The organism is Vibrio owensii CAIM 1854 = LMG 25443 (genome assembly GCF_000817815.1).
GTDB classification, from domain to species: domain Bacteria; phylum Pseudomonadota; class Gammaproteobacteria; order Enterobacterales; family Vibrionaceae; genus Vibrio; species Vibrio owensii.
The window spans coordinates 288357-346027 of the sequence record NZ_JPRD01000011.1; the positions used below are offsets into that span (position 1 = coordinate 288357).

Here is a 57671-nt window from a genome sequence, read left to right on the forward strand (position 1 = left end):
ATAAGCTTCTCATTGGCGATACAGTTCAAGCGCTTCCTCCTACGGGTGATTTCAACTGCATTGACCATCCACCAATCGAGGTCAACGGTAGAAAGAAAGCACTGCTCATTAGTGCGGGCTGTGGCATTACACCTGTATTCGCGATGGCAAAAGAATGGCTAGGCAACGACGCTGGTGTTGATATTGAGTTCCTACACATTGCCCGTTCTAAGCCGGAAACCATCTACTTTGATTTACTAGAGACCTACCATTCGGTTTATCCAGATTTCAATTTGAAATTGCTGCTAAAAAACCGTGGTGAAACACTATACCCAGAAGGTCGTTTGAATACCGAGTGGTTAAAAGAACTGGTGCCCGACTTTAAACAGCGCACGGTTTATCTATGCGGTCCAAATCAGTTTATGCTTGATGTCCAAAGCTACTTGAGTGAGCTTGGCTTTGATATGGCGAACTTCTTCCAAGAAAGCTTTACTCCTACAGCCAGTGAAGAAGCTGAAGTGTCAGATGAAAAGGCCAGTGTGTCAGTGCCTGATTTTGCTCAAACGATCGATGCGCAAAAAGGCCAAGTCCTTGCTGATTTGTTAGAAGGCGCTGGATTACCTTTGATCGTCGCTTGTCGAAGCGGCATTTGTGGCTCTTGTAAGTGTAAGGTTCGCAAAGGCAGCGTTTCTTCAACCAGCCTCGAGACATTGACCCCAGAAGAAATTGAACAAGGTTACGTACTCGCCTGCTCTTCGACAATTGAATCCGATCTTGAAGTACAGATTTAAAAAATCATAATAGCCTACATTTGTAGGCTATTTTAAAATTAATCTAAGTTATTTACTAACAATCCCATTGGCTACAAGAACCACCTTTATAATGCACAATGACTTCATCAAATGTCTTACAGTTTCCACTTAAGTTATCTATGAACGTCACTTTATTTCGATTCGTAGCTGCATCTTTCAATACACTTAAGATGCCTTTGCCAGGATAACTGTTCATGTTGAAAGCATGATGTGCGGGAATTTTTTCACCTGACGACGTTTTTACCATAATAACATTACCGCCATCTACACCGCCCGGCTGACCATCATTAACCCACCCTAAGTTCAGTGTCGAAATGCGCTCTTTCTCAATACACACAAGCGCGGAGTAACTTGTCGCTAATGAAGGAGCGGAAAACGAACAAACTAGAGTGATAGCCAACAATTGAAGTGGGAGTTTTTTTATTACCATGTTATTAACCTCTAAATTTATAACCAAACTTCAATTTCTATTAATTAAAAATAGAGAAAAAAGTAAAAGAGATTAATTTAATAACTTAATGATAATCACTAATAAAATTGAAAGTATTTTTCAGTTTCATTTTAAAATAACGATGAAACGCTCACATTTACATTTAATATTTCAAATGTATGAGCCTTGGTTAAATATAAATACTTAGACACAAATCATAATTATTCTAATCATATATGACAAGTGTTATTTAATTTTTATTGAGAAGTCAAAAGTTTTATTTAACTTCTCAATCAAATAAGCCGGTAATGGAAAAGCCATTTACCTTAACTAAACAGTAAAACCTTCAGTGCAGCTTCGCTATCTACATCCATAAACTCTGGCGGGTTATCCAAACGCTCGCGGAATGTTAGCTCTGGCGCTTCTTCCTTCATGCTTTCAATCAAGAAATCACTGGTCACTGATGGCGAGTTAACACACGCTAACACCTGACCACCTTCTGCCAATAAATCTGGCAAACGGCGTAGAATCTTTTTGTAGTCTTTGGTTAACGCGAAACTGCCTTTCTGGAATGACGGCGGATCAATGATGATCACATCGTACTGACCCGACTTCTTAATCTTGCCCCACGACTTAAAGATGTCGTGCCCCATAAAGCTCACTTGGTTGATGTTATGACCATTCAGCTTATGGTTCTCACGGCCTTTAGATAGCGATGCTCTCGCCATATCCACGTTAACCACTTTATCTGCGCCACCAGCAATTGCAGCAACCGAGAAGCCACACGTGTAAGCAAACAAGTTAAGTACGTTTTTGTGCTTCGCATTTTCACGAACCCAATCACGACCATAGCGCATATCAAGGAACAGACCGAAGTTTTGGTTACGACCGATGTCTAACTGGTACTTTAAGCCACTTTCTTCAACCACAGGTCGAGCATCTAGCTCACCCAACAGAACTTCTGAAGGTGCACCGTCAGCGTAACGGTACTGAATCACGATCGTGCGACCTTGTTTCTCTGCCCAAAGAGCAGATTCAGCTAACGCGTTCAATCCTGCTTTTAATTCGCTAAGAAACGTCTCATCCACTTCTTTAAATAGATTGATGATCAACTGACCTTGTAACCAATCACACGTGATTTGCTCTAAACCTTCGAAGCGGCGACCACGACCGTGAAACAGTCGGCGGATTTCATTGGGAGCTTGTGTTAGCTCGGCTTCTAAATGCTGAAAAAACAGCGGAAGTTGTGATGCTTGCATCGAATTCTCTTATTCGTTTTCTTTGTGATGGTTATTTAATCGTAGGCCAGTTCAGCTCCCACGGAGAGAGCCAAGTGTCGATACCTTGGGATACCGTTTCATTGTGCCATTTGCTGCCAAGCGCTTTGTGTTCACGTGGATCGCAAACAAAGCAATGCGTTTCATCTTGATATGGGAAACACAACGAAAATGCATGCAAGTAGCCACGGTCAGCTTCATTGCCTGCATTATAAATAGGATCGCCAACAATACCCGAGCCAACTGATTTTAATGCCACGCGAATTTGGTGTGTTTTACCAGTATGCGGCTTGCATAAAAACAGGCGCTCTCCCGGCTCTGCAGCGAGGGAGAAGAATTGGGTAATCGCGGGATTCGTTTTGCTGTTGACCAGTTTCCATGAGGAACGACGAGAGCGCTCCATGTCACCCACTACCAGCCCTTGCTTCTTCTTTGGCTTTTTCGAACCAATCGCAAGGTAGAACTTCTCGACTTCACGAGCTGCGAATGCTTGCGACAACGCACTTGCTGCTTTTGCGTTGCGACCCAAAAGCAAAATTCCAGACGTCATTTTGTCGAGGCGGTGAATAAGATACAACTGCTCATCACCACTTTGTTTCGCTACTTCTTGCAGCAACATGGTATCACCATCGTCCTTATGTACTGAGACGTTGGGATGTTTATTGATGATCAGAAAATCTGGATGAGTGTGTAGGATGTCGAACATAAAAAACTGGCTCCACGTTTGGAGCCAGAAGTATACCGATTCTAAGCAATTAGGCGAGCTTAAACTTACCCACCAGCGCTTCCAATTCTTGAACTTTACGGTTCAGACCTTCTACGCTTTGCGAGCTGTCATTCGCCAATTGTAATGAACGGTTTGAGATATCGCTGATCGAGGTAATGTCAGCCGCAATTTCTTTCGTCACTGCAGTTTGCTCTTCCGCTGCCGTCGCGATTGAGTTCACCATGCTTTGAACATGCGCCGCACCAGAAACGATTTCTTCCAATGAGTTCACTGCACCCGAGCTTTGACTCACACCAATTTCAACCAAACGACAGCCATCTTCCGTGTAAGTCACGGCCTCTTGAGTACCGACTTGAATCGCTTGAATGATCTCACCAACCTCTTGTGTTGCCTTCGTTGTGCGTTCAGCCAGTGCGCGTACTTCATCTGCAACCACAGCAAAGCCACGACCAAACTCACCTGCACGCGCGGCTTCAATTGCCGCGTTCAATGCCAGCAGGTTCGTCTGCTCTGCAATGTCTTCAATCACTTTGATAACCGCGCCGATCTTCTCACCATGAGAGCCTAGGCTGTTCATCTGCACCGACATATCCGACATTTGCTGTGATACTTGCTGAATGCTTTCCACCATCTCAACAATTACGGTGCGACCTTGTTCAGCGGTTGATTCCGACTTGCGTGCTTCTTCAAACGTCGCAGCACCCTGCTCGGCAACTTGAGAAATGGTCAAGCTCAACTCTTCTGCCGCAGTCGCAATCAAGTTTGCTTTATCAGATTGGCTACTTGCACCCGACACAATATCTTGGCTCACAACGGACAGCTCGCCGGTAACCGATTTCACTTCTTCCGATACGAGCGATATTGAACCAATAAGGCTAGTCAATGATGCTTGCATCTTATTTAGGGAAGTCGCTAGGTTAGCCAACTCGTCACCCGATTTATCTTCAATCGGTTCTACCGTTAAATCACCTTCAGCGACACGTTGCGCCAGCTCGTCCAGCTTACTTAAACGAAGAGTAATCGAGTTAGACAACAAGTACGCAATAACCGCGGTTGCAATAAGCGCAATCGAGCCAAGTACATAAATCGTCAGCTCAATGCTGTTAAATGAATCAGAAAGATCCAGTAGCGCTTCACTGGTACTTTGGCGACCATCCGTTGATGCTGCATCAAGGATAGATTCAATCGGCGCTAGGTTAGCGTCATAAAGAGAGCGAAGGCGCGCAACGTTTTCTTCAACGTTTTCTAAACCAAGATTGGTTAGCACCTGAGATTCAAAATCTTGGGTGAAGTTCGCCATGTAACGTTCCATCTTCTCGATGTTACGGTAATCTTCCCCACCAACCGTCTCAAGACGCTTCACTTCTTCAATTGCGGCTGCAAACTCTAGCTTGTTGGATTGGTAATCCGCTTGAGCACCTGCAACATTAACGATGCTACCTAAAGCATCGCGGTACACGTCACCTGCTTCATCAATCAAGATTAAGTAGTTAACGGTTTCAGGAACATCGTCCGTTCTCACCTCATCAGCTACTTTGTGCGAGTTCAACACTTCTAATGTAATAATCCCTATCATCACTAGCATGATTGCCAAAATGGCACCGAAACTCGCGTACAGTTTTTTACGAACAGACATTGTCACTAATAACCTTCCTTACCCTTGTCTTCTATTTTTTAACTTGGTTTATCCACACATTTACACATGCTTTGTAAGGATTATCGGAACGAACAACTGCAACTTTAATACATTTTTTTGTGATCTAAATCTCTTTGCGAGTGATCTCACAATTAATACCCATAATTAATATGAATTAACTCATTATTATAAATGATAAATATAAAAAAACGGGAGCCTGTTAAGACTCCCGCTTTCTATCGTTTGTTTAATCTAGATATTTATAGCTTTCTAGAGAAGATACCAGCGACTGCGATGATACCAATACCTAGTAGCATGATTTCGCCTTTACCGCTGTCGAAACCAGACTTGATACCCATGAAGGCTACGATTGCGATAGCAACTGGGATTACGTATTTAACTAGGTTATACCATAGACCAAACAGTGGGAAAGAGACTTTACCGTCGTTAGTAATTTCTTTCTCTAGGTCTGCACGGTTTAGACGCCAGCCTGCGAAGATACATACCAACATACCGCCAACTGCTAGGAAGATCTTATCCGTTAGTAGGTCGAAGATATCAAATGCGCCCGTACCGAATAGTGTTGGACCAACACCACCAAGTGATAGCGAAGCGAACACACACAGTGTTGCCATTACGACACTTGCAGAGATAACCGCCGTTGAACGCTTCAGACCTTTCTCATCGATTAGGTAAGAAACCACAACCTCTAGTAGAGATACTGAAGACGTCAGTGCTGCTACTGTTAGACCGATGAAGAACATCAGAGCAAATAGAAGACCAATTACGCCGCCCATTTCAGCAAACAGTTGAGGTACAACTACGAATACCAGACCTGGACCTGCTGCTGGCTCCATACCGAATGCGAACATTGCTGGGAACATTGCTACACCCGCTAGGATTGCAACACCCGTGTCCATTGCCGTAACCATACCAGTTGTTTGAACTAGGTTCTCTTTCTTCTTCAGGTAAGAACCGTAAGTCATCATACAACCCATACCTAGGCTTAGAGAGAAGAATGCCTGACCTAGCGCCGCTAGAACGACATTGCTGTCTACTTTCGAGAAGTCTGGCATGAATAGGAACTCAAGACCTGCCATTGCGCCCGGTAGCATCAGACCTTTCACTGATACAACGATCAGGATAAGGAATAGAAGAGGCATTAGGATTTTACCCGCTTTCTCGATACCGCCAGAAATACCTTTCATTACGATAACGATGTTTAGGAACAGGTAAACACCCATCCACATTAGCGGTTGAACTGGATCAGAAATGAATCCGCCGAAGCTGTCACCGATGGCTTCAGGAGCACTTAGTAGACCACCACCTACTTTAAAGATGTACGCTAGCGCCCAGCCACCTACTACAGGGTAGAAACCCATGATAAGTAGACCACTTAGTACGCCGATAACACCCGTAAATGTCCAACGACGGTCAGTAGATTTGAAAGCACCTACTGCTGAAAGACCTGTCTTACGACCAATAGCGAATTCAGTAAGCATTACGCTAAAGCCGATAAAAATAACAAATAGAAGGTAGATTGCAACGAACGCACCGCCGCCGCTCTCACCAGCTGTGTAAGGGAATTTCCATATATTGCCTAAACCGACAGCGGAACCCGCTGCTGCCATTACGAAGCCTAGTTTAGACCCCCACGTATCACGTGGTGCTGCTGTATTTGTAGCCACGCTTTTTCTCCAAAATGTATTGTTGTGTTTGCATAGAGATAGGCGTCTAGAATATGCTCGTGTAAAAAATAATGTACACTTTATAAGATGTTTGTATGACGCTCTATGTATGGCAAGTAAAGCAGTTTCAATTTAAAATTGGAACCCCGATCAGCACATTTATCGCACAAATGTATCATTGTTCACGCTAAATGCTGCTTTTTTGCGCAAAAGTTAAAATTTCATCCAACATTTCACACCTCAGTAACACAAACCCCCGTTATAAAATTCATTTCACAACACAAAATCACTTATCCGTGATGGTATGAAAATAGTTTCCCGTTCCGCCATTTACGCTTAATATCCATATTGGGCTTATTACTTTTGGCGTATATGGACAAGTTCTATCACTTTCTCACCCTAGCCAGCATCGGACTTTACTGGTTCCTAGTCGCTGGTGTTACTATTCGTGTCGTATTAAAACGTCGCGCTGTCAGCGTTTCTCTCGCATGGCTCATGATCATCTACATCCTGCCAGTGCTTGGTGTTGCCTGTTACTTCCTGTTTGGTGAGCTCAACCTTGGCCGAAAACGTGCAGAACGTGCCAAAGTCATGTTCACGCCGTTCCAACAATGGTTCACTCAGTTAAATGATTGTAACGCGCATGTTCCAGAAGCCATGGGCCGTCACATCTATCGCATCGATGAGTTATGTAACAACCGTCTTGGTCTACCAGCGCTGAGTGGTAACACGCTTTCACTTCAACAATCGCCGGATGAGATTCTCCATTCAATCATTGAAGATATCGAAAACGCACAGCACAGCATTCGAATGGTGTTCTACATTTGGCATCCGGGCGGTTTAGCCGACTCTGTTGCTTCTGCATTGATTCAAGCTGCGAAGCGTGGCGTGGATGTTAAGCTGCTGCTCGACTCAGCTGGTAGCCCTCGCTTCTTCCGTAGCCCTTGGTACAAGATGATGAAAGATGCGGGCATCGATGTGGTGCAGGCATTAGAAGTAAAGATGTGGCGTATTTTCCTTCGCCGATTGGATTTACGTCAGCATCGCAAGATCATCGTGATTGATGACGAGATAGCCTATACAGGTTCTATGAACTTGGTTGATCCTGCTTTCTTTAAACAGAACAGTGGCGTGGGTCAATGGATCGATATCATGGTGCGTGTTACAGGGCCAACAGTAAACGTATTGAGCGCTATCCATTGTTGGGATTGGGAAGTAGAGACTGGCGAGCGTCAGTTTCCAAAGCACCCAGAGTGCCGCATTGACAACAGCGATGAGTTTCAACATCCAATTCAGGTGGTTCCATCTGGTCCGGGGATGCCAGAGTACTTGATTTACCAAGTACTGACGCTGGCAATCAATCAAGCGAACCGCTCTGTCAGAATCACAACGCCTTACTTTGTACCGAGCACAGACTTATTGGAAACGCTTAAAATGACCGCACAACGCGGTATAGAAGTGGAGCTGATCATTCCGCATAAGAACGATTCAATGATGGTTCAGTGGGCCTCACGTGCGTTTTACAGTGAGTTACTTGCTGCAGGCGTCAAAATCTATGAATTTTATGGCGGGTTGCTACACACGAAATCGGTGGTGATTGACCAACAATTCTGCTTGGTTGGTACGGTCAACATGGACATGCGAAGCTTGTGGCTGAACTTTGAAGTGACGCTTGCGGTAGACGACGAAGAGTTCACAAGACAAATGTCATGGCTACAGGATACTTACATCAGTCAGTCTCATACGGTTGATAAAGTCGAGTGGGAAAAGCGCAGCATTTTTTCTCGATTCCTAGAGCGCGTTTTCTATTTATTTAACCCATTACTGTAATAAATAGATTAAAACCGATAAATCCATACAAAACCGACAGATTCACGCTGTTGGTTTTCTTTATCCCCCTCTCTACTCCTCATTTTCACATGATGCTCTGACGAGTCCTGTCATTTCCATTTTTCCCTTGCAAACCACCCTTGGTCCATGTTTTAAATATTGAAAATCGTAATTTAGACAGGGAATTTTTATGTCAGAAGGCAAAAAGACCAAATTCGTTACCGCAGGTCGAGACAAGAAATGGACTAACGGCGTGGTAAACCCACCAGTACAGCGCGCTTCAACCATCGTTTTTGATACGGTTGCTGAAAAGAACCAAGCAATGATCAACCGTACAAATAAAACACTCTTCTACGGACGCCGTGGCACGAATACACACTTTGCTTTCCAAGATGCCATGGTTGAGATCGAAGGCGGTGCGGGTTGTGCCCTATACCCATGTGGTACGGCTGCGATTTCTAATGCCATCCTGTCTTTTGTTGAAACGGGCGATCACATCTTAATGGTGGATACCTGTTACGAACCTACTCGCGACTTCTGCGACACCATCATGAAGAAGATGGGCGTCGAGACAACTTACTTTGATCCTATGATTGGTGAAGGTATTCGTGAGCTTATTCAACCGAATACCAAAATCTTGTTCCTAGAGTCTCCTGGTTCGATCACCATGGAAGTGATGGATGTCCCAACGATGGCTAACATTGCCCATGAGCAGGACATCATCGTCATGTTGGACAACACTTGGGGTGCCGGTGTGAATTTCTCACCATTCGAGCACGGTGTTGATATCTCTATCCAAGCAGCGACCAAGTACATTGTTGGTCACTCAGATGTAATGCTGGGTACGGCCGTTGCGTCTGAGAAGTACTGGGACCAACTGCGCGAACAAAGCTACCTTATGGGACAATGCGTTTCTCCTGATGATGCATATCTTGGTCTGCGCGGAATTCGTACTTTAGATGTTCGCTTACGCCAGCATGCAGAGAACAGCCTGAAAGTCGCACAGTGGTTGGCAAGCCGCCCTGAAGTCGATCACGTTCGTCACCCTGCCCTAGAAAGCTGCCCTGGTCATGAGTTCTTTAAGCGCGACTTTACCGGTGGTAATGGCTTGTTCTCATTCGTATTGAAAAGCTCGTACCCGAAAGCAACCACAGCATTGTTGGATGGCATGAAACACTTCAGCATGGGTTATTCATGGGGTGGTTTTGAGAGTTTGATTTTAGCTAACGAGCCAAAAAGCTTTAATAGCTTGCGCACAGTGGCGAATCCAAACTTCGAAGGCACACTTATCCGCCTGCACATCGGTCTCGAAGATGTTGAAGATCTCATTGCCGACCTTGAAGCTGGCTTCGAGCGATACAACGCACTCGTACTCGAAAAAGAAGCCTCTTTATAAGCATTCAGAACAATTATTAAATAGCCTCGTACTGCGAGGCTATTTTTTTGCCTCTCATGACAGAGTTACTAACTCATTGTCTTAATTAGAATTAACTAACATTCTAATATTCATCAACTCAATGTTAATCATATCTGTTGATTTTCTTTTGAGTAATCACAGATTAAAACAATGTGCCACAAACGAACTTCTCAACCGCAAAACTTATCGCCTATTTTATAAAACTCATAAGAGGTCATACCACAAGGAGATAGTTTTGAAACTCAGATTCATAACAACAATGCTTTTCGTTTTAAGCACCCTATCCTTTGCATCTGCCAACGCCAGTGGTTACACAGAGACTAAATATCCCATCGTTCTTGTTCATGGGTTGTTTGGCTTTGATACCTTAGCCGGTGTCGATTACTTCTATGGCATCCCACACTCTCTGACCAAAGATGGCGCAACGGTTTATGTTGCCCAAGTGTCTGCGACCAACAGTAGTGAAGCTCGCGGTGAGCAGCTTTTGGCACAGGTTGAAACGCTGCTTGCTGCAACGGGCGCACAGAAGGTCAACTTGATTGGACACAGCCACGGTGGCCCAACAACACGTTATGTCGCCTCAATACGCCCAGACTTAGTAGCATCCGTTACCAGTATCGGAGGGGTAAATAAGGGTTCTAAAGTTGCAGATATTGTGCGCGGTACGGTGCCTGAAGGCTCTATCAGTGAAGGCGTGGCCGTGAAGTTGGCAGAAGGACTCGTGACACTGATTAACCTACTCTCTGGTGGCACAGACCTCGACCAAGATCCATTGGCCTCTTTAGAAGCTCTAACCACCGAAGGTTCTCTGGCGTTCAACCAATATTACCCAGAAGGCATCCCGACCAGTGAATGCGGAGATGGTGATTTATTGGCATCCAATGGCGTGTATTACTACTCATGGACGGGCTCTTCAAACTTTACCAATCTATTTGACCCTACTGACGGCGCAATGGTCGTATTAGGCTTGGCATTTGATGGTCCGAACGATGGCCTTGTTGGAGCATGCAGTACTCACCTAGGTAAGGTGATTCGTGACAACTATAAGATGAATCATCTGGATGAAATCAACGGATTACTTGGCATTCATCACTTATTCGAAACTGACCCTGTCACACTGTATCGTCAGCATGCAAATCGCCTGAAACTGCAAGGTCTATAAAAAGGAACTTATCATGAAGAAAGCCGCTCTTGTCATTGTGTCCGTTGTATCACTCGTTAGTGTAGGAGCGGTTTATTTGTTTCAACCTCAGTCAGCGCAGCCAACAAAGGCGCATTCACAACAAGACACTACAGTTGATCTTTCCTCCCAGAAAGACTTCTTTGAGTACTCATTGAGCAGTCTTGGGGAGCAAAGCCTTGAAGAAATCAAAGCCAACGTAAAAGCCGGCGAATCACAATCAAATTCACTGGGTATCAACGCAGAACTGTTCGAGACTTACCTCGCCTACAAAGAAGCGTTATCCAAGCTAGAACCGTTCGAAGGAAATTCACTGTCATTGATGGAATTGAAAGAACTGAACAATGCCATCTTGTCTATGCAGAGCGAATTTTTTACTGACGAACAAATTGCTCAACTTTTCGATGAAGAAAATCGCTTACGTCAGTTAGCAATAGACAAACTCGCCATTCAAGAAACTGAATTAGACGCTGACTCTCAAAAACAAATGCTCGAAGAAAACCTCGCCTCTCAACCTGAGTATATTCAGCAAAGTGAGCGCAACAACGCGCTAGTGATTGAACTAAATCAAACCTTAGAAATGTCTGTACAAGAGAAGTACTTGGCTCGTGTTGATTTGGTCGGCGAAGAAGGCGCCGAACGACTGCAGGCTTTGGATGAACAACGAGCCTCGTTTAATGCATCACTCAACGATTATTTAGAGAAACGAGCGGAGATCATCAACAACGATTTCCTCGGTGAGGATGAAAAGAAAACAGAAATCGCCGGATTAAGAGAACAAAGCTTCGAGCAAAACCAATGGCGTCGCGTCGAAGCTTTAGAAAGAATTCATGATAGTGAAGCGAACAACTAATTCGATGTCTAGTTAGGCTTTTTAGGACAACCAACAATGTGGTCATCGACCATACCTACTGCTTGCATGAATGCGTAGCAAATCGTCTCGCCCACAAACTTAAAGCCTTTCTTTTTAAGGAATTTGCTCATCGCTTTGGACTGTTCTGTCGATACTGGCACTTGGTTCATGTCTGTCCAGTGATTCACAATTGGCTTGCCATCAACAAATTGCCATAGCGCAGCGGAAAGGCTTCCGTATTCTTCTATCAATTGCTTGGCCGCTTTAGCATTGCTAAATACCGAATTGATTTTACCGCGATGCTTAACCACGTCGAAGTTCTCCACGATGAACTCTGTGCGCTCTTCATCGCGTTGAATTAACTTATCTAAGTCATAGTGCTCAAACGCTTCACGATAGCCTTCTCGCTTTTTCAGAATCGTAATCCAACTCAAACCAGCTTGCGCGCCTTCTAACGTGATGAACTCAAACAACACGGTATCATCATGCACAGGTATGCCCCATTCTGCATCGTGATATTCTCGTTCAAGTGGATGGTTCATTGCCCATGCACACGTATTCTGTTCCATATTTAATCCTTATAAAAACGCCCCTGACGGTCAGCCAGAGGCGCTTTAGAACGTTCTTAAAACTCAGTCGTTACTTTGGCACTGCCACCTTGTGGAATAGACGATACAATACTGGCACAACAATTAGTGTCAGTACAGTCGCAAAACCCAAACCAAACATGATGGTTACAGCCATTGGTTTAAAGAAGATATCCGGTAGTAGAGGAATCATACCAAGAATGGTAGTGATTGCCGCCATACATACCGGGCGCACACGACTTACCGCTGCATCCACAACTGCGTCGTACGCCTCTTTACCTGACTTCATCTCAATTTCGATCTGGTCAAGCAGTACGATACCGTTTTTCAATACCATGCCCGACAGACTCAAGAAACCAAGCAGCGCCATAAAGCCAAACGGCGTGTTCAAGGCGAGCAGACCGGTTGTTACACCGATCAATGCCAGAGGCACCGTCAACCAAACAATCAGCGGCTCCTTAATCGAGTTGAACAAGAAGATGGTGATCAAGAACATGAACAGGTAACCCATTGGCATCGTTGTGAACAATGACGCCTTCGCATCGCCTGATGACTCATATTCACCACCCCACTCTAATGAGTAACCTGGTGGCATTTCGATCGCTTCAATCTGTGGTTGTAGACGAGCTTGCAATGTTGCCGCCGTCTCTTCACCCAAGATATCTGGATCAGCCATCACTGTTAGCATGCGCTTACGGTTTTTACGAACGATGATTGGGTCTTCCCAACGCATGTCGTAACCCATAGTTACTTGTTGTAGCGGGATAAACTCACTCTGCGCAGGGCTCCAGATCTTCATGCCTTCGATATTACGAATGTCGATACGCTCATCTTCAGGAAGGCGAGCTACGATTGGCATCAGCGTTGTGCCATCACGGTACAAACCTATATTCATACCTGAGAACGACATAGATAGGAAATCATCCACATCAGACTTAGTGATACCGTAACGACGTGCTTGGCTCTCGTTAAATTGAGGCTCTAGCACTTGAGTACGTTCACGCCAGTCATGACGAATGTTGGTCGCGCCAGGATCGGCATACATCACGTCCATCACTTGCGCTGCGATAGTACGAAGGACAGTTGGATCTGAACCGATAACACGCGCTTCAATCTTCGCACCGCCACCAGGACCCAATTCAATTTGCTTCAACTTGTAGTTGATTTCTGGGTAGTTGGTTTTGATGTGATCTCTAAAGCGGTCCATCAGTGGTGCCAACGCTTCGTAGTTCTCTACACGCGTCGTGATTTCACCGTAGGCTGCGTAACTCTTCTCTGGTGAGTAAGTCAGCATGAAACGTTGTAAGCCTTTACCCGCAGTAGTGGTAATGTGCTCAACGTGATCTTGCTTCGCTAGCCAACCTTCAAGCTCTTTCAGTTTGTCGTTTGTCGCGCGAATGTCTGTACCTTCAGGCAACCAAACGTCTAATTGGAAGATAGGAGTGGTTGATGATGGGAAGAAGGCTTGTTTTACATGCGTAAAGCCGTAGACACTTGCCGCAAGACCTGCCACCAAAACCACAACCGTAAACCATGCTCGGCGCATACAGAAGTTTAAGAACTTTTTGTACATTACGAAGATGATGCCGTTGTAAGGGTCGTTGTCTTCCCCTTCACCACTCTTGATTTTCTGACCTTTAAAGAAGATGTCAGCAAAGAATGGCGTTAGCGAGATCGCAGTAAACCAACTCAGCATTAGAGAGATAAGTAATACAGTAAACAAGGTACCACAGTACTCACCCGTCGAGTCTTCTGACAGACCGATTGGAGCAAATGCCGTTACTGCAATCACGGTTGCACCTAACAGTGGCCATTTAGTTTGCGTTACGATGTCTGTAGCCGCTTGAAGTCTCGTTCGTCCTTTCTGGGTACCTATGAGTATCCCTTCCACGACCACGATGGCGTTATCCACCAGCATACCCAGCGCGATAACCAGGGCACCCAAGGAGATCCGCTGCAGGTCGATAGCAAAGTACTTCATGAAGATGAAGGTACCTAATACCGTCAACAATAGAATCAGACCAATGAGAAGACCTGATCGTAAACCCATAAAGAAGAGCAGAACGACGATTACGATGCCCACCGCTTGCGCCAAGCTGACAACGAAACCACTTACCGACTTGTCTACTTCTTTTGGCTGGTTATAGATTTCTGAGATCTCAACCCCAACCGGCTGTTGGTATTTTAGTTCCGCCACTCGGCGGTCAAACGCTTTGCCCACTTCAACTACGTTAACGCCTTGAGCAAACGAAATACCCATGTTGAGCGCCAACTCACCATTGTAGTTAATGATGTTGGTTGGAACGTCGACATAGCCACGTTTGATCTCCGCTACGTCTTTCAAGAAGATCAGACCTTGCGCACCCGACTCTGTCAGTAGCAAATCACCGAGCTCGTCAACGCTCTGGAACTCACCGGTTGGTTGAATACGAATGTACTCATCACCAATTCGGATCGCACCTGCGTCAGAAACGACGTTTTGGGTCGATAGTAGGTTAAATACCGTGTTCGGAGATAGACCTAGGCTGCTTAACTTCTTCATCGAAATCTCAATGAAGACTTGCTCTTGTTGTTGGCCTGATACAGAAACCTTACTCACCCCGTCGACTAATTCGAGCTCACGTCTCAAATAGTCCACATAGTCGAGCAGCTCTTTATAGCTGTAGCCATCACCAGTTACGGCCAACAAGATGCCATATACATCACCAAAGTCATCAATGACCGATGGATCATTAACACCCGGCGGTAATGTGCCTTTTAAGTCGTTGACTTTACGGCGTAACTCATCCCAAATCTGCGGTAAGTCATCCGGACCATAGTTGTTTTTCATGGTCACAGTAATTTGCGATAAACCGCGGCTGGAAATGGAGTTAACCTCATCCACATAGGTTAATTGCTGAATCGCTTTTTCGATTGGATAGGTTACCTCTTCTTCGACCTGTTGCGGTGTCGCACCAGGGTAAGAAGTGACAACCATTGCGTCTTTGATGGTAAAGGCCGGATCTTCAAGACGACCTAGGCCAAAGAACGCAGAGATACCACCGATTAAGAAGATCAGCGATACCATCCAACTAATTACACGGTTACGAATGAAATACGCCGCGATGCCCGTTACGTTTTCATCATCATCTTTTTGAGGCGCAACGTTATTTTGTTCACTCATTGAGTTGCCTCCTGCTTAACCACTTCCACTTTCATGCCATCTCTTAATCGGGATACACCAGCGACAACCACTTTGTCGTCAAGCTCTAAACCATCAAGGATTTGAACCGAGGTTTGTGACGCTTTACCAGCACGCACTTGCTTGCGAGTTACGGTATTGTCGTCATTCAAGACCCAAACAAATTTGTTTTCACGATCCAAATCATCACCATCGGCATTAAAGATGGCTTCGATTGGCACGTTGATACCGATGTTAAGGTCTAGACCGGTCTTTTCATCTTTAGAGGTCACATCCACCGCCATACCATCAAGAATGTATTCGTTTTCTGGCATAGGCAGAGACAGCGTCACCGTAAAAGTGCCAGTGTTTGGATCTGGCTCTGTGGTGAACTCTTTGATTTGAGCGTTGTATTCATTGCCGCTTGGTACACGAACTACGGCATTGATTCCCGTCAGATGTTCTTCAGTCGGAGGCTGATTAACGTACAAACGGTCAGGAAGCTGAATCAGTACTTCGACGCGATCCACACTGTGAATGTTTACGATGTACTGACCAACTTGAATGTTCTCAAACTGGTCGACGTTTACGCGCGAAATAACACCATCAACCGGTGCTTTTAGCTCTGTAAACGACAAACGAAGCTTGGCTAATTCAAGTTCAGCAAACGCAATTTGACGCTGTGCTGCGATCTCATCAAATTGTGATTTTGCCAATAGGCCTTTTTTCACTAGAGGGGCTGAACGGCGGTATTGGCTGTCAACCACAGAAAAACGTGCCGATGCGTTATCGACATCAAGCTTGTAATCGGTAGGGTCTAGCGTCGCAATAACATCACCTTTTGTGACCTTATCACCTTCTTTGACCAAGACTCGACTGACCTCGCCCGCAACACGGAAGCTTAAGTGTGAACGGTCAGCAGCATTGGCGACAGCAGGAAAATACAGGTTATCGTCAACCTTCTTACCTTCCAGAGAAGCCACTCGAACGCGCGGCGTTTCAAGTTCTCGTTCCGGCCCTTTGTCACCACAACCTGCCAATAGCATTGCTGAGCAAAGTGTGGTTAAAGCTAAGATTCCTTTCATACTACAGTCCTCGCTCCTTAACCCACTCACGCACTTTGATGCCAGGCTCAATCACGTTGACGCCAGAGATAATGATTTGGTCACCGTCTTCTAGGCCGGACGCAATCTGCTGTTTCTCGTTAAGCGTTACCGTCACTTTCTCAACGATGCCTTGGTCATTCACACGCCAAACACACGTTTTATCGTTCTCAGTAAACAGTGCTGAATTCGGAATTCTTGTGGCACCTGCATTTTCAGACACCAAATGCACATTACCGGACATACCCGGTAAGATACCGACCCCTTCTGGGCGAGCCATCACCATGGTGACTTTGTAACTGCCCGTTTTAGGATCCGCTTCGGTATCAATTTCTTGGAAGGTCAATTCGAAAGAACGCTCTGGGAACGCATCAAACGTCATTGACGCATGTGCGTTGGCACCTTGCGTAAACTTACTCAACAAGTGATCTGGTAATTGGAATAACACCTTCATCACTTGGTTGGTTTGAATGTTCATGACGCCTTCTTTTGCCGCCACGTATTCATGGTTTTCCGCTGGCAGGTAAGAAATAGTGCCATCGTAAGGAGCAACAAGCTTGGTGTATCTCAGGTTTGCTTTAGCCTGATTCCACTGTGCTTTTGCTGAATTATGATTGGCTTTCGCTGCATCAAAATCTTGCTCAGACACCACTTGCTCTTTACGAAGCTTTTTCGAACGTTCGTATTGAACATCCGCTAAGGTGTAATTCGCACGGGCTTGTTTTTCGAGTAGTGAATACTCGTCAGGGTTGAGTACGGCAAGCACATCGCCTTTGTTAACCATCTGCCCCGCATTGACTTCGATCGACTGAAGCAATCCAGGCACACGGAATGCGAGTACTGCTCGGTCGCCGGCTTCTGTGGTGGCAGGAAAATGTCGTTCAAACTGAGCATTGCCTACAGAGACCGTGAAGAGTTTGGCGGGCCGAGATTCGGGTTCAGGGACTGGTGGCAGCTCTTTTCCACACCCAGAGAGAACCGTCATGACAGCGATTGGAATGAGCGCTTTTCTCATGTTAATTCATCCATTTAAGATCCATTCCTTTTAAAGTAGATGAATTTATGGTGTTCTTCTAGAGCATCAGAGCAAAAAATTTCTTTAAAAATAGCAATTTGAGACAAAAATAAAGCAGGCCGAAGCCTGCTTTATCAATAAATTAGTAACTAATCACTAGAGCTTATTAAACTCTCTGTTTACGCGATAAGTGTCAGAAGTGACATACGCTTCCATGTTGCGAATTTTTCCATCGAGACGGTTAAAGTCATTTTCCAGCACGCTTAACAGCTGATCTGGACTCTGTCCTTTTTGCCACGGTTTGCTCTTCAACGTATGTTCTTCGCGTGACTTAATGTTCTCGGTATAAGTCATTGGTTGCTTCTCTAGCATGAAGGTCATTGCAATGTAAGCCAACAAGACTAAAAAAGTACCGCCTAGCAAGGCTGCGGAGATCACGACGATACGAATCAACCAAACTTCCGCGCCAAAGTAGTTTGCGACTCCGGCACACACACCGGAGATTTTGCCGTTTACCGGGTCACGATACAGTTCTCGTCTATTCATACTTTCGTCTCCATGTTGGGGACTCTGAGTCTAGGATACGCTCTAATGTTTCAACTCGAGACTGCATCGCTTCCGCTTTTTCAGACAGTACCTGAAGGCGCTCTAGATCTTGGCTCGACAGTGCACTATCTGCTTTGCGTTTGCTGCGATAGTGTAAGAAGAGCCATAGTGGAGCGACAAAGATTAAAAAGACAATCAATGGTCCAGTAATAAAAAATGTCGACATAAATGGCTCCTTTCTTATTTATCGTTCGATGACATCTGTTCTTTCAGTTTTGCCAACTCTTTTTCAATTTCGTCTTGTGCTTGTAGCTCAGCAAACTCTTGGTCTAGCGACTTTGCGTTACCCGTTTTCGCGTATAGGTCCGCTTCCGCTTCCATCTCGTCAATCTTACGAGAGTATTGCTCGAACTTTGCCATCGCCTCGTTTGTACGGCCTGCATGAAGTTGTTTTTGTACATCACGACGGTTCGATGCCGTTTGGTTACGAATCGCTAGCGCTTGCTGCTTCGCACGAGTTTCTGTGATTTTTGCTTCTAGCTTACCGATTTCGCCAGTCAGTTTCTCAATGGTTTCTTCGACTAGCGTTTGCTCAGTGTGAAGACCTTTAATCACTTGCTCCAGCTTTTGCTTTTCAATCAGAGCAGCACGTGCCAAATCTTCACGCTCTTTCACTAGAGCTAGGCTTGCTTTCTGACCCCACTCAGTGATTTGCTCTTCTAAAGCTTCAACTTTGCGAGCCAACTCTTTTTTGTCTGCAATCGCTTTAGCCGAGTTAGTACGCACTTCTACAAGCGTGTCTTCCATTTCTTGGATGATAAGACGGATCATTTTTTCAGGATCTTCCGCCTTGTCTAGCAATGCACTGATGTTTGAGTTAACGATGTCTGCAAAACGAGAAAAAATACCCATAACGGAACTCCTCTTTTTTCCTATTTAAACTCGACAAGGTGGTGATTCACCTTGTGTCTCCCTTTAGATATAACAAGTAGCGTGCCAACTTTTATTTTCTATAATAAACAGTACTTTACGCATTTTGTTGTCGTTACACTCCGTTATGCTATGATGGTTTTTACCAACTGTTGGTAAATTTCACCAACTCCAATACTGTAAATCGTGGCTAGATAGAAAATAAGAAGGATTTTATGAAGCAGAACCTCATTGGTGAATCGCCCGCTTTTCTCGCCGTACTAGATAAAGTATCACAACTGGCGCCGATTGAACGTCCTGTTCTCATCATTGGAGAACGAGGTACAGGTAAAGAACTCATCGCGCAACGTTTACACTATTTATCAAAGCGTTGGGATAAGCCACTGCTTTCTCTAAACTGTGCGACATTAAGCGAAGGTCTGATTGATTCAGAACTGTTTGGCCACGAATCCGGCTCATTTACAGGATCTAAAGGTAAGCACAAAGGCCGCTTCGAACGCGCAGAAGGTGGCACCTTATTTCTCGATGAATTGGCAACCGCTCCTCTTCTTGTTCAAGAAAAACTTCTTCGCGTGATTGAATATGGTGAGTACGAACGTGTTGGCGGACATACCGCACTGACTGCTGATGTTCGCTTAGTTTGTGCAACCAATGCCGATTTACCAAAACTGGCGGAACAAGGCGATTTCCGCGCAGATTTACTGGACCGTTTGGCGTTTGACGTCATCATGCTTCCACCACTGAGAGAGCGAAAAGAAGACATTCTTTCCCTTGCCGAGCATTACGCGATCAAGATGTGCCGTGAATTGCAGTTGGAATACTTTGTTGGCTTTACGGAAGAGGCACAACAATCACTTTTGGATTACGCATGGCCGGGCAACGTACGTGAGTTAAAGAACGTGATTGAGCGTGCGATTTATCGTCATGGTTTGAACTCTAATCCGATCGAATATCTTATCTTTAACCCATTTGAAGCGGGTTGGGATAACGCGTTAGGCCATACAGCAAATCAAGAAGAATCAGAACCTGCAGAAACGGCGCCGAGAGCTGAGATTCGCTTCCCTCTGGATTACAAACAGTGGCAAGAAGACCAAGATATCGAACTGCTTAACCGCGCTTTAGAAGAAGCGAAGTTTAATCAACGCCAAGCGGCAGAGCTATTAGGGCTAAGTTACCACCAGCTCAGAGGCATGGTCAGAAAATATGGCTTAGTTGGTCAAGGATAAATAGCACCTGCCCTCTCACTCTAGCGTTGTCTCACTATACTAAGGAAAACAAGCCGTTTCCTAACCAGCGGCAAATCACACACATAGTGAGCAATTTGAGAGGCAAATAAGATCGCCAACCAGAAATGATACGGTAATTTGATCTAACACCTCGCTACACAACGATTTTATGTTTGGAGCGAGTTGGCAAAGGTGATAAATTAGCGGGATCATTTTCGCTTGTCATCTCTGATGCAAAAAGCAGAAGGAACAAGCAAAGTCCAATGACCATTTCATATTATGAAAGCTTTTATAAGACTATCGCTGAGCCTTATTGGTATTAGCTTACTCACCGCATGTGGTGACGAAATCGATCACAATGATATTCGAGAGAATGGCTTTGTGTTTTGTGGGCAAGGTAAGCCAACCACATTTAACCCTCAGCTCATTGACAGCGGCATCACAGCCGAAGCATTAAGTCCTCAGCTGTACGACACGCTGCTCACTCTCGATCCTAAATCTCACCAACCCGTCGCAAACCTTGCGGAAAGTTGGTCGGTTAACGACGAAGGCACGGAATACACGTTTAGCTTAAAACAAGGCGTCGCGTTTCAAAACACCGCTTGGTTCACACCGACTCGTCCGTTTAACGCCCAAGATGTGGTATTCAGCTTTAAGCGAATCATTGATGTAGACCATCCGTTTCATGACGTCGGTGGTGGTTTTTATCCATGGTTTGCAGGTTTGGATTTCCAAAACCTCGTAAAAGATGTGATTGCTCTGGATGACCACACGGTTAAGTTCGTACTTTCTCAGCCTAACTTTGCTTTTTTAGCAAATATTGCCACTAGCCATGCTGTTTTGCTTTCTGCTGAATACGGGCAGCAATTAGCAGAGAAGGATGAAAAAGCACAAATCGATATATTGCCTATTGGTACTGGTCCTTACCAACTAAAAGAGTATCAAGTAAACGATTTGATTCGCTTGGAACGTCATCCAAAATACTGGAAGTCACCGGCGAAGATGGAACAAGTGGTATTCGACATTTCTCACCGCGGTACTGGCACTCTGGCCAAGCTATTGAGAAACGAATGTGATGTTTTGGCGTCACCGATTTCTAGCCAGATCCCAATCATTCAAGAAACGGAAAACCTTGAGTTAACCGCAACGCCTGCTAACAACGTTTCTTTTATTGCGATTAACACTGGTCACCCTGCGCTTCGCGACCCTCGTGTTCGACAAGCACTTAACCTTGCGATCAATCGTCAGAACATTCTTGATTCGGTTTATTACGGAACAGGTACTCAAGCCTATACCCTACTTCCTCCAAATTCTTGGGCTTACCAAAAAGACAGCGTAAAAATCCGTTACGACCGTAACTACGCCCTAGCCCTATTGCGAGAAGCAGGTTACGAAAAAGGGCTTCAGTTAACAATGTGGGTACCTTTAGAGCCACGCGCATTCAACCCAAGTCCACGCAAAACCGCTGAGCTGATTCAAGCTAACTTTGCGGATATTGGCGTTGATTTACGACTTCTGACCGATGACCGTTTTGAGCGCACTCAGTTAGAAACCATCAATGATGTCGATTTACTGCTAACGGGTTGGATTGGTGATACAGGCGATCCGGATAACTTTTTCCGTCCACTGCTTTCTTGTGAATCTGAGCGCGTTGGTTTGAACGTTTCAATGTGGTGTAACGACGACTTCGACTTCTTGTTGGATCTCGCGTTAGAAACAGAGCAACAACGTTACCGTTTGAACTTATACCGCCAAGCTCAAAACATATTGAACGAAGAGTTTCCGGTGATTCCGCTAGCTCATGGTGTTCAATTCCGTGTTCACGATAAATCGCTGAAAGGCTTTAAGTCGAGCCCTTTCAATGCACAACCTTTTGATAGAGTTGAGAGAATTCATTAATGTTTTGGTACGCCGTAAGACGTCTTAATCTGTTTGTCATCACTTTGATGATTCTCACGTTAGTGGGCTTTTCACTCCTGCGTTTGGATCCCACTTCCCACTGGGCAAACGTTGAGTTTTGGTCGGGTTGGCAAAGTTATTTAGTCGAGTTGTCTCAGCTTAACTTCGGCATCAGTAAAAATGGCAATCCAATTTACGAAGAGCTCGCTGTCGTTTTCCCTGCGACGTTAGAGCTGTGTTTCTTTGCATTCATAGTGTCGCTACTTATCGGTATCCCACTTGGTACCATTGCAGGTATGAAGCAAGGTAAATGGCTCGATACTAGTATCTCGTTTGTGTCAATGTCGGGTTATTCTGCGCCAATCTTCTGGGTTGCTCTAATGCTGATTATGGTGTTTTCGCTTCAGTATCACGTGTTCCCAGTTGCAGGACGCTATGACCTACTTTATGAAATCGACCACGTCACAGGATTCGCCATCATTGATGCTTTCATGGCAAAAGGTGAATACCGAGCACACGCGCTACAAAGTGTTATTGAGCATATGATTTTACCATGTTTGGTATTGGCATTAACGCCAACCACTCAGGTCATTGGCTTAATGCGAGCATCAGTTGCAGAGGTGATGAGTCAAAACTACATCCGTGCCGCGCGAATCAAAGGTTTGTCGAACCGCGAGATCGTGACTCAACACGTACTTCGTAATGCGATTCCACCCATCATTCCAAAGGTTGGGGTTCAACTTTCGAGCATGATTACTCTCGCGATCATCACTGAATCCATCTTCAACTGGCCTGGCATTGGCCGCTGGTTGTTAGACGCCCTTTCCAATCAAGATTATGCTTCGATTCAAGCGGGTGTAATGGTTCTAGCAACTCTTGTTTTAACTGCCAACATCCTTTCGGATCTGATTGGTGCCATGATTAACCCTCTGGTGAGAAAGGAATGGTATGCTAACAAATAACGTTTATCAGGAAGAACGCATTCCGACTCAGTTCGAACGTTTCTGGCGCAGCTACCGTGCGAACAGCTTGGCAATGTTCGGCTTGTGGTGTTTGGCTTTCGTTGTACTGATTACCATCTTTGCTCCACTGCTAGCACCCTACGATCCGCAAGCGCAATCGGGTGAATTACTGGTTCCGCCATCATGGGCACCGGCAGGCACTGTTGATTACTTTTTAGGAACCGATGACTTAGGTCGTGACATTCTTTCACGCCTTATCATGGGCTCTCAGTTGACGTTTGGCGCAGCGGTTGCAATCACAGCAATTGCAGCTCTTATCGGTTGCTTTATTGGCGTGTTAGCGGGTATGACCAAAGGCCTTTTGTCTAGCACACTGAACCACCTTCTCGACACCGTCATGTCAATTCCATCACTGCTGCTTGCCATCATTTTTGTGGCTTTCTTGGGCTTTGGGGAATTCAATATTCTATTGGCGATATGTTTGGCTTTGATTCCGCGCTTTATTCGCTCGGTTTATATTGCCGTGCATACCGAAGTTGAGAAAGATTACATCATGGCTGCCCGTTTGGACGGTGCTAACGACTTCTACTTGCTTTGGAACTCGATTCTACCGAACGTGTTGACAGTCATCGCGGCAGAAATCACCCTAGCACTTTCTGTTGCGATCCTTGATATCACCGCACTGGGTTTCCTTGGTTTAGGTGCTCAAGCGCCAAGTACGGAATGGGGTGCAATTCTTGGTGACTCTGTTGAACTGATTTACATCGCACCTTGGACGGTGACACTACCCGGTCTCACCATTATGTTTACTGTTGTTGTTCTAAACTTAGTGGGTGAAGGTGTACGCCAAGCGCTCAATGCGGGGATCGAATAATGCCGTTATTAGATATTCGACATTTAACCATTGAAATTGAAACACCATCGGGCCTTGTGAAAGCCGTAGACCGCATGAGCATTACCCTAAATGAAGGGGAAATACGCGGTCTAGTGGGCGAATCAGGTTCGGGTAAAAGTCTCGTCGCCAAAGCGATTGTTGGGGTTTGTAAAGACAACTGGAAAGTCACCGCGGACCGAATGCGACTTGGCAATATTGACCTGCTTCAATTGACGCCGAAAGAGCGCCGACGAGTGATTGCGAGTGACATCGCGATGATCTTCCAAGAGCCTTCAACTTGTTTGGATCCTTCTGAAGAAGTAGGACGTCAGTTGATCGAATCGATCCCTTCTCGCTCTTTCGAAGGCAAATGGTGGGAGCGATTCAAGTGGCGTAAGAAGCAGGCGATTGCCCTACTCCACAAAGTCGGTATCAAAGATCACAAACGTTTGATGGGAAGTTACCCATACGAACTGACGGACGGTGAATGTCAAAAAGTCATGATCGCAATGGCGATTGCAACCAAGCCGAAAATCTTGATTGCCGACGAGCCAACCAACGACCTTGACCCTATTACTCAGTCACAAATTTTGCGTTTGTTGAGCCGAATGAATCAGCTTAACAACACCACGATTGTGTTGATTGGGCACGACTTGACCACGATTACTCAGTGGGCGAATCGTATTACAGTAATGTACTGCGGCCAGTCGGTAGAATCCGCCGATACAGAAAAACTGATTGCGGCTCCTAAACACCCGTATACCGCAGCCCTGCTCAAAGCGATGCCAGACTTTAATGACTGGATCCCTCATAAACAGAAACTGCAATCGCTGCCGGGTTCCATCCCTCCTTTGCAGCACTTACCAATTGGTTGCCGCTTGGGGCCTCGTTGTCCTTATGCACAAAGACAATGTGTGGAGATTCCACACACTAAGCGTATTAAGAATCACAAATTTAGCTGTCACTTCCCATTGAACACGGAGAAACATTCATGAGTGCGTTGCTTGAAGTCGATAACCTATCGAAACAGTTTGTCACGCGCTCAGGTCTGTTCAAACGCACAGTCAAGGAAGCGGTAAAACCGGTTAGCTTTACTCTAGAGCCGGGCCAAACCATTGGCTTTATCGGTCAAAACGGTTCAGGTAAATCAACCTTAGCACGTATGCTTGCTGGTGTAGTTGAGCCAAGCTCTGGCGAGATTCGCGTGAATGGTGAACGTCTAGAGCACAAAGATTATTCGACGCGCTGTAAGCTGATTCGTATGATTTTCCAAGATCCAAACACCTCTTTGAATCCACGAATTCAGATCGGGCGTATTTTGGAAGGCCCACTTAAACGAAACACCAACATGCCGCCGGATGCACGAATGAAGCGTGTGAAGGATACGTTGCTACGCGTAGGTTTGTTACCGGAGCATGCTTACTTCTATCCTCAGATGCTGGCAGCGGGTCAAAAGCAGCGTGTGTGTCTTGCTCGTGCTTTGATTCTTCAACCGTCTATCATCGTCGCTGATGAGGCACTAAACGGTCTCGACATGGCAATGCGCTCTCAGATCATTAACCTGTTCTTGGAGCTACAAGAAGAGATGGGATTGTCGTTTGTTTACGTGTCTCAACATATCGGCATTGTAAAACACATTACGGACAAAGTGATGGTGATGCATGAGGGCGAAGTGGTGGAATTTGGTGAGACAAACCAAGTGCTGACCAACCCAGAGCATGCGATTACTCAACGATTGGTAGAGAGCCACTTCTACAAAGCGCCAAACCACTAGAAACTGAGCGAGTAGTAAGTTTCTAGTATTCGCTTTCTCAAAAAACCTTTCTCTAAAAACAATAAAGCCTGCATCAACGCAGGCTTTTTTATTCTCTGAATTCTAGAGCACGCTTTGTAGCGACTAGCGACGGCTCTCTTGTTTACGAAGCTCGAAATCAAACTCGTCAGGGAATAGAACTACGCCTTCTTCGTTCTGATTTGGGAAAACCACAACAGACAACTCATCGTCCTCTAGGCCTGATGTCCAACGGCTGTGCCATTTGTTCAAAGAGATAGCTTCTGGTTCACACTCTTCCCAGTCACCTGTCGCCCACTGCTGTGCAAACTCTTCGTTTGGCCACACAGGCACACAATCGTCATCTTCTGTATTTAGCATCACGCAGCCGTGTTCATCTTTTAGAATCCACACTTTGCGGTTTGCTACGATTTCCTTCACACAGTATTTCAAACGCTGTTCTTCATTGTAGCGATTGATGGTGTCCATTTGCTCTTGGGTTAATGCTTCAGACATGTTTGTCTCCTATTCCCATAGAAAAATGCCCACCTATTGGCGGGCATTTAAAGTATACGTTGGTAATAATGAAATTACACAAGCTCAGTTTGAAGCCAAGGCCAGCCTTGCTTCTTACGGCTTAGAGTGTTTTCCATCATTAGCATGCCGTCTTTCTCGTGCTTAACAAGCTTCTCAGCCCACTCACCTTTGTAAAGAAGACGAGTTTGAGCAGTAGTGATGTCTGTTAGCATAACAGCAGCAAATGCTAGGTTGTCGTTCGCACAACGAGCTTCTAGATCCGCTTCTAGAGCTTCGATCATGCCGTCAACTTGCTCTAGAGTCGCAAGTTCAACCTGACCTACTACTACGTCACGACCGTTGAATGGGTAACCTTTAAGGTCTTTTTCAACAAGTTCAGCTGCAGATAGACCTTCGATGTTTGTCTTAGCGATTAGAAGATCTTTAGTGAATGCGTCAACATCTTGTACGTCTGCGATAGCCGCTAGCTCAGCTACTGCATCTTTGTCTTTTTGAGTACAAGTTGGAGAAGCGAAACCTACTGTGTCAGAAAGAATCGCTGACATCATTAGCTTAGCGATTTGAGGCTTGATCTCGTGACCTTCAATCTTGAACATGTTGAACAGTACTGTGTTAGTACAACCAACAGGCCAGATCCATGCTTCCATTGGGTTTACTGTCATCACGTCACCTAGACGGTGGTGGTCAACAATACCTGCAACTTCTGCTTCAGCAATATCGTCTGGTGCTTGCGCTAGATCTGAGTAGTCTACTAGCCAAACAGTTTCACCCGCTACTGATGTGCGAAGTTCAGGAACTTCTGCACCAGCTACTTCAAGGATGTGCTGAGTTTCACGGTTAATTTCGCCTTGGCGGATTGGCATTGCTTCAACGCCACGCGCCTTTAGAAGTTCAGTTGCAACTAGTGCACTACAGATGCTGTCACTGTCTGGGTTCTTATGACCTACAACTAGAATCATGTTTCTTCCTATTCAAGTCAGTTTGATGCGCTTCCTAAAAGGGTGAATTGCATAACGAATTACACCTTGGAAGCGGGTTTGCTCACAAAGGCCGATACTTTACCTGATTTGAGGGAAATTGACACGAAGAAAAGTTGTTACCGCCTATTGCGAATAATTCTCACTTTCATATAATGAGAATCATTCCTATTTGCATTTGAGCTTACTATGAACGCAACAAAAATTTTCCACTCAGCACATCAGCTGCTGCAGCCAACTCAATTTCGTCTGGCCTATAAAAGGCTATTGCTGCCTATCGCATTGCTCGCACTGTTAGCGAGTGAAACCACAAGAGAAGTCACCGTCGCAACCCTATCTGATTCTTTCTGGGCGGTATCTTGTTACGTTGCAGCTACCTTAGCTATATACCACTACCTTTCGAACTTCATGTCGAAGACAAATCGACTCACTGCGCTTTACCACAGTTCTCGTAGCCATCAAGTTTTCTTTGCTGCACTCCTTGGAGCTTTGCCTGGTTGTGGTGGTGCTATCGTTGTCACCACTCAGTTCATCAGTGGCCGAGTTGGCTTTGGTGCTATCGTTGCAGTATTAACCTCGACCATGGGTGATGCTGCCTTCTTATTACTCGCAGCAGAGCCTGCAACAGGGTTTGGTGTGATTGCTTTAGGTATTGTTGTAGGCGCAATATCTGGGTGGGTAGTGAATGCATTCCACGCTGATGACTTCTTGCGCCCAAAGCAAAAAGAGGATGTTCCACAAGCTCAATGCTGTAATAGCCATAGTGATGCGCACACAGCAGTTGAGCAACGTGCTATCAATCTTCAAGGAGCATTCTGGAAATGGCTGCTGATACCTGCAAGCATCATTGCCGTTCTGGGCTCATTCCAAGTGGATACCAACCAATTACTTGGCCTCAAAGAAAACAGTATGGAGTGGTTAGGTGCGACATTTGCAGTTGTCAGTATGTTTTTGTGGGCGATGACCAAAGAGCTAGGTGATTACAAATCAACGGTATCTGAAGATGACAAAATCATCGACTCGCACCCAATTCAAAAAGCGGCTCAAGACACAAACTTTGTTAGCGCGTGGGTTATTTTGGCTTTCTTAGCCTTTGAACTTACAACCTATTTCTCGGGTTTAGACTTGGGAGCGACGTTCTCAAACTGGGGGATCTGGATGCCTCTCATTGGTTTGGCTATTGGTATTTTGCCAGGCTGTGGCCCGCAAATTCTAGTTACGAGTCTTTATATATCCGGCGCAGCGCCATTATCAGCACAGCTTTCTAATGCCATTTCCAATGATGGTGATGCCTTGTTCCCTGCGATTGCAATGGCTCCTAAAGCTGCGCTTGTCGCCACTATCTATTCTGCGATACCAGCCTTGATTGTTGGATACGGTTACTTTTTCCTATTTGAATACTAGCTTTCAAATCAGATGCAATGGATACAAAAAGAGCCTCAATCGAGGCTCTTTTGTTTTTCGGAAGCGCGCAAGGTTAAGCTGTCACGATAGCTTTAGCATTGAGGCCTTTGTCTAAACTCACCAACAATAGCTGGCATGGCTCTTGGTTGAGCTTCTCTCCTGTCCAGTAATCGTACCAATCGGTAGGCTGGTCTGCAGTGAGCGTAAACTCTGTCGCTTCATCATTGGTGTAATTAAATAAGCAGTGCAGATCGTTTTTAGATGTTAGCGGCAGGAAAGCATGGTTTAAACCTAGCGCGGTAAACTTGGCCGACTCCTGATTACGACGCTGACGCAACATCAATTTCGCTAGCGTCTTACTCGCAAATGGGGTGATTTCTGGTAGAGGGTCACCTGAAAGCAGTAGACCGCCACACGCTAGCAACGCGTTGCGATGGAATTGGTAATCTTCACGTGAGGCTGCTTGATTAGGTAATGAAGTGAACGTTGCGCAATCTGGGTCAATTTGCCATAACTTACGATGCTGCCAACTACGGAAGAAGGTTTCTTTCGCAATTTGTTCAAAGCGATGGCTATGGCGCTCTACGTCGTCAGAGACACGCATTGCATCAACTAAGCCCAAAGAAGGCCACATTGGCGCGTTACAGCCTAACAGCCATGCATCCCCTGCTCCTTTAGCGATCGCTTCCATACCCATGCGGTAGGCTTCTACACCGGTGACACCCGATTGGCTTCGCTTACCTTTTAAAGTACCCCAGTAGTTTGCGTCTAATTTGAATAGCTCAACGCCCCACTCTTGACGCATGACAGACACCACATGAGTCAGGTGATCTTGCACTTCAGGATTTGAGGTATCGAGAATGTACCATGGTGTACAGCGCCAACCGCCGTAGGTGACATCTTCTGCTTTCAATAGGCTGCCATCTTGGTGACGCACAAACCACTCAGGATGCTTTTGGAAGATCTCCGATTCTGGTTGAGCAATGAATGGCGCCATCCAAATCGCTGGTTTTTTGCCTTTAGCGCGAATGTTGTGAATCAGCTCTTTGACACCGCCAGAAAACTTATCTGAAGGTGTTAGCCAATCCCCCATAAATGCTTGGTAACCGTCATCGAGCAGCACCCATTCAAGCTCAGCTAGGTTGTCTTGCATGCATTCGACGTTTTTCAATACGTTATTTTCTGTCACATCTGCATAGTATGCATACCAAGAACACCAGCCAATTGGCGCATCTTGTGTGACGCCGTTACGGATTGGGTGGTGCTCGGCAAGCATCCCACTGTACTGTTTGTACAACTCAGAGAGAGAGTTGCCACGAAGTACCGCAACAGATTCCAGCTTGTTGTGCTCCCAATCAGCCACTTGGGTCTGCTCTCCGTCGATAGAAGCAGAAAGAACCCAATGCTCACCATGCTGCTGCACTTCAAAATAGCCTGCAAAGCGATGACAAGAGGTAAAACCGAACAAGGTATAACCTGCGGCGTCTTCAACAGCTAGATAGTTGTAGTAACGCTTTGGGGAATTCTCAGGGTAAATACGGTAAGAGTTGTTGTTATCCGGGCAACGACCAACGTCGACAGGTTGAGAAATGGTGCCGCTAGTCTGCGCCAACATTTGGAAACCGTCGCCTAACACGGTTGCGCCCTGTTCGTAGAGGAAAGGCATTTCAAACAGGACTTCACGATCGGTGAAGGTTTTGTTGTGGATCCCTGCAAACGAAAAATGAACTTGGTTGCCCATCACTTCAAACAGAAGATCATTATCATGCACCGTTAGTTCGGTGTGATTGGCCAATTGAATGGTTTGAGCCATAGAAAATCTACTCACTTGATTATTATTGTTTAGTTTGGCTCATTATCCTCCGCTTCTCCTACCCAATTCGTTATCAGCATCACGAATCTAGCGGTCGTGCAGATACTTAGATTTGGTATTGAGAGAGTGCTCACTGAAATTTTTTTAAAGCTTAGTGCTGTTATTAAGCAACTTCGATTGGACCACCTATTACTTTAAAAAGTTAAGTCCATCAACTACCATAAGTTACATACAATTATGGATTAATGATGATGACGAAATCCCTACCTAAAATCTATCTATACTCTCGTATTTCAAGCCTATCACAGCAGTCTGGTACTGGCTTACAGCAACAACGAAACCAACAACCACTGCTATCTGAATTATCGCACCGCTACAGCCTTCCTATCTCTAACGAAACGTTCGAGGATATTGGTGTGTCTGCTTACAAGGGCAACCACTTACAAGCAAGCTTCGGTAAAATATTAGATGCCATTAGCTCTGGACGTATTGCAAAGGGTAGTATCTTAGTGGTGTTCTCGTTAGACCGTATTTCCCGCCAGCAAGTTAACCTAGCGATGGAACTGTTCCTATCAGTTATCAATAAAGGAGTCAGCATCTACACGACTTCTGATAATATGCTGTACGACCATAACGACGAACATATCTCCCAAAACATAATCCTATCTGTACTTACGATGCAGCGTGCCCATGAGGAGTCTCGTACTAAATCTAAGCGTACTCGTGGAAATGCTCTTACTATCATCAAAGGTATCGAAGCTAATGATCCTGCCTACTTTCAGGATGGCTACACTCGTGCTATCAAATCCGTTGGCAGTCACCCTTGGTGGCTTGACATATCATCTGGTTACGTGAAGCCTCATCCTAAATACTTCCCAATTGCCCGAGCCATAGTGAAGCGTATTATTAACCTTGAATCAACGATAACTATCTTCCGATGGTTAGAGAAAAACTATGATGCTCCACCTCGTTCTCGTGGTAAATGGAACCCTGTCTTGATAGATAAAATGACTGCAAATACTATGCTGACAGGTAAGCGCATACTTACTATTGATGGTAGTGATTACAATCTCCCAAATTACGCACCAGCAGTTTGCTCTGAGAAAGACTTTGACCTGCTCCGTGCCACTAGATCTGGTAAATACAAGAAAGACAACGTTACAAAGCCAAAGGTCACGGGATTGCTCAACGGCATCAATACACTAAAGTGTGGAATATGTGGTGGTGGGATGTCGTGTAATCGTAGCGGAAAATATTATCGTTATGCCTGTATCAACGCAGCTAACGGCACAGCAAAGCACCCTCAATGGGGTACACCGATTGAGCCCATTGAGAATTACATAACTCAACAGGCTAGACTAAGAGCGTTCAACAACATTGCTCAACCAGCTAGCGATAATCTCAAGTCCTTACTGCAAAACCAATCCGACCTAACATCCCAACTAGAGCAGCTTGAAATTGAGTATCAAGAATACCGAGCCGATGGTTTACGTCCACCACGTGTACTGGTTGCTGAACTTAGCGATTTAGAATCACAGTTAGAGCAAATTCAAGAGTCTATTGATGCTGAACGTATTACTACTGCTAAAGGTACGTTACCAAACGTCTGGCGCTCGTTATTTACTGATTATGCTGAGGCTGACTTCTTAGATAAACAACAAGTCGATTTACGGTTGCAATTTCGCAATGTTCTACGTCACATGATTGACCGCATCGAAGCAAAGCCAACTGGTAGGAAAGACGGTAATCGAAACATTATCGAATACGTCGTGAAATGGTCTAACGGAGATACCACTGTGACTTCACTCTAGTTCAAGTCCACTACCCACTACCCCAAAATCAGGAACAGTAGTATGATAAGCGGTTATGTTTTTAGTGAAACGAGATTGAAATGGTAGCCGTTACAGTAGATAGATACTCACACGTAGAGTGTCGAAAGAAAGAGGGTGCTCACTACACACCTGATTTTATGTCAGATTTCATGTCAGAGCAGCTCATTTCCAATTGCTCTCTCAAGGACGTTGTAAACATCGTTGACCCAGCCATTGGTGATGGTGAACTACTGGTTAGCTTGATACATAATCTTCAAGCAAAAGGTGTTAAAAACATTTGCGCTTATGGGTTTGATACTAATGAAGAGTCAATCAAAATCACCCAAAGTCGATTGAAAAGTCTCTTTCCTGATGTTTCCTTGCATTTAGAAGCTCGCGATTTCTTAGAGCTTTGCTTAAAGAAAGATTTAAATGACCCAAGTGTTTCTTACATCCCTACATTTGATTTGTTAATCGCAAACCCTCCTTACATTAGAACTCAAGTATTGGGTGCTGATAAATCTCAGGAACTTAGCGAGCAGTTTGGTCTGAAAGGACGACTAGATATCTATCAAGCTTTCCTTGTCGGTATGAAAGCTGTACTGAACGAAGATAGTGTAGCAAGCGTTATCGTTTCAAATCGCTTCCTTACAACTAAAGGTACTGGTGAGTTTCGAGAGAAAATGTACGCACAATACTCACTTCTTGGTATGTGGGATTTTGGTGATACTCGAATCTTTGAAGCTGCTGTGTTACCTGCGGTAATGACTCTAAAGCTAAAGGGTGATGCAGAGGATAGTTACGCTATCCCATTTGCATCTGTTTACTTGTCGGATGAAGAAGTTACTTGCGATCAAGTAGCGGAAAACCAAGTTGATGCTCTAAATTACTCTGGTTGCTTGCTTACAAAGAATCAATCAAAAGTAATGGTCAAGCATGGGCATATGGTATTTGATGACAAGCCCAAGGATGTCTGGAGACTTCAAGATGAAGAATCAGAGGCATGGTTAAATGCAGTTGCCGAGAATACTTGGTGTACATTTAAAGATGTAGGTAAAGTCCGTGTGGGTGTCAAAACTACTGCTGACAACGTATTCATCAAAGAAGATTGGGAAACAGAACAAGGCTATGAGCCGGAGCTTTTAAAACCATTGACTACGCACCATGTTGGCGGACGTTTTAGAGCAAACGGTAAAAAGCTAAAATCTATTCTGTACACTCACCATATGGTTAATGGCAAGAAAGCAGCAATCCCGCTTGATGACTACCCATTGTCGACTCAGTATTTAGAGAGCCATAGAGAGCAGCTTGAGGGGCGCAAGTACGTCATTAAAGCAAAACGAGCATGGTACGAGATTTGGGTTCCACAAAACCCTGCTTTGTGGGACGAGCCGAAAGTTGTATTCCGTGATATCACCGAACAACCTATGTTCTGGATGGACACGGGTTCTGTGATTAATGGCGACTGCTACTGGATGATTCGTGATAAGAACAACTTACCAGAAGACATTCTATGGTTAATCTTAGCTGTTGCTAACTCAACTTTCATTGAGACATTCTATGACATCAAGTTCCAGAATAAGCTCTACTCAAATAAACGACGTTTCATTACTCAGTACGTGGAGAAATTCCCACTGCCTAACCCTGAAAGTGAAATATCACTTCGTTTGATTGAACTTAGTAAGTCCTGCTCAAGTGAACCTGAGCATGCTAAACGATTGTTAATCGAGCAAGAGATTGATCAGCTAGTTTGGGACATATTCCAAGCACCAAAAATCTAGCATTTTAGCGACCCAAGACCGCAATAATCTTGGGTCGCTTGCTATTTTTCTACGGGTTAAATGCTGACTTGCCTGTGTGATTTTCAAAGAATGCCATCGGGATGCTTCTTTGGCACTTGTAGCTTTGTGATGCAATGTATGTGAAATGGCTTCCTAATTTCTTACCCTCACATAAAACCACACCCTCAACCAAACCAGTTGTAGAGTCAGTCAAAGCAATGAGATAACGAATATCGCCAGTTTTGAATCCTGGGCAACTTGGTACATCTTCTTCGTACTCTGGCGTGTATTGACCTAAGTCTACAGTTGGAGAATCTTGAACTTTAATCTCTAGAGCTTGGTTTCGAATATCAGGATACCCTCCATCCATCAAATCCGCTTGAGTGATGTTGTAACCTAGCTTTGTGGCAATCAAACGTTCAAGTTCTTGACCTCGCTCCTTAGTCGAAAGCGTTGGAGAAATAGTCACTTTTCCAACCACGTCAGATACGACAACATCAAGAATAGTCTCGATCGGAAGCAAAGAGCTTGCTGATGGAGCATCCTTAATGCTTAGTGATGGTAAGTTTGTGATATTAGCTTGATTACCAACAGAGCCATCAGATGGATAGAACAGAGTGCTATTTGGCATTGACAAAACATTCTGACGAGCACGATTAGAAATAATCATCTGACTCTTAATCGTCGGCTTTCCGAATTTACCAAAATTTTCAACAATGTAGTCAGGCGTCAGCACCAATACAGATTCAATAACATGAGTCTCTGGATTGACTTTGACAGTAATAAATCTCACCTCATTCGCAGATAAAGTTTCACCATTCGCATATTCGACTTGTACTGAATCTGATGCAGGGTTGCGATTCCAAACTTGAAGATTGTAATTTACCTTACCGCTAGTAACGATGTATGTGTCGATGTACTCAAGAAGTGCTTTAGGAACTCCCTTTCCTTTAGTAGGCACAACTACATAATCAGACTTAGAAGCCGTTGTAGGCGTCGAAGGTGACAGGGTAGCTGCGATTAGTTTTCGTAAATTTGAGCCGTCTGTGCGGCTAGCTCTGGTTAAATTAAATGTTTGACCGACCAAAGATGATAGTTTTTGAGCCAATTCTTCAGGCGTAGATAGTGCTGCCTTGTTTACTGGCGCTAGCTTGAACTTTGCTTCCACAAAATAACCTCCAAATACATAATTTGCATAAGATTATCATGGTTTAGTCTCAATGTGATAATGGCTTGTGTTGAGCTTGTCGGCTAAATCTCAATATCACCAAAGTTAAATAACGGAGCAGTAGAATTGTTGAAAATGAACCGTACAAACAGTGTGCGAACGGTCACTTTTAAAACACTCCCAACTAACTGTTATCCCTTGTAATTCCCTCTTACTCGTTACTTTACGCCCTATTTGGAAGTAGTGCAGAACTGTACTGGGCTTCCTAAAAGGGTGGGTAGACGGCTGTCTTACTCCCCATATTGCGTTCTAGCAATGCCAATCAAACATTAAGTTAACTATCAGTACCACTAAGGAGGAACTTACCAATGCGTAAGCCTGTAATCTATCGTGATGATAAAGAACGATCATCTTGGCGCCGTTTCGCCATCAATAAAGAAATCCCACAAGCACCTAAGACTAAGGAACATAAATTACTTCGCAAACTGTTTCTTGCGCTTTACCGCACCAATGAAGAACTAGCAACCGAGGTGACTTATGAGCTCTAAGAGAAGAAATCCAACAATGATGTCAATACATGATCACATTGAATGCATGAGGAAACGTGATGCTAGACGACAATACAGACGTTCGGTGTTATCTCGTATCTCACGATTACAACAAACAAAGTCATCACTTCACAAACGCATTTATGGTGAAGTGAAATACGATGAACATGGTGAGGTTATCTATGGGAGCTAACTTCAAAGATCCTGTCACTCGTACTAAGGCAGAAGCCACACGTCGTCGCAATGCAGCAAAACATAAATCTGAAGCTGAGACGGTTAGAATATCGCCTCATGAATACCGTCTGTTGAAGCAGGTAGAGTCTGCTATTACAGCAAGCAATCAACTGGGTGTTGAACTCAACCTAGTGCTTCAAAGCTGCCCTATGCGATTTCGTAAATTATTCAAAGACGTAGACGTCATTGGAGATGTACGCCCTGTGCTTGAACACTTGGTAGAACAATACACGAATAATGAACTGTCGGAACGAGAGAAACGCTTCACAACCAGTTTGGCTCTGGCGTTATTCCCTGACACCCATCTCGGTAAACGATTCCAAGCACTTACTGAATACGAGAAGTTCAAAGAGCAAGAAGCTAAAGAACAACTTGAGATTGAACAACGCCTAGATGACCTATTTGCTGAATTTGATGTTGAGTAATACGCACCTCAAACAGAGTATTAGCAGACTTCACAATTCAACTGACCCTAACCCCTTACTGAAACCTTACCTCTGCTGTAATACACCCAAAAACGCAGTAAAACAGCAATCAAATTGGCTATCTGACATTCAGTCGATCTGACTAATAATCAAAACATTCGGAACAACCCTATGGAAACACCAAGCATTTACTCATCACTTATTGGTGAGATCACTTTCTATTTTGCTATTGAACAAAGTGTTCAAACATCATGGGAACTAGTCCCTCACGAAGACCCAAACGACAACTACATGTTCTGTACGTTTGATGGATACTCAGCTGAAAGCAACATCATTATGTATCCAGCCACCGACAAACAAACTGGTGATGAAGTTGTGATTCTTGAACTACACCACACGAGTGAAGATAGCTGGACTCAAGGTCTGATTGATGACATCAACAACACGGGCTTTGGCTACAAAGTAGTGTTCGTTGATGTTCCTGTTGAGGAGGAGGAGTGATGCCTTGTGCTGCTCCTTGACTCATTTACCAAGTTCAAGGAAGTAATCAAACTAAATTACCTTGCAAGGTAACCGAAACGACATGAGCTACTAATTTCGGTAGCTCGCTAAATAAGGAATAACATGAACGCAAAACAACGACGTAATCTCAAGAAGGTGTTGAAGCATCAAGGTTTCACTGCTGATGAGATTGAACGTGAACTTTTGAAACGTACCGCTGGTAACACCAGTGAGGCCACACCTACTGTGAGAAACGCATATGAACGTAAACAAATCCTTATCCGCAAACGCAAGAACAAATAAATCAAGTCTGGCTGTTCGTGAGGCACTATTGATTGGTGATTATGCGCTGATACATGACTTTCCTGAGTTGAAACAACACCTAGTTGATAATAATGGGAAGAAGAGTGCTATGCGTGATGTATTAGGTGTTATTTATCTAATTGACTGTTATTTCACTGGACGTCATAAGCATCGTTCTAATCAGAGCCTAATGGCTGTTAGTCAGAAGTTGTTACAGAAATTGTTTGGTCAAACCCAGTCTTACTCAATGGTGAACTGGAAGGAGTCTGATCTACTGGGTAAGTTTGCTGAAGTAAACTCCCAACATCTACTATCAAAATTCATGTACACAACTGGTGTTTATGATAAGGAAAGTGGTGAGTCACGAGCTTGGGGATTCAAGCCTATGATGCTAGAGCGTCTTTATGACTTCACTTCTGGATATCGAGGTTACATCAAGAATGTTCCCAATGGTATGAGACCTACAGGTCGTATGGTATCAGTACAAGTTGGTTCCATTCCTAAAGTCGATAAGTGGGGTGACTCAGTTTCAGGCGTTACAGGTAAGAATCATTCAGATATTGCTAAGCAATGTAATGTCGCGACACATACAGTCAAGAACTGGGTCAAGTCTGGCCGAATTCATCTCAATCCAGTTAGTGAATTTGTTGGCGTGCCATGCCTGCTGGCTGATTGCCACATAGATACATACATACATAGATACATACATAAAGAGCTTAGTTTTAGTCAAAAAAGTACCTTTTATGTCTGCACCCCTTGCTGCACCTAGCCTGCGAGATGACTGGAATTGGACTGATTTGACAAAAACAAAAACAACTCTGATCTCGGTTGAACAGCTGAATAAGCTTGAAGACATCATATGGTCGAAGCTTGAATCACACCGTAAGGCTGTTCGTGCAACATGCAAACCTACCGTTGAGATGCATAAAGATCTGACTGTGAATCATTTGTTGCTACAACTACGTGATATGTCTCTGGTGAATGAATGTCGTGTTGAATCAACATACCAAAAGCATCTGTATGGTCGTTGGTACATCATCAACCAAGGTCTGAACCTTCAAACACTACCACGTGAATATCGGAAGATATTGCTTGCTGATAAGTATGAATATGACCTAGATGCTGCTCACCCAAGTATCATTCGATCTATCGTTGGTGATGATGTTGTGCCTACTGTGGTTGATTACATCAATAACAAAGACTATTGGCGTAAAGAGCTAGCTGAATATTGTGGTGCAACAATTCAAGAAGTGAAGGACTCATTCAATGCTTTGAATAACCTGTCGCCTCTTCGACCTGGATACACATTGACTATGTCCAAAGATAAGTTGACCAAGTTGCGTAAGCATCCGTTTATCAAATCATATCAATCTGAGATGAAGACTGCTGCTCGTATTGTCACTGAACATTGGGAGTTGCATGGGAATACATTTCATGAGAACTCAGATACCGTGTCTAAGAAGATGTCATGTGTACTACAGAACTTTGAGGCTTGGATAATGGAACTCACTGAAGAGTATGTTCCTGATGTTGAGTTGATACTTCACGACGCCATCTACACAACAACCCCGATCAAACCGGAAATGCTAAATCGCATAGAACTTGAAGTATCTGAGAAGTTTGGTGTTGATATTCGTTTCGGGTAGAAGCGAGAAGGTTTCCGGCTAAAGGCTAAAGAAAGTAACCTTTTAACAAGGTTCACTTTCGCTCATCAATAACGCTGTTACAGCAAGAATCCAGCAATCCAAACTATCGTACTGAGCCTAACCCTTAGATCAATTCTTACCTCTGCTGTAATACGCCTAAAAACGCAGTGAAACAGCAATCAGAAACCTATCTGACTAGCAATAGTCAACTGACTAGCAATAGATAATAGGTGTACACCTACTTACTCAACTGACTCAATCCCAATGAGTCTCAACAAACAACCAAACACCAAATCAGTTTGACTCATCAGATTGCACACTACTCTGTTCCTTACAGTGTTGGTGGGTAGATGTGATGGGACTTTCTGATGGGTCAAACTAATTTGAAGGAACATTTTATGGAACTGCTACCTCATACAATGCCAATAACCTAAACTTCAACATACATCACTCATCCCCAATAATTCAAACAGCTGCCTTATGGTGGCTGTTTCTCATTCTAGGAGACCATAAACATGATTCATCTAAATCCTTTAGAAAACAAACGTCACTTAGTGACTGCTCAATCGCTTGCTGATAAATACAACATCACTCTGAAACTTCACCATAAATATGGTAGTGATGAGCCTGCTGTTGATGTGTTCGTTTCTACAACCATCCCAAAACTGAAGCGCACGATTGAGTGGCATCGTGATACAACCACTATTATCGTCGAACACGATAATAACGACTCCCTACCAGATTACGTCAGTGACATCCGTAAGGTGCTAGATAGCACTCTGTTTACTGCGCTTATTCCGTAATCAAGCAGTCAAACGACTCAACTGACCCTAATCCCTTACTAAAACTGTAACTCTGCTAGATACGCCTAAAAATGCAGTATTACAGCAGTCAGATAGATTTCTGATCTTTGATCTATCTGACCAGCAATCAAAATAATAGGAGAAGATCACTATGATCCCATTACATAACAACTTATTACTTGGTGCTGATAAATACCAATTCATCTTGTACAAATCATACCCAAACTCAAAGCCGAGACCTCAGACCTATCACCCGAAGCTAGAACAAGTGGCACGTAAGATCCTCACAGATGAACTGTACATCAACGCCAAAGAAGCAGAGTCACTTGAACATCTTGTAGAATTGTTTGAGGTGTCTGTTGAAGCCGTGACAAGTCATCTGAAACAATTGAGTAGTATGCTCTCAAATAAGGAATGTGTATGCCAGAAACGATAGAACAGTACTATGATGACAAAAAGAAGGCATCTATCGACCATCCTGGCTTCAGAATGAGTTTCGAAACAATGAAGAAGAAGTTCGAAGAAGCCAACATTACTCCTGATATGATCGGTAACAAGAAGTGGCAGTTTTGTCTAGCTCGGAAGAACGTTAGAACACGTGTAACTGATCATGGTCCATACAGAAATAATAACTGTCGATTCGTCCCTAACGTCATCAACCAACTTGAACGCAACTCGTTTCTCGACATCGAGAATAATGAGCACTTCTATGAGGGAGTTAGTTGGCTTGAAGAAAATGACTATGATCTAACTCAGATCAACTTCTATCATTGGGAACAAGGTTTGTTGATCACGAAAGAAGAACGCGAAGCGACTCTTGAAGAGCAGCGTCTTGAACAGGAACGAGAACTCAAGAAGCAATCACGTATTGATAAACTGAATCAACAAACAATCAAGTTGTACAACCTGTACACTGATCGCCTTGAAGAGTGGAAATTAGGAGACTATTACTCGGATGTTGAAGAACGCAAAATCGTCACGGGATTAGTGAAGTGGTTGTACAGACCGACTTTTGGTTGGAAGCGCAATAGACGCAAAACACCATTAGGAGAACCATCAGCAAGAATCCTTGAGTTGATGAGTCGAGCCATCCCAATAGACTCATAATAACTGCTCCACAGCATTGCGAGGATAACTACCCTTGGATTGCTGCAGAGAGCCTCTGTAAGTCCCGTGGACAGGGACTCTGTGAAACTCTAATCCCAGTCGAAAACAACCTTTCCAAAACGAAAAAAGCCCCAGCAAGCAACTAAGCTTCAGGGGCTTCTTATTTCAATGATCTTCCAATCACATTATGAGAAACGCTTCTCTAGTGTGTCAATCAACTCACTCACACTAAGATCAGAATACAGCTCCTGACACTCTGACATTGAAACTAGATGTTTCTTACCAGCACCATCAGTTACCGTGACTCCGTCGTAGTGAACGTTGATCTTCACTTCCTCACCATCATCCTTGCTGGTGGCCTGACAATCTTCAAACACCATATCTTTGACTAAGTGAGGGCATAGAAACTCGACATAAGGAACATCACACTCGGTTTCCCACCATAATGAATGCTCTTCAACATCAACCCCATACTCTTCAACCAAGTTATCAAACACAGCAGTCTCACCAAACACCAAGTACTCACGATAGAAAGCAATCTCACCATTTTCGTATTGTCCGTGACACTCGGCATCATATGATAATGCCAAAGAATCATTAGAACGATTCACATAAATGGTTGCTGCGCCATCAGCATTATGATGGTCAGTAAATTCAAGCTTCCAATCATCACCAATATCTGCATATTCATTTAGAACATACACACCGTCTGGCATGATTGGACCACCTTCCATATTGAACTCAGCAAGCAAAGATAGAAGTTTAGATTTAGTTGTAGACATTGTAGATCTCCTCTTATGTTACGACTAAGCAACACGCCTAGCCGTTGAGGAGATGAGCGCATAATAAACCACCAATTGGTGATCTGTCAAACCCCACAGCGTACTGTATCCACCCCTACGTTTTATTACATGTTGAATGTCCGATGGCTATTAGCACAACTTGTAATTTTTCTCGATTTTCTCAACGGGGCGGGTCAATCTGTCTACGATGTTGGCTGTCTCCTATTAGACGATAAGCAAGACATTGCAATCAAAATTTATTTTCGAAAATAATCATGTTCACCTAGGGGTGGGTAACACTGATTCGATTGCTGATTTCCTATCAGGTACACGAAACATGACAAGCAAATTTTCGATTTTCTCGAAACAATATCCACAGCAATCTCACTGTTCTTGACTATCGACATCTGATTGACTGTTCCCACCTGCGGCAATTCAATCTTGCCCATAACTGACTCGCTCTCCCTCTCCACTAGCATTGCGCCAACATCTGATGAACAATCTAACTCTGACTCATCACCAGCCTTGCATTATTCATCTGACCCATGAGGGGGTACTCCTTTCTTTTTGCAGCAATTTGCCTCTGTGCACCCAGTAGACCTTTTCTGGGGCTGGATCAAAATTAGAGATGTTTTATGAGACCCCACCCTATGATCAATATCCTCGATTTCCATGGACATCTCAAAGAGATTTTTACCCAATATCTGCTGTGTGGACATAATATTTCAGCATAAATGGGTTTGGTAACAGTTCGACGCCTCTAAATGACTCTTGAGAAGCATATTACCGGAAACACGGTAGTATCTTTGTGCATATTCTGTAGACTGGTGCAGCTTGGTTTGGTCATATTCCTGATGTGTGTCTAGGCAAAAATATCATATTCCTGCGATATTCCTGTAAGTGTTGGATGGTCTGTGAGGCTGCGCAAGAACAATATGAATAGACATAGCTCACATGTTGCTTACACGACATCAACAAACAGCAGCAGGACTCATGGAGTAAGTGACTACTAATGTCATGTCAATCCTATTTGCAGGATAACTCATATTCCTAGCAATCTGTCACTACCTCTCATTTTGGCTTTCTGCCTCCGAAGTGATCATCTAGCTAGTCAAGCTAAAACATCACAGCAATATCTCCAATGTCGCCCGCAGATGAACTCTTCCAATGGAATTTCCATATGTGTGTGAAATAGGGTAGCCCCTTGCATCCTTACCTAGAGTTATTGACGTCATGATGAATCCCGCACCATAAACGTCCTCTAACCTGCTGCAACAGGAAGGGACATCCTAACATTATCGCTTACCACTTAATGCATCAATAATACCTCTACAGAGCAACATGAGGTAGTCCATTAGGAATCACATATTACATATGTTGTGTTTCTTCCACTGTGTGGATTGCCTAACACACCTGCTGTCCTATCCACAACGTATTGCCTTTGGAGGAGCAGCAGGCACCATTAGAACAATAGTTGCTCGGTAATAGACCATTGTGCGAGGTGCCTTACAGAGCAACCAGAAACCCATATCTCTCACTATTCTGACAAGCATTGTTCCTACAGCAATATCTGACAACTTTCACGGGTAATTCTGCCTAGAAGTTGCCTAGACAACACTAATGTCCAGAAGTATCCCAGATTAGGAGTCTGTAAGGCTGCTGTATTGGCTAAACAGTTTTAGATAGAACAAATGGGGTATTGTTCTAATGGCCGTTGATCCAATCCAAAGCAATCTGGAGAAAGTCATCAGCGAAATTTGGGAAATACCATTTGGTATTCCCAAATTCAAGGTGGGTTATTAGATCACTAGGTCTGCGTGAAACTTCTCTTCCCAATCTGTAAATACGTGCCCTCTGGCACATTCTTTTATTCTCTCGAAGTATTGATTTCAACGAAGCCTATGAAATGAAGCATAGGTAGTGAGTAAAGAACGGTAAATCAATCTGTTCTCTGTCATGTCGTAAATCCAAGTTTACGCTTTCCTCAATCATGTTTCAGACGGAGTAAAAGTGAACCTACCGTTTTGATTTTACGCTCGTACTAGACCCATTTCACCTGACATAAGACGTAAAACAACCATAGGGGTTTACTTTTACGTTTTAGCGGATCAATATTGGAGCCACCCAGTAAAGAGAATAAGAATTATTATCATGAAGTACGGCTACGCCCGAGTATCTACCAAAAAACAAAACCTTGAACGTCAACTCTACAACCTACAAGAAGTTTCTGTTGACTCTATCTACGCTGAGAAGTTCACGGGTACAAATACCAACCGTCCTGAGTGGGTGAAGTTACTGAAGCGTGTTCAATCAGGTGACACCATCGTATTTGACTCAGTAAGCCGTATGAGCCGTAACGCTTCAGAAGGCATCAAACAATACTTTGATTTGCTAGAACGTGGTGTGACGCTTGAATTTATCAAAGAACCTCACATCAACACCGCTACGTTCGGTGACTCACTAAAGGCTACTGCTTCAATCACCGCCGATGACAAAGACCTTGACTCAACCATCCTTGAGGGTGTTCGTCAATACATGGTGAAGTTGGCTGAACGTCAGATTGCTATTGCGTTTGACCAGTCAGAAAAAGAGGCTGCTGACATCAAGCAACGTGTTGTAGAGGGCTTGGCTCGTTCTGAAAAGAAGGCTGGTCGCCCTAAAGGTACACCTGCCTCTAATAAGCTGGCTGTTCCTGAAAGCCAAATACGCAAGCATTACAAAGGCTTCAACGGAACGCTGAACAAAGCGGAGTTAGCCAAAATGCTACAAGTATCAAGACCAACCCTAAACAAATTCCTAACTGAAATGGAGAATAACTAATGAACCCGAGAACCAAGAAACTGACCATCCCTATGATCATTGAGCTAGGTGTTTGGGAAGCATCAAAACATATTGATCAATACGATGTCATTGAGATTGAAGGGATATCGTTCAACATCACTGGTGATGCATTTACCAGCGACAAGTTCACATATTACATGTTTGTGAATAGCGTCTGTAAGCTACATGACAGTGGCTTTGATATTACCAAACGATTGGAGGAAGCGTAATGAACCAACAACCTCAAATGGGCGACACTTGCCCTCATTGTCATCACCTAATCGTAATGCCAACGGACATTGAACCTAACTGTCTATGTTGTGGTGGGAAACTGTATGATGAGGATGATTACTACCCATATGAGCATTAATCGCTTAGTGTAGGTACAAGAGGGATCATCGCCCTCTTGTACACACATTAAACCAACTTAACTTTCTACATTAATTGGCCCACCGAATGAAGTCACTGGTGGAACTTTACCAGTGAATTTCTCGAAGTCTACGATACATGTGTTCGCAGAAGTCGCCTGTGCTAGCTCAGAAGAACCGATATCTTGAGTTAGTGTGTTAGGGTCACCGTAAGTACAGATTGCACCTACTTTCTCGTTTAGAGGACCGTACCACGCACCTTCTTCGATACGCACAACACCACGTGGGTAGCTGTCTGTTAGAACCGCACCAGCAAGAAGTTGACCGCGGTCGTTAAATACGCGTACCAAGTCACCGTCTTTAATGCCTTTTACTTTCGCATCAGCTGGGTTGATGTATACAGGCTCGCGACCTTGAACAGCGTAAGTAGCACGGAAATCTTCAGATTCACACATCTGAGAGTGCAGACGCTTGTCCGGGTGGCAAGATTGTAGCCAGTACGGGTGTTTGTCAGAGCCAGGACCACCGTGTGAACGTTCTGATTTCTCGAACCACATAGGGTGTTCTTGACAGTGTTCGTAACCGTAACGACCGATCTTACGAGAAGTGATCTCGATGAAACCAGAAGGTGTACCCAGTGGGTTGATTTCTGGATCTTGACGGAAGTCAGCGTGACGAACCCAAGGCTTACCTTGACCGAAGTCTAGTACGCTCTTCTCCCAGAACTCATCAAATTCTGGCATTTCGAACTTACCGTCGTTCGCTTTCTTACAATCGTTGTACAGGCTGCGGATCCATTCCATCTCGCTCATGCCACGAGTGTACTCGTCGCGACGACCAAAGCGTTGAGTCAGTTCACTCATGATTTGGAAGTCTGGCTTAGATTGGAACAATGGGTCCACTAGACGATGCATAGCAATCAGACCTTTGTTCGAGTAAGAACCGTACACGTCGATGTCGTTACGTTCCCACTGAGTACATGCTGGAAGCACGATATCAGAGAAACGACACGTTGCAGTCCAAGCGAACTCAACCGTTACTACTGTTTGTAGCTTCTGGAACGCTTGCTTCATGCGGTTACGATCTTGGTGGTGGTGCCATGGGTTACAACCCGAGATCACCATCATCTTGAAGTCTGGAAGTTTAACTTTACCACCGTTGTAGTTGATCTCTTTGCCTGGTTCTAGCAGACAGTCGATCCAACGAGCAACAGGGATAGTACGGCTGTAACCGTTAAAGTCGTTGTTGTCCCACTTCGGCTTCATACCAGTATCTAGGTTACGAGGGAAACCACCAGGACCCGCGAAACCAGTTGAAGGTACACCGATACTTGAGTAGTGGTGACCGTAAGAGATACCACCGCCAGGCAGACCAATTTGACCAACCATTGCTGCAACTACTGCTGCTGCCCAGTATGGTTGCTCACCGTGCTCTTGACGTTGGATACACCAACCCATAAGGATTTGTGTACGACCGTTCACTAGCATGCGTGCGAATTCACGAATCTTGTCCGCTTTCACGCCACAGATAGGAGCAGCCCACTCAGGTGTCTTAACAACTTTATCTTTCGTTTCACCTTGAACGTACTTGATGAAATCTTCGAAACCTAGACAGTAAGTTTCAATAAACTTCTTGTCGTATAGGTCTTCGTTGTACAGTACGTGCGCAACAGCAAGCATGAATGCTACGTCTGTTAGCGGGTTAATGTATAGGTGATCGTTCTCTAGGTAACGTTGAGTCTTGTTCTTAACTGGGTCTACAGAAAGAACATTGATCTCGCCTTTCGCTACTTTTTCCTTCAACTGCGCTAGGTAGTTGAAAGATTCGTGCGTTTCACAGTTCCAACCTACTTGCAGGTTTTTCACTGGGTCATTTGCCCAAAGAATGATGTTGTCTGAGTTCTCTAGAATTTCAGACCAAGACGTACCTTGTGCATAAACTTCTGTTGAACCAAGTACGTAAGGCATGATGGTTTGACCTGCACCAGTCGAGTAGTCACCTACTTTAGTGATGAAGTTACCGTGCATACCTACAGCACGTTGCATGTGTGCCGTACAGTTGTTGAACGCACCAGTTTGGTTCCAACCAGTTTGACCTGCGTGTAGAGCCCATGGACCGTATTCTTTCTGAACACGTTCTAGCTCACGGTAGAACAGATCTAGAGCTTCATCCCAAGTTACACGGATGAAACGGTTGTTACCGCGCGTCTCAGCGCTGTATTTGTGCTTCTTCAGCCAATCTAGACGAACCATTGGGTAACGAACACGTGATGGGCTGTAGATGATGCCCTTGATGCCGTTCAACATTTCTGTTGGGTTCTGGTCTAGTTCTAGCGGTTTGATCTCTTGAACTTTACCCGCGTAGATGTGGGCGCGAAACGCGCCCCAGTGTGAACCTGTTACTTTCCAAGTACCAGTAGTCTCAGCTGCGTTTGCAGATGCTGAAGCCAATAAGCTTGGACCGATAACTGACGCTGCACTTGTGGTTGCTACACCTTTAAGAAAACTTCTTCGTGTAATAGCCATTTAATTTACTCCAATCCGACGCTTATTAGTGGTGACCTTCAGCATAATCTGAAGAGTGCTTCTGTAGGTACTTCAAGATCAGTGCTTCACTGTCTGTATCTAGGTTAACGAACGCTAGCATACCGTCGAACATACCTGGCCATGTGTTCGCATCGAAGTGCGCTTCAGCAGGTTGTGTGTGACATACAGAACAGTTAGTTTTGTAAGCTTCTTTTGATTTTTCCCATACAGGGTTGATGTCGTTCAGCATAGATTCTTTCTTGATCCATACTTTCGCAGCTACTTTCTCCCAAGGAAGACCTGTTAGCTCATCAACTTTCTTCTCACCAGCAGTCACAACGTTAGCGTCTGTTGATGCTTCTTTTAGTAGTGATGCTACTGCGATGTTCTTACCGAAGTCTTCTTGAATTACACGACCGAAGCCTTTCGCTTTACGCCAGCCATCGATTTCAACTTCAACGTAGTCGCCTTTCTCTTCAAGAACTTTAACAGTCGATGCAGGGTTTAGAAGACCTGCTTCTTTAGCACCTTTATCGTCGAAGTAGATTGGTAGGTGACGAACACTTACAAGTTGTTGACCTACACCGTAGTCAGTGTTTGAAGTCATACCTTCAAGGTCACCAACGATACCACCAATGCTGTCCATACCTGCTGGCAGGTTGTGTGCGATACCTTTGTGACAGTCAACACAGCTTTGGTCTTTCTCAGCTGCTTGTTTCATTTGGATACGAGCCGTTGGAGACATTTGCTCGAAGTCCATAGAATCGTAGTTGTGACAGTTTTTACACTCTAGAGATTTGTTTGCAGAGAAACGATCCCATTCGTGTTTAGCAAGTTCGATACGGCGCTCTTCGAAAACACCCGGTTCGTCGTAGTTGCCAAATACTTGTGCAAATACTTCTTTAGATGCTTGCATTTTACGAGCGATCTTATCTGTCCAGTTGTGTGGAACGTGACAGTCAGGACATGTAGCACGAACACCAGAGTGGTTTTTCCAGTGAACCGTGTCTTGCAGTTCAACGTATACGTTGTCACGCATAGTGTGACAGCTAATACAGAATTCTTCTGTGTTGGTTGCTTCTAGTGCGGTGTTAAAACCACCCCAGAAAATAACACCAGCGATGAAACCGCCCATAGTCAGCACGCCAAGGCTGATATGAACTGCCGGGCGCGTCATCGTACGCCACAGTTTAATGATTAATGATTTCATTATTTGCTCTCTTAAAATCTTTTCAAAAGTGTGGTTGTGAGCTCACTGGCTTACATGCCGTGTGCGCCTGGAGGACCAAAGAAGAACACTTGTAGTGCCCAAACGATAAATCCGTAGCCACCTACGAAAGCCACACTCAGAATTGGGAAGAGAACAACTGCAATGAAGAGGAAAGACTTCCACTCCAGGGAGCGTTTTTCACCACTCTCAATTTTGTTAACATCACTCATACATTTGCCTATTTTGTATCTAGTGTTATTGAAAAGCCTGCGTTACCAAGCTTAAGTTTTTTACAATCTCTATTGGAAAATGTTAGACCATACTAATAGTAAGGTTCAATCAAATCTGACGCTCCAGCCCTTGTTATCCAACACTTTTTTGAGCTCATCCAGAGATGTGTTTGATTGATATTCTTTGTGAAAGAATATTAATAGATGTGAAAAAATAAGTCTTTTGCAAACATGTTAAGAATACAACATGAGATTAACTTTGTTTACATTTTTATGGATTTTTTCGTGCTACTAAATCGCTATTTTTTCGACTAAAGACAATACTTTGTGATCTTTATGTTAAGAAAACTTCACGAAGTCTTAGCGATCATTTTGTCGATGAGATTGCGAAAAAACAGAGCTTAGCAATTCATAAACCTATGCCACTTCGTTAGAATCAAAGCATTGATTTTGGGAGAAGGTTTATGAATCAAGTTGTCGATATAAATTGGTTTGAGCTTGCACTTTTTAGTTTGATTCTTATTGTTCCACTCACCATCAATGCTTGCTATAAATTAGGAATTGCGAAAGATACAGCGATGAGTGTTGCGCGAATGACAGTGCAACTCATTTTGGTTGGTGTGTATCTGGAATACCTTTTTAAGCTAAATAGCTTACTCGTAAATTTACTGTGGTTATCCATTATGGTTGTCGTCGGAGCAAGCTCAATTGTGGGCAAAGCTAATCTTCCGAAGAAACCACTCATGCTCCCACTGATTACTGGCTTGTCTTGCAGTCTAGTCCCTCTTCTTGCCGCTATCACTTTAGGTCTCGTAAAGCCAGAACCATTCTACAATGCCCAATACATGATTCCGTTAGCAGGCATGCTGTTAGGCAATAGCTTAAGCAGCAATATTGTCGCGTTGCAGAACTTATTCACCGCTTTCGAACAACGCAAGTCAGAGTACGAGGCTGCCATCTCATTGGGAGCCGCTCCTAGGTATGCCTCCTTCCCTTTTCTTCAAGAAGCCCTTCGCAAATCCCTTGCGCCAATTCTTGCTTCTATGGCGACAACAGGCTTGGTGACGCTCCCTGGTATGATGACAGGTCAGATCTTAGGTGGTGCTAGCCCGATGGTCGCCATCAAGTATCAATTGGTTATTATGCTGGCGATTTTTGTCATGCTCAGTGTGTCTGTAGCGATCACTTTAGAGATGACACTAAGTTGTGTACAAACCAAAGAAGGACGTATTAAAGTGAAGTTTATCAACAAGAAAAAAACATAAAACCGGTCACTTCGTCATCACATAAGCGTCTCATTTTATGAATTTTTCTCGATCAAAAAAGATACTCACGATCTTTGAGACAGGTTATCCACAGAAAATGTGGATAAACCCCGAAAACCCATAAGCAACCAGAAACATAAGCGCAACTTTGAGACCACTGTACACTGCGAAATTTAATGGTCACTGATTGGTCATTGAACCGTCATCTTACTCTTCTAAAGTGCAATTAAACGACATAGGGAGAGCACCATGGATAGGTTAGCCGTACGAGAAAACTTCGATGAGTTGCAGTCAGATTCGCCCGTTGATTGGCTGACTCAGGAACCGGTAGAAATGACGTCTCATTGGATTCCAAACGAATATGGCATCAACGAAGAACTGGTTTAAACATCGGTTGAGCGAAGTTTAGATAAAAGAAAGGCAAGCCATTTAGCTTGCCTTTTTAAAAAGTTATTTCAGATGCTTGTCTTCATCACGTAGATAAATCATCCAATACCACATGCCAACGAAGACACCACCACCGATGATATTACCGATTGTCACAGGGATTAGGTTGTTCACTAAGAATCCCATCATGTTTAGATCCGCGTAATCTGCAATGTTTGCACCTGTCATTTGCCAAAATGATTCAGGCGCGAAGTATTTAATACCGATCGCCATTGGTACTTGGAACATGTTAGCGATACAGTGCTCAAAGCCAGCAGAAACGAACATAGCTACCGGCAAGATCATTACGGCGATTTTATCAGTCAATGTGCGACCACTGAACGTCATCCAAACTGCGATACATACCAAAACGTTACACATGATGCCCAGCGCGACAGCTTGGAAAAAGCCATGATGCAGTTTGTGCTGCGAAATGGCCATCGCATTCAAGCCCACTTGACCACCGTCGAACATGTACTGTTTGGTGATCAGCATACACACAACAAGCAAAACCGCACCAACCATGTTACCGAAGTACACAACCAGCCAGTTTTTCATTAAGGCTTTCCATGAAATCTTGCCGCTTGCACGTGCCACCAGCGTAAGAACTGAGCTAGTAAAAAGCTCGCCGCCGGTTACTACCACTAAGATCAGACCAAGACTGAATGCCAAACCACCAATAAGACGTGTAATGCCCCATGGAAGATCACCAGCACCTGTGGTTACGGTTGTATAAAAAATAAAAGCGATACCAATGTGAAGACCTGCTGAAATTGCCAACAGGAAAGATTTCATTGGAGCTTTAGTTGCTTTGCCAACACCTACTTCGGCGGCACGTTCAGCAGCCTGAGGTGGTAATAATGAGTCAAACTGATTGAAGTTCATGGAAGTGTAACATTTAGAAACAATTAACGAGGCGCGGATAATCGCTCCATTTCCAGACTTTTTCAAGGGCTATTTTTCATGTTTACCAAATTTGTTGTTGTTGAGAGGGTAATCGATAAAATTCAACTATGAGTTATTGTCCTAACCATTATTAATATTTGGGTCAAATGTTTACCGTAGAATAAAATTTCCGCGTTATATCAGAGCTATAGCGCTACACTTAACATTTCTAAGGGTTTTCTATTGCTCAACCTTAGTTTTCAGACTAGCTTGGATAAAAAAGTACGAAGGAATTACCTATGAAATATTCAGCTGACCATATCGCCGAACTGAACCTACTTCTTCAATTCGATTTAAGCAGCGCAGCAACAGGCATCAAAGTCCACAAAGAAGCTTCTGAAGAAATGCAGGCAGCCGTTGCTCGTCTGTACGAAAAACAACTATGTACACAACCTGATGGCGGTTATCTAACTGACGAAGGTATCGAAGTTGCAGAACACGCAGATAAAATTCTTCGAGTCCTTTCTGCTGAATAACGATATTTAAATAAACCAGTATCGGAATTAAAAAAGCCACCGCAACGGTGGCTTTTTTGATAATTAAATTTATCTAGACTCACTATATTAAGCAATGAGCTTTCTCATTTTTCCAAATGGTTGAATTTTATCATACGCCCAGTTAAAGCCCGTTGCATAAAATAAGAAGAAAATTAAGAAGCCCGCTTCTAACGCTAATGCCTGTAGCAGAGTGATTTCCAAAAACCACGCGATCACCGGAATAGACAAGAAGATTAATCCACCTTCAAACCCCAAAGTGTGACCAATGCGCATCGCTAGACTGCGCTCTTCACGGTTTGGACCAAACCACTTGTCAAAGTACAAGTTATAAATGTAGTTCCAAACTACGGTGTAAAGACTCAGACCAATACCCACCACTGCTAAGTCACTGGATCCCTTCCCTGTTATTAAAGAAGCAGCAGGAATGATGATCGCCAATGCAATCATTTCAAATAGTACAGCGTGAAAGATACGTTCGTTACGAGTCATGATGTTTTACCTAAATAGTTCTACTCAATGACTGGCATTTTATCTATCATTTAGATAAGTAAAAGTTAGATACCATCGGTAAAAGCGATATGTTTACTATTGAACAACTGCAAGCCTTCGTTACCACTTCAGAGGCCGGATCTTTCTCGGCAGCAGCACGTAAGCTTGGGCGAGCTCAATCGGTGATCAGCCAACACATCATGAATATTGAGCTCGATTGTGGCGTTGACTTATTTGACCGCACAGGCCGCTATCCTAAACTGACCGAGAAAGGCCATCAGTTGATGCCCTATGCCCTCGCTACCTTAAGCCAACTAGATCGACTGAATAACAAAGCATCTCAACTCTTTTCTGCACCAGCGAGTAAGCTTGTTCTTGCGGTTGATGAGGGGATTCCATTAACCCGTCTCCCCATTGCTTTAAAACATTTGGAACAAAAATTTCCTAACCTTCAAGTGGAATGTCTCACGGCTTCAAGTCCAGATATCATCGAGTTGGTTAAATCAGAGCGTGCTACCACAGGCATTATATTAAGTGACTTACAGATGCCTAAAAACGTCGACCTATCTAACCTAGGTCATATCGGCTTTGATGTATTTGTCTCATCCGAGCATCCACTCGCACAACAAAAGATCCGCAACATCGATGAACTCAAGCAACATCGTCAACTCGTTATCCGCTCAAAGAGTGAAGATGTAAGCGGCCTTAATCAGGCGTTTAGCCCAGATATCTGGTACGCTGATGATTACTACATATTATTAGAACTGGCGAACAAGGGATTTGGTTGGTGCTTTCTTCCTGAGCATTTGGTGTCTTACGCACCGAATACGCTGATCAAAATTGGCGAAGAATTCACAAAGCTGGCTTGGCAGGTCAACATTGACTTGATACAACATCAGAAATGGCATTCCGATCCCCTACACCAACAAGCCAGATTAGAATTACAAACCCTGTTTGAGTGATCTCAGGGCTAACAGTAGGAACACACAGATGGCAAATACATTGATCGTAGGTGCAGGCTGGTTAGGCACCCCACTTGCACAAACTTTGATTGACCAAGGACATCAAGTTACGGTGACACGTCGAAGCCAAACTAGGCTAGATGAGTTCCCGCTCACTTCCGTTCAACCGGCTCTACTCGATCTCAACGAACCACACTCACAGCAACAGCTTATTGAGCTTATCGAACAACACCAAATTGAACGCATTGTTGGCGCTTTCCCACCAGGATTTCGTAAAGGCAACGGACAAGAGTACGCACAGCAGTGGCAACGCTTAGTTTCAGCAGCCAAACAAAGCAGTGTAAACAAACTGCTCATGGTGAGCTCCACCACGGTATATCCAAACCTTGCTGTCGATATGAAAGAAGAAGACGCCACACTCGCCTTAGCCCAAACGAACGAACACTTCTCAGACAACGCTCGCATCATGCTACAAGCCGAGCAATACGTGATTGATTCCGGAATCGACTATGCCATCGTTCGTTGTAGTGGTTTGATTGGCTCTGACCGCCACCCTTCTCGCTTTGCAATGCGATTAAAACAAGTGAGCCGTAAGGCGCCTGCAAACATGGTGCATCAAAACGACGCGGTAGCCGCGACAGCTTTCGCGCTTAATCAAATTGATAACGAAGTGGTAAACGCCACAACACCAAATACCGTAAGCAAAGCCGAGTTTTACCAAGCGGCGATTACACAAAGCGATTTAGATATAGCACTTCCACCAGTCACAGAAACCGCCGATAAAAGAATCCTAGCAGACAAGCTTGTCGCACTTGGCTATCAGTTCCAATTCAATTCAACGCTGGACGCACTATGAAGCTTTATCAACACATTGAAACCCTGTGGGATTACATGCAACTCAAGCAAGAGCTAAAACCTGCCAGCTGCTTATTTGTTATGTGCAGCAATGACTTACGTGTTGCCGAATACGCGGCCAAACTCTACCAACAAGAACTTGCGCCACTCATTGTGTTTTCTGGTGGCGAAGGGCGTTTTACAGATGGCTTGTTTGACAAAAGCGAAGCAGAAACATTCGCAGAAATCGCAAAGCTAGCGGGCGTGCCAAGTGAAGCAATTTTAGTAGAGACAAAATCCAGTAACAGCGGCGAGAACGTTCGCTTCACCGAACAGTTGTTGAAAGAAAAAGGGATTAGCTGTGATTCTCTAATCTTGGTTCAAAAGCCATTTATGGAACGACGCGCCATTGCAACCTTTGAAAAACAGTGGCAATCGCCTTATTCACAACTCCAAGTGACTTCTACTGCGCATCCTTTCTTTGAATACATCAACGAAGAAATGCCCCTGATGATGGTACTGGAAGCATTGATGGAAGATTTTTCTCGTGTGAAGACTTACCCAGAAAAAGGCTTTCAAACAGAACAAGAAATCCCTGCTCACGTTGAATCTTCTTACCAAGCACTGAGAGAAAAGTTCGAATTTGGTCTCGCTTAATCCTTCGTTCAGCGACCAACAATCAGACAATAAAAAAGCCACCGAATTCGGTGGCTTTCTCTTATCTAGATTGGCTTACTTACCAAGTGCTTCTTTGTAGTGCTGACGACAAACTGATACGTAACGGTCGTTACCGCCAATCGCCACTTGATCACCTTCTTTGATTGCAACACCGTGCTCATCAGTACGGATAACCATGTTTGCCTTGCGACCACAGTGACAAATCGTTTTGAGTTCAACCAATTTGTCTGCCCAAGATAGCAGGTACTTGCTGCCTTCAAAAAGTTCGCCTAGAAAATCGGTACGAAGACCATAGCAAAGTACAGGAATATTAAGCTTATCAACCACTTCTGTTAGTTGGTAAACCTGTTCTTTCGACAAGAACTGACACTCATCAATTAGGATACAGTGACGCTTTTCAACTTCATGCAGTGCCGCGATTTCTTGGTAAAGGTTGGTATCTGGACGGAACAAATGCGCGTCTGATTGCAAACCAATACGAGAGCTCACTTTACCTACGCCGTAGCGATCATCTAGCGCTGCTGTGAAAATCACAGGCGTCATGCCACGTTCTTGGTAGTTAAATGAAGATTGAAGAAGAGTTGTCGATTTACCCGCGTTCATTGCCGAGTAATAGAAATACATCTGAGCCACAGAGCACTACCTTCGTTAAAGTTTAGAATTTATAAAAGCTTGTAAAGAAAAGGGCTGAATCATCAGCCCTTTTAAAAGATTCGATTACTTACGACGCCACGTTGTGCCTTCTGGACCATCTTCCAGAACAATGCCCATTTCCGTCAGCTTGTCACGAGCCATATCTGCGTTAGCCCAATCTTTTGCTGCGCGAGAATCGTTACGTAGCTTAATTAGTGCTTCGATTTCAGCCACTTCATCGTCGTCGCCTGCATCGCCTTTTAGGAAAGCTTCTGGATCTTGGTGAAGAATACCGATCACGTCAGCCAGTTCACGCATTAGCGCACCTAGCTCACTCGCTTTCTCTAGGTTTTCTGTCTTAAGGCGGTTTACTTCACGCGCCATGTCAAAAAGTACTGAGTAAGCTTCTGGTGTATTGAAGTCATCGTTCATCGCTGCTGTAAAGCGAGTTACGTATTCTTCACCACCTGCTGGCGCAGCATTTAGATCCAGACCACGTAGAGACGTGTATAGACGCTCAAGAGACGCGCGTGCTTGGTTCAGGTTATCTTCGCTGTAGTTTAGCTGGCTACGGTAATGACCAGACATTAGGAAGTAACGAACGGTCTCAGCATCGTAGTGACCTAGAACGTCGCGGATAGTAAAGAAGTTACCTAAAGACTTAGACATCTTCTCACGGTCTACCATTACCATGCCGCTGTGCATCCATGTGTTCACGTATTGAGTATCGTGTGCACAGCATGACTGCGCGATTTCGTTCTCGTGGTGTGGGAACTGAAGATCAGAACCGCCGCCGTGAATGTCGAAGTGGTTGCCTAGGATTGACGAGTTCATTGCAGAACATTCGATGTGCCAACCTGGACGACCTGGACCCCATGGTGATTCCCATGTTGGTTCACCCGGTTTAGACATCTTCCAAAGTACGAAGTCTAGCGGGCTGCGTTTTGCCGTTTCGATATCAACACGCGCACCAGCTTGAAGCTGATCAAGGTCTTGCTTAGACAACTTGCCGTATTCGTTGAACTTACCAACTTCAAACATTACATCGCCATTATCTGCAACGTAAGCAAAACCACGCTCGATTAGTTTTTCAACCAATTCGATGATTTCAGCAATGAACTGTGTCGCACGAGGCTCAACGTCAGGACGTTTCATATTCAGAGCATCGAAGTCAGCATGCATTTCGCCGATAAGACGTTCAGTCAGTGAATCACAAGACTCACCATTTTCTGCTGCACGTTTGATGATTTTGTCATCGATGTCAGTGATGTTACGTACAAATGTTAGGTCATAACCAAGGTAACGAAGGTAGCGAGACACTACATCGAAAGAAACAAATGTACGACCGTGACCGATGTGACAGAGATCGTAGATGGTAACTCCACAGACATACATGCCAACTTTGCCGGCTGTAATTGGTTTGAATTCCTCTTTCTGTCTTGTGAGTGTGTTATATATCTTTAACATGATCTCTATCTATGCTTGTGAATGAATTACGAGAAGAAGGAGTATAACAACTCCGACCTTATTAGGTAATAGCAATTAACGGATAAAACGATAATCGGCTAAACTTCAAGCACAAAGCGTATATTTTCATTGTCCTGAGTTTTCCATGCGTATTAACTTAGGCTAGAATCCCTCTTTGAATACAACACAGTAAAGGAAAATAGCATGATCACCCTTCACACTAATTTTGGTGACATCAAGATTCAACTAAACGAAGAGAAAGCGCCAGAAACTAGCGCAAACTTCCTTCAATACTGCCGCGACGGTTTCTACGACAACACGCTTTTCCACCGTGTTATTGACGGCTTCATGATCCAAGGTGGTGGTATGGAGTCTGGTCTGCGTGAAAAAGCAACACGTGCACCTATCAAGAACGAAGCAAACAACGGCCTTAGCAACAAAGTGGGTACACTTGCTATGGCACGTACTATGGAGCCGCATTCAGCAAGCTCTCAGTTCTTCATCAACGTAAACAACAACACATTCCTAGATTTCCGTAGCGAAAGCCTAGACGGTTGGGGTTACTGTGTATTCGGTGAAG

General features: G+C 44.3%; 57 protein-coding genes (2 of these 57 cut by a window edge). 33 read left to right on the top strand and 24 right to left on the bottom strand.

The annotated features are described in order from the left end of the window. On the top strand, positions 1-770 hold the 3' portion of the coding sequence (locus H735_RS06410) for an FAD-binding oxidoreductase (RefSeq protein WP_020194926.1). Its footprint begins 271 nt before the window's first position; only the last 770 of its 1041 coding nucleotides appear in the window; its start codon lies off the left edge, out of view; it ends in the stop codon at positions 768-770. A 55-nt stretch (positions 771-825) separates the two neighbouring features. Here the strand turns inward: H735_RS06410 and H735_RS06415 are convergent, their stop codons facing one another. The 5 genes from H735_RS06415 to H735_RS06435 form a co-directional block, all read right to left on the bottom strand. Further along, positions 826-1221, bottom strand: a complete 396-nt coding sequence (locus H735_RS06415) for a hypothetical protein (RefSeq protein ID WP_020194927.1) — start codon at positions 1219-1221, stop codon at positions 826-828. 326 nt (positions 1222-1547) lie between these two features. Further along, on the bottom strand, positions 1548-2480 hold the full coding sequence (locus tag H735_RS06420; protein ID WP_020194928.1) for a class I SAM-dependent methyltransferase: 933 nt from the start codon (positions 2478-2480) through the stop codon (positions 1548-1550). Between the two features lie 31 nt (positions 2481-2511). Then, positions 2512-3204: a TIGR01621 family pseudouridine synthase gene (locus H735_RS06425; protein WP_020194929.1), complete on the bottom strand. Its 693-nt coding sequence runs from the start codon at positions 3202-3204 to the stop codon at positions 2512-2514. A 49-nt stretch (positions 3205-3253) separates the two neighbouring features. Then, a complete protein-coding gene (locus tag H735_RS06430; protein WP_027726592.1) occupies positions 3254-4867 on the bottom strand; it encodes a methyl-accepting chemotaxis protein in 1614 nt (537 codons plus the stop codon). A 254-nt stretch (positions 4868-5121) separates the two neighbouring features. Further along, positions 5122-6549 (bottom strand): sodium-dependent transporter, encoded by a 1428-nt coding sequence (locus H735_RS06435; protein ID WP_005442319.1) that lies wholly within the window; start codon positions 6547-6549, stop codon positions 5122-5124. A gap of 372 nt (positions 6550-6921) precedes the next feature. Here H735_RS06435 and cls point away from each other — a divergent pair, with 372 nt between their 5' ends. From cls to H735_RS06455, 4 genes are all read left to right on the top strand, one after another. Further along, on the top strand, positions 6922-8379 hold the full coding sequence (gene cls, locus H735_RS06440; RefSeq protein WP_009705786.1) for a cardiolipin synthase: 1458 nt from the start codon (positions 6922-6924) through the stop codon (positions 8377-8379). A 190-nt stretch (positions 8380-8569) separates the two neighbouring features. Beyond that, positions 8570-9775, top strand: coding sequence for a cystathionine beta-lyase (locus tag H735_RS06445; protein WP_020194931.1), 1206 nt, complete (start codon positions 8570-8572; stop codon positions 9773-9775). A 280-nt stretch (positions 9776-10055) separates the two neighbouring features. Continuing rightward, a complete protein-coding gene (locus H735_RS06450) occupies positions 10056-10958 on the top strand; it encodes an esterase/lipase family protein (RefSeq protein ID WP_020194932.1) in 903 nt (300 codons plus the stop codon). Between the two features lie 13 nt (positions 10959-10971). Continuing rightward, on the top strand, positions 10972-11829 hold the full coding sequence (locus H735_RS06455; RefSeq protein ID WP_020194933.1) for a lipase secretion chaperone: 858 nt from the start codon (positions 10972-10974) through the stop codon (positions 11827-11829). Between the two features lie 8 nt (positions 11830-11837). Here the strand turns inward: H735_RS06455 and H735_RS06460 are convergent, their stop codons facing one another. The 7 genes from H735_RS06460 to pspA all read right to left on the bottom strand — a co-directional run bounded on the left by H735_RS06460 (position 11838) and on the right by pspA (position 19152). Next, positions 11838-12398 (bottom strand): DNA-3-methyladenine glycosylase I, encoded by a 561-nt coding sequence (locus tag H735_RS06460; protein WP_020194934.1) that lies wholly within the window; start codon positions 12396-12398, stop codon positions 11838-11840. 70 nt (positions 12399-12468) lie between these two features. Continuing rightward, a complete protein-coding gene (vmeI, locus tag H735_RS06465) occupies positions 12469-15579 on the bottom strand; it encodes an efflux RND transporter permease subunit VmeI (RefSeq protein WP_020194935.1) in 3111 nt (1036 codons plus the stop codon). After that, positions 15576-16661 carry an efflux RND transporter periplasmic adaptor subunit gene (locus tag H735_RS06470; RefSeq protein ID WP_020194936.1) on the bottom strand — a complete coding sequence of 362 codons (1086 nt, stop codon included), beginning with the start codon at positions 16659-16661 and terminating at the stop codon, positions 15576-15578. The genes vmeI and H735_RS06470 overlap by 4 nt, the downstream gene beginning before the upstream one ends. 1 nt (position 16662) lies before the next feature. After that, positions 16663-17694, bottom strand: coding sequence for an efflux RND transporter periplasmic adaptor subunit (locus H735_RS06475; RefSeq protein WP_005437278.1), 1032 nt, complete (start codon positions 17692-17694; stop codon positions 16663-16665). 156 nt (positions 17695-17850) lie between these two features. Beyond that, the gene (pspC, locus tag H735_RS06480; RefSeq protein ID WP_005437277.1) at positions 17851-18240 is read right to left on the bottom strand and encodes an envelope stress response membrane protein PspC; all 390 of its coding nucleotides are present in this window, start codon (positions 18238-18240) and stop codon (positions 17851-17853) included. Further along, on the bottom strand, positions 18233-18466 hold the full coding sequence (gene pspB, locus H735_RS06485; RefSeq protein WP_005437276.1) for an envelope stress response membrane protein PspB: 234 nt from the start codon (positions 18464-18466) through the stop codon (positions 18233-18235). Before pspB ends, pspC begins: the two co-directional genes overlap by 8 nt. 14 nt (positions 18467-18480) lie before the next feature. Beyond that, entirely contained in the window at positions 18481-19152 is a 672-nt protein-coding gene (pspA, locus tag H735_RS06490) for a phage shock protein PspA (RefSeq protein WP_005425704.1), read from the bottom strand. A 233-nt stretch (positions 19153-19385) separates the two neighbouring features. On the opposite strand from pspA, the gene pspF reads away from it, so the two are divergent. From pspF to H735_RS06520, 6 genes are all read left to right on the top strand, one after another. Then, positions 19386-20396, top strand: a complete 1011-nt coding sequence (gene pspF / locus H735_RS06495; protein ID WP_020194937.1) for a phage shock protein operon transcriptional activator — start codon at positions 19386-19388, stop codon at positions 20394-20396. Between the two features lie 279 nt (positions 20397-20675). Further along, a complete protein-coding gene (gene sapA / locus H735_RS06500) occupies positions 20676-22295 on the top strand; it encodes an ABC transporter substrate-binding protein SapA (protein WP_020194938.1) in 1620 nt (539 codons plus the stop codon). Beyond that, positions 22295-23257 carry an ABC transporter permease gene (locus H735_RS06505; RefSeq protein WP_020194939.1) on the top strand — a complete coding sequence of 321 codons (963 nt, stop codon included), beginning with the start codon at positions 22295-22297 and terminating at the stop codon, positions 23255-23257. Before sapA ends, H735_RS06505 begins: the two co-directional genes overlap by 1 nt. Next, positions 23244-24131 carry an ABC transporter permease subunit gene (locus tag H735_RS06510; protein WP_009705777.1) on the top strand — a complete coding sequence of 296 codons (888 nt, stop codon included), beginning with the start codon at positions 23244-23246 and terminating at the stop codon, positions 24129-24131. The genes H735_RS06505 and H735_RS06510 overlap by 14 nt, the downstream gene beginning before the upstream one ends. Further along, a complete protein-coding gene (locus H735_RS06515) occupies positions 24131-25126 on the top strand; it encodes a peptide ABC transporter ATP-binding protein (RefSeq protein WP_020194940.1) in 996 nt (331 codons plus the stop codon). The genes H735_RS06510 and H735_RS06515 overlap by 1 nt, the downstream gene beginning before the upstream one ends. Then, on the top strand, positions 25123-25905 hold the full coding sequence (locus tag H735_RS06520; protein ID WP_005437261.1) for a peptide ABC transporter ATP-binding protein: 783 nt from the start codon (positions 25123-25125) through the stop codon (positions 25903-25905). Before H735_RS06515 ends, H735_RS06520 begins: the two co-directional genes overlap by 4 nt. A gap of 123 nt (positions 25906-26028) precedes the next feature. Here the strand turns inward: H735_RS06520 and H735_RS06525 are convergent, their stop codons facing one another. Both H735_RS06525 and H735_RS06530 read right to left on the bottom strand, forming a co-directional pair. Continuing rightward, positions 26029-26418, bottom strand: coding sequence for a DUF2750 domain-containing protein (locus H735_RS06525; RefSeq protein WP_005437260.1), 390 nt, complete (start codon positions 26416-26418; stop codon positions 26029-26031). 74 nt (positions 26419-26492) lie between these two features. Continuing rightward, positions 26493-27398, bottom strand: a complete 906-nt coding sequence (locus H735_RS06530) for a manganese-dependent inorganic pyrophosphatase (RefSeq protein ID WP_005437259.1) — start codon at positions 27396-27398, stop codon at positions 26493-26495. A 207-nt stretch (positions 27399-27605) separates the two neighbouring features. On the opposite strand from H735_RS06530, the gene H735_RS06535 reads away from it, so the two are divergent. Then, entirely contained in the window at positions 27606-28820 is a 1215-nt protein-coding gene (locus H735_RS06535) for a putative manganese transporter (RefSeq protein WP_020194941.1), read from the top strand. 73 nt (positions 28821-28893) lie between these two features. Here H735_RS06535 and H735_RS06540 read toward each other — a convergent pair whose 3' ends face one another. Continuing rightward, positions 28894-30633 carry a glycoside hydrolase family 36 protein gene (locus H735_RS06540; RefSeq protein WP_020194942.1) on the bottom strand — a complete coding sequence of 580 codons (1740 nt, stop codon included), beginning with the start codon at positions 30631-30633 and terminating at the stop codon, positions 28894-28896. A 245-nt stretch (positions 30634-30878) separates the two neighbouring features. Between H735_RS06540 and H735_RS06545 the strand changes: the two genes are divergently transcribed. Both H735_RS06545 and H735_RS06550 read left to right on the top strand, forming a co-directional pair. After that, positions 30879-32444: a recombinase family protein gene (locus H735_RS06545; protein ID WP_080641564.1), complete on the top strand. Its 1566-nt coding sequence runs from the start codon at positions 30879-30881 to the stop codon at positions 32442-32444. An 80-nt stretch (positions 32445-32524) separates the two neighbouring features. Further along, positions 32525-34225 (top strand): Eco57I restriction-modification methylase domain-containing protein, encoded by a 1701-nt coding sequence (locus H735_RS06550; protein ID WP_020194944.1) that lies wholly within the window; start codon positions 32525-32527, stop codon positions 34223-34225. A 49-nt stretch (positions 34226-34274) separates the two neighbouring features. On the opposite strand, the gene H735_RS06555 is transcribed toward H735_RS06550, so the two are convergent. Continuing rightward, entirely contained in the window at positions 34275-35393 is a 1119-nt protein-coding gene (locus tag H735_RS06555; RefSeq protein ID WP_020194945.1) for a hypothetical protein, read from the bottom strand. Positions 35394-35761: 368 nt separating this feature from the next. Here H735_RS06555 and H735_RS06560 point away from each other — a divergent pair, with 368 nt between their 5' ends. From H735_RS06560 to H735_RS06600, 9 genes are all read left to right on the top strand, one after another. Beyond that, positions 35762-35941: a hypothetical protein gene (locus H735_RS06560; RefSeq protein ID WP_020194946.1), complete on the top strand. Its 180-nt coding sequence runs from the start codon at positions 35762-35764 to the stop codon at positions 35939-35941. Between the two features lie 182 nt (positions 35942-36123). Beyond that, positions 36124-36600: a hypothetical protein gene (locus H735_RS06565; protein ID WP_020194947.1), complete on the top strand. Its 477-nt coding sequence runs from the start codon at positions 36124-36126 to the stop codon at positions 36598-36600. A gap of 171 nt (positions 36601-36771) precedes the next feature. Then, positions 36772-37101 carry a hypothetical protein gene (locus H735_RS06570; RefSeq protein WP_020194948.1) on the top strand — a complete coding sequence of 110 codons (330 nt, stop codon included), beginning with the start codon at positions 36772-36774 and terminating at the stop codon, positions 37099-37101. A gap of 123 nt (positions 37102-37224) precedes the next feature. Next, the gene (locus H735_RS06575; RefSeq protein WP_020194949.1) at positions 37225-37404 is read left to right on the top strand and encodes a hypothetical protein; all 180 of its coding nucleotides are present in this window, start codon (positions 37225-37227) and stop codon (positions 37402-37404) included. Beyond that, positions 37361-38173 carry a hypothetical protein gene (locus H735_RS06580; protein WP_152447592.1) on the top strand — a complete coding sequence of 271 codons (813 nt, stop codon included), beginning with the start codon at positions 37361-37363 and terminating at the stop codon, positions 38171-38173. The genes H735_RS06575 and H735_RS06580 overlap by 44 nt, the downstream gene beginning before the upstream one ends. After that, on the top strand, positions 38148-39050 hold the full coding sequence (locus H735_RS06585; protein ID WP_020194951.1) for a hypothetical protein: 903 nt from the start codon (positions 38148-38150) through the stop codon (positions 39048-39050). Before H735_RS06580 ends, H735_RS06585 begins: the two co-directional genes overlap by 26 nt. 515 nt (positions 39051-39565) lie before the next feature. Then, positions 39566-39853, top strand: coding sequence for a hypothetical protein (locus H735_RS06590; RefSeq protein ID WP_020194952.1), 288 nt, complete (start codon positions 39566-39568; stop codon positions 39851-39853). A 151-nt stretch (positions 39854-40004) separates the two neighbouring features. Next, a complete protein-coding gene (locus tag H735_RS06595; RefSeq protein ID WP_020194953.1) occupies positions 40005-40289 on the top strand; it encodes a hypothetical protein in 285 nt (94 codons plus the stop codon). Further along, complete coding sequence (locus H735_RS06600) at positions 40274-40960, top strand: hypothetical protein (protein WP_020194954.1); 687 nt, start codon at positions 40274-40276, stop codon at positions 40958-40960. Before H735_RS06595 ends, H735_RS06600 begins: the two co-directional genes overlap by 16 nt. A 185-nt stretch (positions 40961-41145) precedes the next feature. Here H735_RS06600 and H735_RS06605 read toward each other — a convergent pair whose 3' ends face one another. After that, on the bottom strand, positions 41146-41742 hold the full coding sequence (locus H735_RS06605; protein WP_020194955.1) for a hypothetical protein: 597 nt from the start codon (positions 41740-41742) through the stop codon (positions 41146-41148). Between the two features lie 2151 nt (positions 41743-43893). Between H735_RS06605 and H735_RS06610 the strand changes: the two genes are divergently transcribed. From H735_RS06610 to H735_RS31335, 3 genes are read left to right on the top strand one after another with little or no spacing between them, the layout of a single operon-like run. Then, positions 43894-44562, top strand: a complete 669-nt coding sequence (locus H735_RS06610; RefSeq protein ID WP_020194956.1) for a recombinase family protein — start codon at positions 43894-43896, stop codon at positions 44560-44562. Beyond that, positions 44562-44792 (top strand): hypothetical protein, encoded by a 231-nt coding sequence (locus tag H735_RS06615; RefSeq protein ID WP_020194957.1) that lies wholly within the window; start codon positions 44562-44564, stop codon positions 44790-44792. Before H735_RS06610 ends, H735_RS06615 begins: the two co-directional genes overlap by 1 nt. Beyond that, positions 44792-44932 (top strand): hypothetical protein, encoded by a 141-nt coding sequence (locus H735_RS31335; RefSeq protein ID WP_020194958.1) that lies wholly within the window; start codon positions 44792-44794, stop codon positions 44930-44932. Before H735_RS06615 ends, H735_RS31335 begins: the two co-directional genes overlap by 1 nt. A 57-nt stretch (positions 44933-44989) precedes the next feature. Here the strand turns inward: H735_RS31335 and torA are convergent, their stop codons facing one another. From torA to torE, 3 genes are read right to left on the bottom strand one after another with little or no spacing between them, the layout of a single operon-like run. Next, positions 44990-47455: a trimethylamine-N-oxide reductase TorA gene (gene torA / locus H735_RS06620; protein ID WP_020194959.1), complete on the bottom strand. Its 2466-nt coding sequence runs from the start codon at positions 47453-47455 to the stop codon at positions 44990-44992. A gap of 25 nt (positions 47456-47480) precedes the next feature. Next, on the bottom strand, positions 47481-48665 hold the full coding sequence (torC, locus tag H735_RS06625) for a pentaheme c-type cytochrome TorC (protein ID WP_005450726.1): 1185 nt from the start codon (positions 48663-48665) through the stop codon (positions 47481-47483). A gap of 50 nt (positions 48666-48715) precedes the next feature. Continuing rightward, positions 48716-48895: a trimethylamine N-oxide reductase system protein TorE gene (torE, locus tag H735_RS06630; RefSeq protein ID WP_005450728.1), complete on the bottom strand. Its 180-nt coding sequence runs from the start codon at positions 48893-48895 to the stop codon at positions 48716-48718. Positions 48896-49359: 464 nt separating this feature from the next. Between torE and H735_RS06635 the strand changes: the two genes are divergently transcribed. Together H735_RS06635 and H735_RS31340 are read left to right on the top strand one after the other, a co-directional pair. Further along, positions 49360-50160 carry an ABC transporter permease gene (locus H735_RS06635; protein ID WP_020194960.1) on the top strand — a complete coding sequence of 267 codons (801 nt, stop codon included), beginning with the start codon at positions 49360-49362 and terminating at the stop codon, positions 50158-50160. Between the two features lie 249 nt (positions 50161-50409). After that, the gene (locus H735_RS31340; RefSeq protein WP_005450732.1) at positions 50410-50547 is read left to right on the top strand and encodes a hypothetical protein; all 138 of its coding nucleotides are present in this window, start codon (positions 50410-50412) and stop codon (positions 50545-50547) included. Between the two features lie 63 nt (positions 50548-50610). On the opposite strand, the gene focA is transcribed toward H735_RS31340, so the two are convergent. Further along, the gene (gene focA, locus H735_RS06640) at positions 50611-51471 is read right to left on the bottom strand and encodes a formate transporter FocA (RefSeq protein ID WP_005450735.1); all 861 of its coding nucleotides are present in this window, start codon (positions 51469-51471) and stop codon (positions 50611-50613) included. A 299-nt stretch (positions 51472-51770) separates the two neighbouring features. Here focA and H735_RS06645 point away from each other — a divergent pair, with 299 nt between their 5' ends. Next, positions 51771-52007 (top strand): TIGR02647 family protein, encoded by a 237-nt coding sequence (locus tag H735_RS06645; protein WP_005430269.1) that lies wholly within the window; start codon positions 51771-51773, stop codon positions 52005-52007. A gap of 87 nt (positions 52008-52094) precedes the next feature. Here H735_RS06645 and H735_RS06650 read toward each other — a convergent pair whose 3' ends face one another. Next, complete coding sequence (locus H735_RS06650) at positions 52095-52517, bottom strand: PACE efflux transporter (protein ID WP_005450737.1); 423 nt, start codon at positions 52515-52517, stop codon at positions 52095-52097. An 89-nt stretch (positions 52518-52606) separates the two neighbouring features. Between H735_RS06650 and H735_RS06655 the strand changes: the two genes are divergently transcribed. The 3 genes from H735_RS06655 to H735_RS06665 are packed head-to-tail and all read left to right on the top strand — an operon-like array spanning position 52607 to position 54970. Continuing rightward, positions 52607-53479 carry a LysR family transcriptional regulator gene (locus H735_RS06655; protein WP_020194961.1) on the top strand — a complete coding sequence of 291 codons (873 nt, stop codon included), beginning with the start codon at positions 52607-52609 and terminating at the stop codon, positions 53477-53479. Between the two features lie 28 nt (positions 53480-53507). Beyond that, positions 53508-54335 carry an NAD(P)H-binding protein gene (locus tag H735_RS06660; RefSeq protein ID WP_005437244.1) on the top strand — a complete coding sequence of 276 codons (828 nt, stop codon included), beginning with the start codon at positions 53508-53510 and terminating at the stop codon, positions 54333-54335. After that, the gene (locus H735_RS06665; protein ID WP_020194962.1) at positions 54332-54970 is read left to right on the top strand and encodes a YdcF family protein; all 639 of its coding nucleotides are present in this window, start codon (positions 54332-54334) and stop codon (positions 54968-54970) included. Before H735_RS06660 ends, H735_RS06665 begins: the two co-directional genes overlap by 4 nt. 75 nt (positions 54971-55045) lie before the next feature. Here H735_RS06665 and H735_RS06670 read toward each other — a convergent pair whose 3' ends face one another. Further along, positions 55046-55624, bottom strand: a complete 579-nt coding sequence (locus H735_RS06670) for a thymidine kinase (RefSeq protein ID WP_020194963.1) — start codon at positions 55622-55624, stop codon at positions 55046-55048. Between the two features lie 84 nt (positions 55625-55708). Continuing rightward, the gene (cysS, locus tag H735_RS06675) at positions 55709-57091 is read right to left on the bottom strand and encodes a cysteine--tRNA ligase (RefSeq protein ID WP_005437232.1); all 1383 of its coding nucleotides are present in this window, start codon (positions 57089-57091) and stop codon (positions 55709-55711) included. A gap of 204 nt (positions 57092-57295) precedes the next feature. Between cysS and H735_RS06680 the strand changes: the two genes are divergently transcribed. After that, positions 57296-57671, top strand: partial view of a peptidylprolyl isomerase gene (locus H735_RS06680; protein ID WP_005437228.1) — the 5' portion only. Its footprint extends 119 nt past the window's final position; the window shows 376 of its 495 coding nt (coding positions 1-376); its start codon is at positions 57296-57298; its stop codon lies beyond the right edge, outside the window.

Excerpts from the sequence above, each read along its gene's own strand:
- H735_RS06415 (WP_020194927.1), bottom strand. The coding sequence starts at position 1,221 with ATGGTAATAAAAAAACTCCCACTTCAATTGTTGGCTATCACTCTAGTT.
- H735_RS06420 (WP_020194928.1), bottom strand. The coding sequence starts at position 2,480 with ATGCAAGCATCACAACTTCCGCTGTTTTTTCAGCATTTAGAAGCCGAG.
- H735_RS06425 (WP_020194929.1), bottom strand. The coding sequence starts at position 3,204 with ATGTTCGACATCCTACACACTCATCCAGATTTTCTGATCATCAATAAA.
- cls (WP_009705786.1), top strand. The coding sequence starts at position 6,922 with ATGGACAAGTTCTATCACTTTCTCACCCTAGCCAGCATCGGACTTTAC.
- H735_RS06445 (WP_020194931.1), top strand. The coding sequence starts at position 8,570 with ATGTCAGAAGGCAAAAAGACCAAATTCGTTACCGCAGGTCGAGACAAG.
- H735_RS06450 (WP_020194932.1), top strand. The coding sequence starts at position 10,056 with ATGCTTTTCGTTTTAAGCACCCTATCCTTTGCATCTGCCAACGCCAGT.
- H735_RS06455 (WP_020194933.1), top strand. The coding sequence starts at position 10,972 with ATGAAGAAAGCCGCTCTTGTCATTGTGTCCGTTGTATCACTCGTTAGT.
- H735_RS06460 (WP_020194934.1), bottom strand. The coding sequence starts at position 12,398 with ATGGAACAGAATACGTGTGCATGGGCAATGAACCATCCACTTGAACGA.
- vmeI (WP_020194935.1), bottom strand. The coding sequence starts at position 15,579 with ATGAGTGAACAAAATAACGTTGCGCCTCAAAAAGATGATGATGAAAAC.
- H735_RS06470 (WP_020194936.1), bottom strand. The coding sequence starts at position 16,661 with ATGAAAGGAATCTTAGCTTTAACCACACTTTGCTCAGCAATGCTATTG.
- H735_RS06475 (WP_005437278.1), bottom strand. The coding sequence starts at position 17,694 with ATGAGAAAAGCGCTCATTCCAATCGCTGTCATGACGGTTCTCTCTGGG.
- pspC (WP_005437277.1), bottom strand. The coding sequence starts at position 18,240 with ATGAATAGACGAGAACTGTATCGTGACCCGGTAAACGGCAAAATCTCC.
- pspB (WP_005437276.1), bottom strand. The coding sequence starts at position 18,466 with ATGTCGACATTTTTTATTACTGGACCATTGATTGTCTTTTTAATCTTT.
- pspA (WP_005425704.1), bottom strand. The coding sequence starts at position 19,152 with ATGGGTATTTTTTCTCGTTTTGCAGACATCGTTAACTCAAACATCAGT.
- pspF (WP_020194937.1), top strand. The coding sequence starts at position 19,386 with ATGAAGCAGAACCTCATTGGTGAATCGCCCGCTTTTCTCGCCGTACTA.
- sapA (WP_020194938.1), top strand. The coding sequence starts at position 20,676 with ATGAAAGCTTTTATAAGACTATCGCTGAGCCTTATTGGTATTAGCTTA.
- H735_RS06505 (WP_020194939.1), top strand. The coding sequence starts at position 22,295 with ATGTTTTGGTACGCCGTAAGACGTCTTAATCTGTTTGTCATCACTTTG.
- H735_RS06510 (WP_009705777.1), top strand. The coding sequence starts at position 23,244 with ATGCTAACAAATAACGTTTATCAGGAAGAACGCATTCCGACTCAGTTC.
- H735_RS06515 (WP_020194940.1), top strand. The coding sequence starts at position 24,131 with ATGCCGTTATTAGATATTCGACATTTAACCATTGAAATTGAAACACCA.
- H735_RS06520 (WP_005437261.1), top strand. The coding sequence starts at position 25,123 with ATGAGTGCGTTGCTTGAAGTCGATAACCTATCGAAACAGTTTGTCACG.
- H735_RS06525 (WP_005437260.1), bottom strand. The coding sequence starts at position 26,418 with ATGTCTGAAGCATTAACCCAAGAGCAAATGGACACCATCAATCGCTAC.
- H735_RS06530 (WP_005437259.1), bottom strand. The coding sequence starts at position 27,398 with ATGATTCTAGTTGTAGGTCATAAGAACCCAGACAGTGACAGCATCTGT.
- H735_RS06535 (WP_020194941.1), top strand. The coding sequence starts at position 27,606 with ATGAACGCAACAAAAATTTTCCACTCAGCACATCAGCTGCTGCAGCCA.
- H735_RS06540 (WP_020194942.1), bottom strand. The coding sequence starts at position 30,633 with ATGGCTCAAACCATTCAATTGGCCAATCACACCGAACTAACGGTGCAT.
- H735_RS06545 (WP_080641564.1), top strand. The coding sequence starts at position 30,879 with ATGATGATGACGAAATCCCTACCTAAAATCTATCTATACTCTCGTATT.
- H735_RS06550 (WP_020194944.1), top strand. The coding sequence starts at position 32,525 with ATGGTAGCCGTTACAGTAGATAGATACTCACACGTAGAGTGTCGAAAG.
- H735_RS06560 (WP_020194946.1), top strand. The coding sequence starts at position 35,762 with ATGCGTAAGCCTGTAATCTATCGTGATGATAAAGAACGATCATCTTGG.
- H735_RS06565 (WP_020194947.1), top strand. The coding sequence starts at position 36,124 with ATGGGAGCTAACTTCAAAGATCCTGTCACTCGTACTAAGGCAGAAGCC.
- H735_RS06570 (WP_020194948.1), top strand. The coding sequence starts at position 36,772 with ATGGAAACACCAAGCATTTACTCATCACTTATTGGTGAGATCACTTTC.
- H735_RS06575 (WP_020194949.1), top strand. The coding sequence starts at position 37,225 with ATGAACGCAAAACAACGACGTAATCTCAAGAAGGTGTTGAAGCATCAA.
- H735_RS06580 (WP_152447592.1), top strand. The coding sequence starts at position 37,361 with ATGAACGTAAACAAATCCTTATCCGCAAACGCAAGAACAAATAAATCA.
- H735_RS06585 (WP_020194951.1), top strand. The coding sequence starts at position 38,148 with ATGTCTGCACCCCTTGCTGCACCTAGCCTGCGAGATGACTGGAATTGG.
- H735_RS06590 (WP_020194952.1), top strand. The coding sequence starts at position 39,566 with ATGATTCATCTAAATCCTTTAGAAAACAAACGTCACTTAGTGACTGCT.
- H735_RS06595 (WP_020194953.1), top strand. The coding sequence starts at position 40,005 with ATGATCCCATTACATAACAACTTATTACTTGGTGCTGATAAATACCAA.
- H735_RS06600 (WP_020194954.1), top strand. The coding sequence starts at position 40,274 with ATGCCAGAAACGATAGAACAGTACTATGATGACAAAAAGAAGGCATCT.
- H735_RS06605 (WP_020194955.1), bottom strand. The coding sequence starts at position 41,742 with ATGTCTACAACTAAATCTAAACTTCTATCTTTGCTTGCTGAGTTCAAT.
- H735_RS06610 (WP_020194956.1), top strand. The coding sequence starts at position 43,894 with ATGAAGTACGGCTACGCCCGAGTATCTACCAAAAAACAAAACCTTGAA.
- H735_RS06615 (WP_020194957.1), top strand. The coding sequence starts at position 44,562 with ATGAACCCGAGAACCAAGAAACTGACCATCCCTATGATCATTGAGCTA.
- H735_RS31335 (WP_020194958.1), top strand. The coding sequence starts at position 44,792 with ATGAACCAACAACCTCAAATGGGCGACACTTGCCCTCATTGTCATCAC.
- torA (WP_020194959.1), bottom strand. The coding sequence starts at position 47,455 with ATGGCTATTACACGAAGAAGTTTTCTTAAAGGTGTAGCAACCACAAGT.
- torC (WP_005450726.1), bottom strand. The coding sequence starts at position 48,665 with ATGAAATCATTAATCATTAAACTGTGGCGTACGATGACGCGCCCGGCA.
- torE (WP_005450728.1), bottom strand. The coding sequence starts at position 48,895 with ATGAGTGATGTTAACAAAATTGAGAGTGGTGAAAAACGCTCCCTGGAG.
- H735_RS06635 (WP_020194960.1), top strand. The coding sequence starts at position 49,360 with ATGAATCAAGTTGTCGATATAAATTGGTTTGAGCTTGCACTTTTTAGT.
- H735_RS31340 (WP_005450732.1), top strand. The coding sequence starts at position 50,410 with ATGGATAGGTTAGCCGTACGAGAAAACTTCGATGAGTTGCAGTCAGAT.
- focA (WP_005450735.1), bottom strand. The coding sequence starts at position 51,471 with ATGAACTTCAATCAGTTTGACTCATTATTACCACCTCAGGCTGCTGAA.
- H735_RS06645 (WP_005430269.1), top strand. The coding sequence starts at position 51,771 with ATGAAATATTCAGCTGACCATATCGCCGAACTGAACCTACTTCTTCAA.
- H735_RS06650 (WP_005450737.1), bottom strand. The coding sequence starts at position 52,517 with ATGACTCGTAACGAACGTATCTTTCACGCTGTACTATTTGAAATGATT.
- H735_RS06655 (WP_020194961.1), top strand. The coding sequence starts at position 52,607 with ATGTTTACTATTGAACAACTGCAAGCCTTCGTTACCACTTCAGAGGCC.
- H735_RS06660 (WP_005437244.1), top strand. The coding sequence starts at position 53,508 with ATGGCAAATACATTGATCGTAGGTGCAGGCTGGTTAGGCACCCCACTT.
- H735_RS06665 (WP_020194962.1), top strand. The coding sequence starts at position 54,332 with ATGAAGCTTTATCAACACATTGAAACCCTGTGGGATTACATGCAACTC.
- cysS (WP_005437232.1), bottom strand. The coding sequence starts at position 57,091 with ATGTTAAAGATATATAACACACTCACAAGACAGAAAGAGGAATTCAAA.